This is a genomic window from Bradyrhizobium sp. cf659, assembly GCF_900113725.1.
Classification (GTDB): domain Bacteria; phylum Pseudomonadota; class Alphaproteobacteria; order Rhizobiales; family Xanthobacteraceae; genus Bradyrhizobium.
Genome location: NZ_FOQJ01000001.1, coordinates 1806437 through 1861997, shown reverse-complemented (window position 1 = coordinate 1861997; position 55561 = coordinate 1806437). Strand labels below are relative to the sequence as shown.

The 55561-nt window shown below is 65.7% G+C and carries 56 protein-coding genes (1 of these 56 only partly in view); 38 read left to right on the top strand and 18 right to left on the bottom strand.

The genetic code is table 11. The features are described 5' to 3' along the window. The 7 genes from BM118_RS08985 to BM118_RS08955 form a co-directional block, all read right to left on the bottom strand. Window positions 1–273 (bottom strand): transposase (locus tag BM118_RS08985; RefSeq protein ID WP_143099449.1); only part of this gene is annotated, 273 nt, incomplete at its 3' end. 131 nt (window positions 274–404) lie between these two features. Continuing rightward, a complete protein-coding gene (locus BM118_RS08980) occupies window positions 405–1241 on the bottom strand; it encodes an ABC transporter substrate-binding protein (protein ID WP_092184128.1) in 837 nt (278 codons plus the stop codon). A 71-nt stretch (window positions 1242–1312) separates the two neighbouring features. Then, window positions 1313–1801, bottom strand: a complete 489-nt coding sequence (locus tag BM118_RS08975; protein WP_092184126.1) for a MaoC family dehydratase — start codon at window positions 1799–1801, stop codon at window positions 1313–1315. Between the two features lie 10 nt (window positions 1802–1811). After that, a complete protein-coding gene (locus tag BM118_RS08970; protein WP_092184124.1) occupies window positions 1812–3395 on the bottom strand; it encodes an acyl CoA:acetate/3-ketoacid CoA transferase in 1584 nt (527 codons plus the stop codon). A gap of 16 nt (window positions 3396–3411) precedes the next feature. Next, window positions 3412–4554 (bottom strand): acyl-CoA dehydrogenase family protein, encoded by a 1143-nt coding sequence (locus BM118_RS08965; RefSeq protein ID WP_092184122.1) that lies wholly within the window; start codon window positions 4552–4554, stop codon window positions 3412–3414. 15 nt (window positions 4555–4569) lie between these two features. Then, entirely contained in the window at window positions 4570–4938 is a 369-nt protein-coding gene (locus tag BM118_RS08960) for a tautomerase family protein (RefSeq protein WP_092184120.1), read from the bottom strand. Window positions 4939–4941: 3 nt separating this feature from the next. Further along, window positions 4942–6057, bottom strand: coding sequence for a LacI family DNA-binding transcriptional regulator (locus BM118_RS08955; protein WP_092184118.1), 1116 nt, complete (start codon window positions 6055–6057; stop codon window positions 4942–4944). Between BM118_RS08955 and BM118_RS41270 the strand changes: the two genes are divergently transcribed. Both BM118_RS41270 and dapA read left to right on the top strand, forming a co-directional pair. Beyond that, window positions 5960–6178, top strand: a complete 219-nt coding sequence (locus tag BM118_RS41270) for a hypothetical protein (RefSeq protein ID WP_177233891.1) — start codon at window positions 5960–5962, stop codon at window positions 6176–6178. The genes BM118_RS08955 and BM118_RS41270 overlap by 98 nt on opposite strands. A gap of 63 nt (window positions 6179–6241) precedes the next feature. Continuing rightward, a complete protein-coding gene (gene dapA / locus BM118_RS08950; protein ID WP_177234153.1) occupies window positions 6242–7153 on the top strand; it encodes a 4-hydroxy-tetrahydrodipicolinate synthase in 912 nt (303 codons plus the stop codon). A 5-nt stretch (window positions 7154–7158) separates the two neighbouring features. On the opposite strand, the gene BM118_RS08945 is transcribed toward dapA, so the two are convergent. Continuing rightward, on the bottom strand, window positions 7159–8061 hold the full coding sequence (locus tag BM118_RS08945) for a LysR family transcriptional regulator (RefSeq protein WP_092184113.1): 903 nt from the start codon (window positions 8059–8061) through the stop codon (window positions 7159–7161). A gap of 191 nt (window positions 8062–8252) precedes the next feature. Between BM118_RS08945 and BM118_RS08940 the strand changes: the two genes are divergently transcribed. The 10 genes from BM118_RS08940 (at window position 8253) to BM118_RS08895 (ending at window position 16220) form a co-directional block, all read left to right on the top strand. Further along, on the top strand, window positions 8253–9443 hold the full coding sequence (locus BM118_RS08940; protein ID WP_092184111.1) for a CaiB/BaiF CoA transferase family protein: 1191 nt from the start codon (window positions 8253–8255) through the stop codon (window positions 9441–9443). Next, window positions 9440–10603: an acyl-CoA dehydrogenase family protein gene (locus tag BM118_RS08935; RefSeq protein ID WP_092184109.1), complete on the top strand. Its 1164-nt coding sequence runs from the start codon at window positions 9440–9442 to the stop codon at window positions 10601–10603. The genes BM118_RS08940 and BM118_RS08935 overlap by 4 nt, the downstream gene beginning before the upstream one ends. Window positions 10604–10614: 11 nt before the next feature. Beyond that, a complete protein-coding gene (locus BM118_RS08930; RefSeq protein ID WP_092184107.1) occupies window positions 10615–11022 on the top strand; it encodes a MaoC/PaaZ C-terminal domain-containing protein in 408 nt (135 codons plus the stop codon). 3 nt (window positions 11023–11025) lie between these two features. Beyond that, window positions 11026–11457, top strand: coding sequence for a MaoC family dehydratase (locus BM118_RS08925; protein ID WP_011086090.1), 432 nt, complete (start codon window positions 11026–11028; stop codon window positions 11455–11457). After that, entirely contained in the window at window positions 11454–12407 is a 954-nt protein-coding gene (locus tag BM118_RS08920) for a dihydrodipicolinate synthase family protein (protein WP_092184105.1), read from the top strand. Before BM118_RS08925 ends, BM118_RS08920 begins: the two co-directional genes overlap by 4 nt. Before the next feature lie 11 nt (window positions 12408–12418). After that, window positions 12419–12721, top strand: coding sequence for a DUF4286 family protein (locus tag BM118_RS08915; RefSeq protein WP_177234116.1), 303 nt, complete (start codon window positions 12419–12421; stop codon window positions 12719–12721). Window positions 12722–12876: 155 nt separating this feature from the next. Then, window positions 12877–13713: an ABC transporter substrate-binding protein gene (locus BM118_RS08910; protein WP_092184100.1), complete on the top strand. Its 837-nt coding sequence runs from the start codon at window positions 12877–12879 to the stop codon at window positions 13711–13713. 19 nt (window positions 13714–13732) lie between these two features. Beyond that, window positions 13733–14464 carry an amino acid ABC transporter permease gene (locus BM118_RS08905; RefSeq protein ID WP_092184098.1) on the top strand — a complete coding sequence of 244 codons (732 nt, stop codon included), beginning with the start codon at window positions 13733–13735 and terminating at the stop codon, window positions 14462–14464. Further along, on the top strand, window positions 14461–15261 hold the full coding sequence (locus BM118_RS08900; protein WP_092184096.1) for an amino acid ABC transporter ATP-binding protein: 801 nt from the start codon (window positions 14461–14463) through the stop codon (window positions 15259–15261). Before BM118_RS08905 ends, BM118_RS08900 begins: the two co-directional genes overlap by 4 nt. A gap of 29 nt (window positions 15262–15290) precedes the next feature. Then, on the top strand, window positions 15291–16220 hold the full coding sequence (locus BM118_RS08895; RefSeq protein ID WP_244550104.1) for a dihydrodipicolinate synthase family protein: 930 nt from the start codon (window positions 15291–15293) through the stop codon (window positions 16218–16220). Here BM118_RS08895 and BM118_RS08890 read toward each other — a convergent pair. Genes BM118_RS08890 through BM118_RS08865 form a run of 7 tightly spaced genes read right to left on the bottom strand, consistent with a single transcriptional unit; the run spans window position 16217 to window position 21784 of the window. Next, the gene (locus BM118_RS08890) at window positions 16217–17521 is read right to left on the bottom strand and encodes an LLM class flavin-dependent oxidoreductase (protein ID WP_092184091.1); all 1305 of its coding nucleotides are present in this window, start codon (window positions 17519–17521) and stop codon (window positions 16217–16219) included. The two genes, BM118_RS08895 and BM118_RS08890, sit on opposite strands and share 4 nt — an antisense overlap. A gap of 4 nt (window positions 17522–17525) precedes the next feature. Continuing rightward, entirely contained in the window at window positions 17526–18284 is a 759-nt protein-coding gene (locus BM118_RS08885; RefSeq protein WP_092184089.1) for an ABC transporter permease, read from the bottom strand. Then, window positions 18281–18961: an ABC transporter permease gene (locus tag BM118_RS08880; protein ID WP_244550103.1), complete on the bottom strand. Its 681-nt coding sequence runs from the start codon at window positions 18959–18961 to the stop codon at window positions 18281–18283. The genes BM118_RS08885 and BM118_RS08880 overlap by 4 nt, the downstream gene beginning before the upstream one ends. Before the next feature lie 9 nt (window positions 18962–18970). After that, a complete protein-coding gene (locus BM118_RS42540; RefSeq protein ID WP_283806354.1) occupies window positions 18971–19096 on the bottom strand; it encodes a hypothetical protein in 126 nt (41 codons plus the stop codon). Continuing rightward, window positions 19093–20109 (bottom strand): ABC transporter substrate-binding protein, encoded by a 1017-nt coding sequence (locus BM118_RS08875; protein ID WP_092184387.1) that lies wholly within the window; start codon window positions 20107–20109, stop codon window positions 19093–19095. The genes BM118_RS42540 and BM118_RS08875 overlap by 4 nt, the downstream gene beginning before the upstream one ends. Before the next feature lie 23 nt (window positions 20110–20132). Continuing rightward, a complete protein-coding gene (locus BM118_RS08870) occupies window positions 20133–20924 on the bottom strand; it encodes a class II aldolase/adducin family protein (protein WP_092184087.1) in 792 nt (263 codons plus the stop codon). Beyond that, window positions 20921–21784 carry an ABC transporter ATP-binding protein gene (locus tag BM118_RS08865; RefSeq protein WP_092184085.1) on the bottom strand — a complete coding sequence of 288 codons (864 nt, stop codon included), beginning with the start codon at window positions 21782–21784 and terminating at the stop codon, window positions 20921–20923. The genes BM118_RS08870 and BM118_RS08865 overlap by 4 nt, the downstream gene beginning before the upstream one ends. A gap of 263 nt (window positions 21785–22047) precedes the next feature. Between BM118_RS08865 and BM118_RS08860 the strand changes: the two genes are divergently transcribed. The 13 genes from BM118_RS08860 to BM118_RS08800 all read left to right on the top strand — a co-directional run bounded on the left by BM118_RS08860 (window position 22048) and on the right by BM118_RS08800 (window position 37720). Beyond that, complete coding sequence (locus BM118_RS08860; RefSeq protein ID WP_210189036.1) at window positions 22048–22725, top strand: GntR family transcriptional regulator; 678 nt, start codon at window positions 22048–22050, stop codon at window positions 22723–22725. Window positions 22726–22794: 69 nt separating this feature from the next. Further along, complete coding sequence (locus BM118_RS08855) at window positions 22795–23574, top strand: SDR family oxidoreductase (protein ID WP_027548966.1); 780 nt, start codon at window positions 22795–22797, stop codon at window positions 23572–23574. 7 nt (window positions 23575–23581) lie between these two features. Further along, window positions 23582–24727: a pyridoxal phosphate-dependent aminotransferase gene (locus tag BM118_RS08850; protein ID WP_092184083.1), complete on the top strand. Its 1146-nt coding sequence runs from the start codon at window positions 23582–23584 to the stop codon at window positions 24725–24727. A 10-nt stretch (window positions 24728–24737) separates the two neighbouring features. After that, complete coding sequence (locus BM118_RS08845) at window positions 24738–25619, top strand: alpha/beta fold hydrolase (protein WP_092184385.1); 882 nt, start codon at window positions 24738–24740, stop codon at window positions 25617–25619. Window positions 25620–25623: 4 nt separating this feature from the next. Continuing rightward, window positions 25624–26877 (top strand): Zn-dependent hydrolase, encoded by a 1254-nt coding sequence (locus tag BM118_RS08840; protein ID WP_092184081.1) that lies wholly within the window; start codon window positions 25624–25626, stop codon window positions 26875–26877. Between the two features lie 8 nt (window positions 26878–26885). Further along, window positions 26886–27416, top strand: coding sequence for a flavin reductase (locus tag BM118_RS08835; protein WP_177234114.1), 531 nt, complete (start codon window positions 26886–26888; stop codon window positions 27414–27416). 118 nt (window positions 27417–27534) lie between these two features. Further along, window positions 27535–29013, top strand: a complete 1479-nt coding sequence (gene pdxR / locus BM118_RS08830) for a MocR-like pyridoxine biosynthesis transcription factor PdxR (RefSeq protein ID WP_244550102.1) — start codon at window positions 27535–27537, stop codon at window positions 29011–29013. 425 nt (window positions 29014–29438) lie between these two features. Beyond that, a complete protein-coding gene (locus tag BM118_RS08825; RefSeq protein ID WP_092184077.1) occupies window positions 29439–31448 on the top strand; it encodes a hydantoinase/oxoprolinase family protein in 2010 nt (669 codons plus the stop codon). Continuing rightward, window positions 31445–33025 (top strand): hydantoinase B/oxoprolinase family protein, encoded by a 1581-nt coding sequence (locus BM118_RS08820; protein ID WP_177234113.1) that lies wholly within the window; start codon window positions 31445–31447, stop codon window positions 33023–33025. The genes BM118_RS08825 and BM118_RS08820 overlap by 4 nt, the downstream gene beginning before the upstream one ends. A gap of 10 nt (window positions 33026–33035) precedes the next feature. Beyond that, complete coding sequence (locus BM118_RS08815) at window positions 33036–34331, top strand: aminotransferase class III-fold pyridoxal phosphate-dependent enzyme (protein ID WP_092184073.1); 1296 nt, start codon at window positions 33036–33038, stop codon at window positions 34329–34331. Then, window positions 34328–36010, top strand: coding sequence for a long-chain-fatty-acid--CoA ligase (locus BM118_RS08810; RefSeq protein ID WP_092184071.1), 1683 nt, complete (start codon window positions 34328–34330; stop codon window positions 36008–36010). Before BM118_RS08815 ends, BM118_RS08810 begins: the two co-directional genes overlap by 4 nt. A gap of 103 nt (window positions 36011–36113) precedes the next feature. After that, the gene (locus BM118_RS08805) at window positions 36114–37046 is read left to right on the top strand and encodes an N-carbamoyl-D-amino-acid hydrolase (protein WP_092184069.1); all 933 of its coding nucleotides are present in this window, start codon (window positions 36114–36116) and stop codon (window positions 37044–37046) included. Between the two features lie 5 nt (window positions 37047–37051). Beyond that, window positions 37052–37720 carry a flavin reductase family protein gene (locus tag BM118_RS08800; protein WP_177234112.1) on the top strand — a complete coding sequence of 223 codons (669 nt, stop codon included), beginning with the start codon at window positions 37052–37054 and terminating at the stop codon, window positions 37718–37720. On the opposite strand, the gene BM118_RS08795 is transcribed toward BM118_RS08800, so the two are convergent. After that, a complete protein-coding gene (locus BM118_RS08795; RefSeq protein ID WP_092184065.1) occupies window positions 37717–38379 on the bottom strand; it encodes an aspartate/glutamate racemase family protein in 663 nt (220 codons plus the stop codon). The genes BM118_RS08800 and BM118_RS08795 overlap by 4 nt on opposite strands. 56 nt (window positions 38380–38435) lie before the next feature. Here BM118_RS08795 and hydA point away from each other — a divergent pair, with 56 nt between their 5' ends. From hydA to BM118_RS08730, 13 genes are all read left to right on the top strand, one after another. Further along, window positions 38436–39905, top strand: a complete 1470-nt coding sequence (hydA, locus tag BM118_RS08790; RefSeq protein ID WP_092184063.1) for a dihydropyrimidinase — start codon at window positions 38436–38438, stop codon at window positions 39903–39905. 16 nt (window positions 39906–39921) lie between these two features. Beyond that, a complete protein-coding gene (locus BM118_RS08785; RefSeq protein WP_092184061.1) occupies window positions 39922–40896 on the top strand; it encodes an NAD-dependent epimerase/dehydratase family protein in 975 nt (324 codons plus the stop codon). A 1-nt stretch (window position 40897) separates the two neighbouring features. Beyond that, window positions 40898–41647: an SDR family oxidoreductase gene (locus BM118_RS08780; RefSeq protein ID WP_092184059.1), complete on the top strand. Its 750-nt coding sequence runs from the start codon at window positions 40898–40900 to the stop codon at window positions 41645–41647. Next, window positions 41644–43080, top strand: coding sequence for an NAD(P)-binding domain-containing protein (locus BM118_RS08775; RefSeq protein ID WP_092184057.1), 1437 nt, complete (start codon window positions 41644–41646; stop codon window positions 43078–43080). Before BM118_RS08780 ends, BM118_RS08775 begins: the two co-directional genes overlap by 4 nt. 117 nt (window positions 43081–43197) lie before the next feature. Continuing rightward, window positions 43198–44817 (top strand): ABC transporter substrate-binding protein, encoded by a 1620-nt coding sequence (locus tag BM118_RS08770; RefSeq protein ID WP_092184055.1) that lies wholly within the window; start codon window positions 43198–43200, stop codon window positions 44815–44817. A 28-nt stretch (window positions 44818–44845) separates the two neighbouring features. After that, entirely contained in the window at window positions 44846–45880 is a 1035-nt protein-coding gene (locus BM118_RS08765) for an ABC transporter permease (RefSeq protein WP_092184053.1), read from the top strand. Then, entirely contained in the window at window positions 45877–46725 is an 849-nt protein-coding gene (locus BM118_RS08760; RefSeq protein ID WP_092184051.1) for an ABC transporter permease, read from the top strand. Before BM118_RS08765 ends, BM118_RS08760 begins: the two co-directional genes overlap by 4 nt. Then, a complete protein-coding gene (gene nikE / locus BM118_RS08755) occupies window positions 46722–48392 on the top strand; it encodes a nickel ABC transporter ATP-binding protein NikE (RefSeq protein ID WP_092184049.1) in 1671 nt (556 codons plus the stop codon). Before BM118_RS08760 ends, nikE begins: the two co-directional genes overlap by 4 nt. A gap of 142 nt (window positions 48393–48534) precedes the next feature. After that, a complete protein-coding gene (locus BM118_RS08750; RefSeq protein ID WP_092184047.1) occupies window positions 48535–50139 on the top strand; it encodes an ABC transporter substrate-binding protein in 1605 nt (534 codons plus the stop codon). Between the two features lie 17 nt (window positions 50140–50156). Next, entirely contained in the window at window positions 50157–51098 is a 942-nt protein-coding gene (locus BM118_RS08745; protein WP_027548944.1) for an ABC transporter permease, read from the top strand. After that, window positions 51095–52018: an ABC transporter permease gene (locus BM118_RS08740; RefSeq protein ID WP_092184045.1), complete on the top strand. Its 924-nt coding sequence runs from the start codon at window positions 51095–51097 to the stop codon at window positions 52016–52018. Before BM118_RS08745 ends, BM118_RS08740 begins: the two co-directional genes overlap by 4 nt. Window positions 52019–52037: 19 nt before the next feature. Further along, complete coding sequence (locus BM118_RS08735) at window positions 52038–53027, top strand: ABC transporter ATP-binding protein (RefSeq protein WP_177234110.1); 990 nt, start codon at window positions 52038–52040, stop codon at window positions 53025–53027. Next, window positions 53024–54007 carry an ABC transporter ATP-binding protein gene (locus BM118_RS08730; RefSeq protein ID WP_092184041.1) on the top strand — a complete coding sequence of 328 codons (984 nt, stop codon included), beginning with the start codon at window positions 53024–53026 and terminating at the stop codon, window positions 54005–54007. The genes BM118_RS08735 and BM118_RS08730 overlap by 4 nt, the downstream gene beginning before the upstream one ends. A gap of 15 nt (window positions 54008–54022) precedes the next feature. On the opposite strand, the gene BM118_RS08725 is transcribed toward BM118_RS08730, so the two are convergent. Continuing rightward, entirely contained in the window at window positions 54023–55369 is a 1347-nt protein-coding gene (locus BM118_RS08725; protein WP_092184039.1) for an omega-aminotransferase AptA, read from the bottom strand. 18 nt (window positions 55370–55387) lie between these two features. Beyond that, a protein-coding gene (locus BM118_RS08720) for a GntR family transcriptional regulator (RefSeq protein WP_092184036.1) crosses the window boundary here: on the bottom strand, window positions 55388–55561 show its 3' portion. Its footprint extends 771 nt past the window's final position; only the last 174 of its 945 coding nucleotides appear in the window; its start codon lies beyond the right edge, outside the window; it ends in the stop codon at window positions 55388–55390.

Below are 55561 nucleotides of genomic sequence, written 5' to 3'. Positions count from 1 at the left end.
CCATCTACCCGTGTCGCGCCAAGCGTAAAAATAGCCCTGAACCGTCGAGTATGGCGGGAACTCCTTCGGCAAGGCTCGCCACTGGCAGCCGCTCGACAGAATATAGAAGATCGCCTGCACGATCTCGCGCAGATTAACCTCCCGCGGCCGGCCCAATCGCCGTCGCGGCGGCATCTTCCGGGAGATCAACGCCCACTCTGCATCGGTCAGATCACTTGTGTAACGCAGTCCACTGCGCTGATACTTGATACGAGCGGCTTTGGTCCACGGCATGGTGTCCTCCCTCGAATCTTTGCAAATCCGAAGGAATCACAGGCCCGCTTAAGCCGCTCACCTTTTTCGGTCAGGCTCTCAGGATGACGGGACTGGTACCGTCGTTGTTTACGGGTAGGCGATCTCTGTCCTCAGTTCGTCGGTCCGTCGCCGCGGATGGCGAATGTCGTGGCCTTCAGCTTGGTCATGCCGAACTTGTCGAACAGCTTGTCATAGGTACCGTCGGCGCGGATCGCGGTGAGCGCATCGGCGACGGCCTGGGCCAGCAGCTTGTCGCGGAAGGCGAAGGTGATGTCGGTGCCGGCGATGTCGCGGACCCAGATCTTTGCGATGCCCTTCTGTTCGAGCGAGTTGGCGGTCTCGTTGATGTTGAGCGCAGCCTCGAGCTGGCCGGCACGCAGCGCCGCCGAGGTGGCGGTGACGGTGGTGAAGGTGCGCAGCTCGACCGGCTTGAGGCCCTTGGCGACCATCTCGGTGCTGAACTCGCGCGCCTTGCGTTCGGTGTAGGTCGCAGATTCCACGCCCACGACGCGGCCGGCGAGATCCTCGAACTTCTCCAGCTTCAGGCTGGAGGAGGGGTCGGTGTAGATGCTGATCGCCTGCTGCGCATAAGGCACGAGGTAGAGCATCTTCGAGCGCTCCTCGGTCCAGAACAGGCCGGTGTTGATGGCGTCGAAGCGACCCGAGCGCAGCGCCGGGATCATCGGCGGGAAGTCCATGCGCAGGAACACCGGCTCGACGCAGATGCGCTTGGCGATCTCGCGGGCGAGCTCGACATTGAGGCCCTGCAGCTCGCCCTTGTCGTCGACGAATTGCTGCGGCGGCAGCGTCGGGTTGATCGACATCTGCCATTTCGGCGCTTCGATCAGGCTCGATGCCGGCACCTTCGGCGTGCAGGTCTGGGCGCCGGCCGCCTGGGACAGGCCGATCAGCAGGGCGAGGGCGGAGAAGGTCTTGGGAAATCGCATCTGAATACTCCGATCAAATCGTGGGTGGCAGAGGAGCCGTTCTCCGGTCCGACGTCTTCTTCATTGTCTCGTCAAATGGCCGCCGTCGCGTCGCGCTCGGCCTGCCGGGTCAGGATCAGCGAGGTGTGGCGGGCCGCCGTCACCACCTCGTCGCGCTGGTTGAGGAGCTCGAGCGTCTCGATGACGATGCCGCGCGCGGGATTCCGGGTCGGCCGCTTCTCGACGAAGCGGAAGCGGACGCGCAAGACATCGCCGGCGACGATCGGCGCCTTGAACCGCACCTCGTCCCAGCCGAGCGAGGCGACCGAGGTCTCCTCGTACAGCTTCAGCTCCGACTTCAGTCCTTCCATCAGCGACAGGCCGAACAGCCCGTGGCCGATCACCGCGGGAAAGCCGCGCGACTTCGCATAGCCGGCATCGACGTGAAGTGGGTGATGGTCGCGCGTGACGTCGGCGAAGACTGCGATCTCGGCCTCCGTCACGGTGTGCACGGCGGTCTCGAACTCCGCGCCGAGCGCGATGTCCTCGTAACGGAGATTGATCGGGGCGCTGATCTCCATGCCGAATCCCTCAGGCGACCTTGCGCGGCCGCGCCGGCAGGGCCTTGAAGCTCTGCGCGATGCCCATGGGCCCGGAGCGGAAGATGCGCGGATCCATGTCCTTCAGTTGCGGACTGATGCGCGGCCTGAAGCCCATATGGGCGAGGATGTCCTCCTCCAGGCGAGCGCCCGGCGCGATCTCGGTCAAGGTCATGCTGCCATTCTCCAGCTCGAACACGGCCCGCTCGGTGACATAGCTGACGTGCTGGCCGCGCTGCGCGGCGAGCGAGGCACTGAAGCTGATCTGGCCGACCTGCGGCACAAACTTGCGGAAGGCGCCGTCGCGCCGGATCGCGAGGCGCCCGTTCTCGACGCCGATGTCGAACTTGCCGCCAGTCATGGTGCCACTGAAGATCAATCGCTTGGCGTTCTGCGTGATGTCGATGAAGCCGCCGGAGCCGTCACGGCGATCGCCGAAGCGGGTGACGTTGACGTTGCCCATCTCGTCGACTTCGGCGAAGGAGAGGAAGGCGCAGGAGAGGCCGCCGCCGTCGTAGAAGTCGAACTGATAGGCCTGGTCGAGGATGACGCGCGGATTGATTGCCGTGCCGAATTCGCGCGCATGGCCCGGCACGCCGCCGACCACGCCGGATTCCACCGTCAGCGTGATCAGGTCCGAAATGCCTTCCTCGGCGGCGACATTGGGGATCATCGCGGAAATGCCGACGCCGAGATTGACGACGTCGCGCGGGCGCAGCTCGAAGGCGGCGCGGCGGGCGATCACCCGCCGCTCGGTCAGCGGATCGGGTGTGATCATCGCCACGGGCACACGTGTTTCGCCGCAGCGCGCCGGATCATAGGCGGTGCCGTAGGTCTGCATCTGCTCGGGCTCGAGCACGACGTGGTCGATCAGGAATCCCGGAATCTTCACCATCTGCGGATGGATCGAGCCGCGCTTCACGATCCGCTTGACCTGGCAGATCACGGTGCCGCCGGCATTGTGCACGGCCTGCGCGATCGAGAGATCCTCGCGCGTCGTGCCCTCGTGCTCCATGCTGATATAGCCGTCCTCGTCGGCCGAGGTGCCGCGGATGATGGCGACGTCGGGCGGAGCGGGGACGCGGTAGAGCAGCCAGGACTGGCCGTGCAGTTCGAGCAAATCGACCAGCGGCGCGGTGGTGCGCTTGTTCATGCGGCCGCCGTCCTGGCGGGGGTCCATGTAGGTGTTGAGCCCGACATGGGTGAGCACACCGGGATGTTTCGCCGCCATGGCGCGGCAGAGCTGGCTCATCACGCCTTGCGGAAAATTGTAGGCGTCGATCAGCTCGTCGCGGACGAGGCGCATGAACGGCACCTGGAGGCCGAAATTGCCGCCGATCACGCGTGCGATCAGGCCTTCATGGGCGAGATGGCAGAGGCCCTTCTCGGTCACGGCGCCGACGCCGGTGATGTTGATCAGCGTCAGATTGTGCGGGCCATGGCCACCGAGGAAGCGCTGCTCCAGCGCATCGAGGATGGCCTCGGCTGCTCCCGTGCCGCCATTGCCGCCGACAATCAGCGTGTCGGCATCGCGGATCAAACCAGCGGCCTCTGCCGCGGTGATGATGCTCAGCATGACTGCACGCCCCGCATCACGCGGCCTCCTTCTCGACCTGGCGGGCGATGATCAGCCGCTGGATCTGGTTGGTGCCCTCGTAGATCTGGGCGAGGCGCACGTCGCGGAACAGCCGCTCGATGCGGTACTCGCGCGAATAGCCGTTGCCGCCGTGGATCTGGAGCGCGTTGGAGACGTGCTTCATCGCCATGTCGGTCGTGAACAGCTTGGCCTGCGCGGCTTCCTTGGCGATCGGCTCGCCGGCATCGTGCAGGCGCGCGGCGTGATGGATCAGAAGCCGCGCGGCGGCGATGTCGGTCGACATGTCCGCGAGCATGAACTGAACCGCCTGGAAGCCGATGATGGCCTGGCCGAACTGCTTGCGGTCGCGGGCATAGGCGGTGGCGTCCTCGAAGGCGGCCTGCGCCATGCCGAGCGCCATCGAGGCCATCATCAGCCGGCTGAAGTTGAAATTGCTCATGGCCATCTTGAAGGCCTGGTTCTCCGTCCCCATCACGCTGTCCGCCGGCAGCTGGACGTCGGAGAAGGTGATCTGGCAGTCTTCAAGGCCGTGCATGCCGAGAAGCTCTTCGTTCTTGCCGCGGGCGATGCCGGGCAGGGCGCCGTCGACCAGCAGGCAGGAGATGGCGCGATGGCCCGCATCCGCGCCGGTGCGCGCGAACACCATGATGCGATCGGCGACGCCGCCGAGCGTGACCCAGGCCTTGGTGCCATTGAGCCGCCAGCCGTTGCCGTCGCGCACCGCATTAGTGCGGATGCCGGCGACGTCGGAGCCGTGGTCGGGCTCCGAGACGGCGGTCGCGGGAATAATGTCGCCGCTGAGAATTTTGGGGATCAGCGCCTTGTGCGCGTCGGTGCCGTGATGGTCGAAGAACAACACCGCCTCGACGGGGATCGCGAAGGCATTGGCGATTGCGCCGGAGCATCGCGCCAGCTCCTCCATCGCGATGCAGGCCGCGACCGCATCGAGCCCTGCGCCTCCAGCGCCTTCGCGCAGGCAGATGCCGAACAGTCCGAGATCGGCCATGCCCTTGTAGAGCGTACGGTCGAAACGGTCCTCGCGGTCGATCGTGGCGGCGCGCGGGAGGATCTCTGCTTCCGCGAAGCGGCGCGCTGTCTCGCGCAGGGCCTTCTGGTCTTGAGAGTAGAAGCGGTCCATGGCGCGCGGCTCCCGTCAGTCGCTGGCGAGCTTGGAATCGTGGGAGACCTCGCTGCGGTCGCGATCGATGAAATAGACCGCGACGTCGTCGCCGGGCACGCCATAGGCGCTGCATACGCCGCGGGTCAGCGCGATGGCGGCGGCGCGGCGCTCGGCCTCGCTGCGGCGAAACGCGTGCACCTTGAGCAGGATGCGCTGTCCGGTATCTTGAGCGCCGAACGCGCCGGCATGGGCGTAGTCATCGGGCGCAATGTTCAGGAAATAGAGCGTGACCGTATCAGCGGTGACGCCGAAGGCCGACATCAGGCCGTCGGTCACGGACCGCGCCAGCGCGGCCTTGCGCTGGTTTGGGACTTGCGGGGCGAGCACTTCGACATAGGGCATCGATCAGACCTTCGCGGGCTTGGCCGCAGACGACTTGGACGCGGCCGACCTGGCCGCAGACGATTTGGACGGGGAGGATGTGGGCTTCGTGGATCTGGCGGAAATCGGGGTGTCGAGCCGGCGGCAGGAGTCGCGCTTGATCAGCCGGGCGCCGACGCGATATTCGCGAACGCCGTCATTGCCATTGCCCTTCGCATCCATGCGATGCAGCAAGCGGTCGACGGCGAGATTGGCGAGATCGCGCGCGCCGTTGTCGACGATGCTGATGGCGGGCCGATGCCATTCGAACCACGGCATGTCCTCGTAGCAGAGCAGCGAGAGATCGTCGGGGATCGCGATGTTCCGCTCCGCCGTCACGCGCAGCACGCCGAGCGTTGCCTCGTGGTTGGCCACGAAGATCGCACTCGGCGGGCGCGGGAGGTCCAGCAGCTTGCGGCAGCCCGTCGCACCGGTCTCGGGCACGAAATGGCCCGCATGAATCAATGTGTCGTCCCTGGTGATGCCGGCTTCGCGCAGCGCGCGGACATAGCCGGACAGCCGCTCGCGGCCGGACGTGGTGTCCTGGCGGCCCACGATCAATCCGATGCGCTTGTGGCCGAGCTCGATCAGGTGACGCGTGCCGAGATAGGCGCCCTGCGGATCGTCGGCGAGCACGGTCTCGAGATCGGTTGCGTCGTCGCGCCGCACCAGGCAGACGATCGGAACATCCTTCGCCAAAGCCTTGAGCTGCGGGCCGTTCTTGCCGGTGGGGACGACGATCAGCCCGTCGATGCGATGGTCGACCAGCGTCGTGAGGGTGTCGCTCTCCTGCTGCGCATCGTCGCCGCCGATGCACAGAAGCATCTGATAACCCAGCGCCTTCAGGCGCGCCTGCACCACTTCGGCCATCACCTGGAACGAGGCGTTGGTGAGGTTGTGCACGAGAAGCGCGACGAGCCTCGATTGTCCGGTCTTCAGCCCGCGCGCGATGGGGTTCGGCCGATAGCCGAGCTCACGCGCGATACGCGTCAGGCGCTGCTGCGTGCGCTCGCTGGTCAAGCCGGTTCCAGTCAGTGCGCGCGAGGCGGTACTGACCGAAACGCGGGCCGCCTGTGCCACATCTTTGAGCGTGACGCTCATCAAACCTGCCGATAGACTGCAATCGATTGCAGGAACGCTATGGGCTATTTCCGCACGGATCAAGCCCAAAAAATGGATGGTGTTGCTCAATGCAGAGCCAGTTACGCAATCGATTGCATAAATGCTGCGGATATTCCGCAGTGGATCGTTGCACCCTAAATCAACTTGATCACCCGGCAGCTCCCTGATGAAGACGTTTCGCGGCACCTACACCGTCATGATCACCCCGTTCACGCAGGCCGGCGACGTCGATGTCGCGGCGTTGCGCGCCTTTGTCGACTGGCAGATCGTGGAAGGCATTCATGGGTTGATCCCGCTCGGCTCGACCGGCGAATTCCTGTCCCTCGACGATGACGAGAAGGCGCTGGTGGCGGAGGTCGTCATCGGCCAGGCCGCGGGGCGCGTGCCCGTGCTGATCGGCACCGGAGCGGAGGATACCCGCGAGGTGGTTCGTCTCAGCCGCCGTGCCGAAAAGCTGGGCGCCGACGGCGTCATGATCATTCCGCCATTCTATTCGACGCCGACCGACGACGAGCTCGTCCATCACTACAAGACGGTGGCCGACGCGATCGCGCTGCCGATCATGGTCTACAACAATCCGGCGACAGCGAATGTCGATCTCAAGCCACAGCTCGTGGCGCGCATCGCCGAGATCGACAACTGTCTCTATATCAAGGAGTCGACGCTGGAGGTGACGCGGGTGCGCGACATCATCCGGCTCTGCGGCGACAGGATGACCGTGTTCGGCGGCATCCTCGGCTTCGAATCCTTCGTCGAGGGCGCGCAAGGCTGGGTCGCGGTCGCCTCCAATGTCGTGCCGTCCGAGATGGCGCGCATCTTCAGCCTCGTCGCAGACGAGGGCGCCATCAAGGAGGCGCGCGAGCTCTATCTGAAATATCTGCCGGTGATCGAATTCGTCGGCGGCCAGGCCTATGTCGCCGGCAGCAAGGCACTGCTCGGCCATATGGGCCTTGCGGTCGGTGACCCGCGCCCACCCCGACTGCCGTTGCCGGCCGCGCAGGACGCGGCCGCGCTGGCGCTGGTCAAGCGTTTCGGTTTGAGCTGGCCGGCCGCGCCATCCCGGGCGAGCGCATGACAGCGTCACTGCCGCGCCGCCGCAATCCTCGCCGCGATCTCTTCGCGCGCGTGCCTGATCAGGGATTGCGTGAGGCGCTGCTGCATGCGCCCGGCCGGCACGATGGCGGATACCGTGACCTCGGTCTTCGGCTTGAACGGCACGCTTCTAAGGCGGTCGTAACGCTTCGAGGACGCGGTGAGCTCGTCCATGATGGTGACGCCGAGCCCTTCCTCGACGAAGTGCCCGGCGACGTTCATGAATCGCGCCTCGATGGCGGGCGCGAAATTGACGGAGCTGCGACGAAACGCCTCCTGGATCAGGCTGCTGATACGGCTCGATGTGCGGGCGTTGATCAGCGGCGTGTCGCGCAGATCCGTGGGGCTGACGAAGCTCAATTGCGCGAGCGGGCTGTCGGCCGGGCAGGCGCAAACCATGTCGAGCTGTGCGAGTGGCAGATAGTCCAGCGTCGGCCGCGGATGCGGCTCCATGGCGAAGCCGATGTCGACGATTCCGGTCTCGACATATTCGAGGAGATCGTCGAGACGCTGCGTCTCCAGCGAAATCTCGACACCGCCGTGGTCGCGGCTGAACCGCGCCACCACCTGCGGCAGCAGCGATTCCGACAGTTCGGATGTGGCGACGATCCGCATGCGGCCCTTGCGGTCGGCGCGCAGATGCGCAGCCGTCTGACTGATCAGGTCCTGCATCAGGAACAGGGGCTCGGCTTCGGCGAGCAGGATCTGCGCCTCCTGGGTCGGGACCATGCGCTTGTTGATGCGGTCGAACAGCAGGAAGCCGAGTGCGGATTCCGCGTGCTTGATGGCGTTGCTGACCGCCGGTTGCGACATGCCGAGGTCCTTCGCCGCTGCGACCGTCGAACGCGTTCGCATTACGGCGCGCAGGATCTCGAGCTGTCGAAGATTCATGAGAGTGATCCGGTCATGAGTGAGCGATGACAGTGTGCATCATAGATTTCGGTTATCAACCTCGGTCGGAAAATAATTGATGGTGACGTTGTCGATGATCGAGGCGTCGGCTTACGCTTCGCGCGAAGACATCGCGCTGCGACCGGGGCACTTTCGAGTGCGCGGATCGCGCGCCAGCATGGTGTGACCGGATGAACCTGCTCGACGGCGTCAAGATCCTCAGCTTCAACCACTATCTCGCAGGCCCGCTGGCCGCACAGACGCTCGCCGATCTCGGTGCCGACGTCATTGCGGTCGAGCCGATCGAAGGCGCGTTTCAGCGCAACTGGGCGGTGGCCAATCATTTCGTCGCGGGCGACAGCGTCAATCATCTGGCGACCGGGCGCAACAAGCGCAGTATCGCGGTCGATCTCAAGCATCCCGACGGCATTGCGGCCGTGAAGAAGCTGGTGGCGACCTCCGATGTCGTGATGGAGAATTTCCGGCCGGGGACCATGGCCAAGCTCGGCCTCGGCTACGAGACGCTGAAAGCGATCAATCCAGGTCTGATCTATGCGGTGGCAACCGGCTTTGGTTCGGAAGGGCCCTACAAGGATCGTCCCGGCCAGGATCTGCTGCTTCAGGCCATGTCGGGCCTTGCGATGCGAACCGGGCGCGCCGATGGCGAGCCGACCGCTGTCGGCGCGGTGATCGTCGATCAGCATGCGGCCTCGCTCTATGCCATGAGCATTCTCGCCGCGTTGTTTGCCCGGACCAAGACGGGGAAGGGGCAGCTCGTCGAGGTCAACCTCTATCAGGCCGCGCTCGATCTCCAGGTCGAGCCGCTGACCGCCTGGCTCAATGGCGCGCCGTCGCCGACGCCGCGCGGTCCGGCTGGAATCGCCGCCTGGTTCAGCCCCGGACCTTACGGCATTCACGCGACGGCCGATGGCCATCTCGCGATCTCCATGGCAGCGCCCAAGGCGCTCGCGGCAGGGCTCGACTGCGAAGAGTTGAAGCGGTTCGGCGAGGCCGACAGTTTTTCGATGCGCGAGGAGATCACGCGGATCGTCGCGGCGCGCCTGAAGGAGAAGTCGACGGCCGATTGGTTGCCCTCGCTTGAAGCGGCGCGGATCTGGCACGCGCCGGTGCAGGACTATCGCGACCTCGAGTCCGATCCCCAGCTCGAACATCTTGGCGTGTTCAAGAGCGCCGAGAGTGCAGGGGGCGCGCAAATCCGGATGGTCGCGCATCCCGCGCGTTATGATGGCCGGACACCGGAGGTGCGGCTGGTTCCGCAGCGGCTGGGTGCGCAGACGCGCGAGGTGCTCGCCGAGATCGGCTACGGCGCTGCCGACATTGACGCGATGATCGCCGGCAAGGCGGTGGGAGTGGCGCGATGATCGACTTTTCAGTCCCTGAGGATACGCGCCTCCTGGTCGATACCGTCCGCCGCTTCGTGGAGACGGAGGTGCAGCCGCTCGAGGACGAGGTGGAGCGGACGGCTACGGTGCCGGCCGATGTGCTGGCAGTCACCAAGGCCAAGGCACAGAAGCTCGGCCTGTATGCGATGAACATGCCGGCTGACGTGGGTGGCGGCGGGCTGTCCTGCGTCGAGCATTGTCTCGTCGAGGAGGAGTTCGGCAAGACCTCCGATGCATTGATCCGCCGTGTGTTCGGCCAAGTCTATCCGATGCTGATGGCCTGCAAGGGCGATCAGGTCGAGCGTTACCTCTTGCCGACCGTGAAGGGCGACAAGATCTGCGCCATGGCGATCACCGAGCCGGGCGCCGGCTCCGACGCGGCATCGATCAGCACGACCGCTCATCTCGATGGCGACCAGTGGGTGCTCAACGGGACCAAGCATTTCATCAGCGACGGCGACATCGCCGATTACGTGATCCTGATGGCGCTGACCGACAAGGAGAAGCGCGCCCGGGGCGGCATCACGCTGTTTCTGGTCGATCGTGGCACGCCCGGCTTCAAGGTCGCTCGCACGCAGCCGATGATGGGCCACCGCGGCTACGGCCATGCCGAGCTGACCTTCGAGGACTGCCGCATCCCGAAAGCGGCCGTGCTCGGCGAGGTCGGCGGCGGATTCAAGCTGATCATGCAGAGCGTGCTCCAGATCCGGCTCGCCCATATCGGCGCGCGCGCCGTCGGCATGGCGCAGCGTGCGCTCGAGATGATGCGCAAGCATGCCGGCGAGCGGCGTCAGTTCGGCCAGCTCATCGGTGACTTCCAGATGGTGCAGAAACTCATCGCCGATTCCGCCACCGAGATCTTCGGCGTCAAGATGATGGTGATGAACGCCGCCTGGGACATCGACCAGGGCCGGGATGCGCGCGACAAGGTCTCGATGATCAAGGTCGCGGCGTCCGAGATGCAGGGCCGCGTCGTCGACCGCGCCATCCAGGTGTTCGGCGGCATGGGCTTCAGCAAGGACCTGCCGCTGGAGCGCATGTATCGCGACGCGCGCGTCACCCGCATCTATGACGGCACCTCCGAGATTCACCGCATGCTGGTCGCGCGCAGCACCATCAAGAACGGCTTGCAGCTCTAGGGAAACGACCGATGTCTCACGCACCTCTCAAGCCCGGCGCCGTCTTCGCCTTCCGCAAGACCATGACGGTCGCAGAGCAGGCGATGTTCACCGGCATCAGCGGCAATCTCGGTGGTCTCTATGTGGATGCCGTCCGCGCCAGGAAGGCCGGCGCCGCCAACATGGTCGCCTTCGAGCTCGCGGTCGGCGGCCTTGCCACGACCTGCCTCAGCCAGCTCGGCGGACCGACGCGGCGGATCGGCAGCATCGCGCTGAATTTCGCCGCGCCGGTGATCGTCGGTGAGTCCGTCGAGGCCAAGGCCGAGATCGTCTCGGTTGCCGGTGATGACGCGGTCTGCCGCGTCACCTGCACGCTGTCGCCCTCGGGGGCGACCGTGGTGGACGGTACCGCGACGCTGGTTCCGTTCGCGAAGGGCTGAGCCATGTACGAGCCGAAATCGTTCGACGATCTGAAGGTGAACGACAGGGTCAGCCTCAGCAAGACCATCACCGAGGCGGATGGTGCGCTCTACATTGCCGCGACCGGCGATTTCGGTCCTGTTCATGTCGACGAGGTCTATGCGGGCGCTACACGCTTCGGCCGCCGGCTGGCGCCGGGGATCATGGTCGCGGGGCTCTGCACCAGTATCCTCACCAGCGAACTGGTTGGCACGATCGGTGTCTCTGTCGAGGATCGGTTCTGGTTCACCGGCCCGGTGTTCTACGGCGACACGCTCACCTTCGACGTCTGGATCGCCGAGCAGCACGACGAGACGCGCACGATCATCTGGGAGGCAAGCGCCCGCAACGAGGGCGGCCTCGAGGTGCTGAAGGCGCGCGCGAGCCTGAAATTCCCGCGGCGGAAACCGTCATGAGCAAGCCGATGAAGAAACCTGACTTGCGCGGCGTCACGGTCGCAACCGTGCTGCCCTTCAAGGACGACAGCTCGATCGACTGGGACGGCTACGCCCGCGTGCTGGACTATTGTGCCTGTCCGGACGGAATCGCGGCCGTGTTCGTCAATGGACATGCCGGCGAGGGCGGGTCGCTCTCGGATGACGAGCGACAGGCGGTGATCGAGCGGACGCGCGGGCAAATCGGCGGCAAGCCGCTGCTGGCCGGCATCATCGCGCATTCCACCGCGGAAGCGATCCATCAGGCGCAGCTCGCGGAAGCTGCCGGCGCCGATTGCGCCGTGTTGTTCCCGCCGGCACCGCTCGGTGGCGGTGCATCGGCGACCTCGCGTGCGCCGGTGGCCTTCGTGCAGGCGGTAAGTTCCGCCATCGGCATTCCAGTGTCGATCTTCCAATATCCCCTGGCGTCCGGATTTGGCTGCTCACCGGAGACGCTGGCGAAGATCGCGGCGCTCGACAGCGTCATCGCCATCAAGGAGGGCAGCGACACCATCTTCGCCTATGACGAGAACCGCCGGGCGGTGAAGCAGGCCGATCCCACCGTCGCGATCCTGCCGTCGAATTTCAACTGGTTCCTGCCGCAGCTTGCCATCGGCGGCGACGGCATTCTCTCGGGTCTCGTCAGCCTCGCGCCGGATCTGTTCGTCGCGCTCTGGCAGGCGGCGCGCGCTGATGATCTCACGGCGATGCGCGCGGTCAACGAGCAGCTCTATCCGATCGTCCGCGCGATCTACGGGCCGGCGCCGATCATGGACATGCACACGCGCATGAAAGTCGGGCTCAAGGCGCTCGGCCTGATCCGCAATGCGGATCCGCGACCGGCCCTGCTGCCGGTCGTTCCTGCGCTGTGCGACGTCATCGCAACGACCGTCGGCGCGGCGCGCGCGGCCGGCAACATCCGTCTGGCGTGACGGAGGCACCGATGCCCGACGAAGCCTTCATTCACATCGTGCGGGTCGACATCGATCCCGAGCACGAGGCCGCGTTCAACGCCTGGTACGAGCAGACGCATTTCCCTGATCTGCTCGCCTGTCCCGGCTGGCTGTCGGCAAAGCGCTTCGTCTCGATCGGTGACGGACCAAAATACGCGGCCATGTACGAAGTTGCGGGACGATGGGCGTTCGAGACGCCGGAGTTCCTGAAGGTGAAGGGCTTCGGTCCGTTCGAATCCCTGGTGAAGAACCTCATGCGAATCCAGCTCAGGCCGATGTCGGGACCGGCTTGAGGGGGCGAAGACGATGCTGCCTGTCGTGTCGTGAGATGGCGAAGACGATGCTGCCTGTCGTGTCGTGAGATCCGGCCGGCCGCATCCAAGAAACATCGAGGGGAATCCCGGGCGAGGAACTGCATCGGTCATTGGCGTCTTACTGGAGGTATCACATGCTCTCGACACTGCTTCGCCTGAGTGCGGCTGCCGCACTCGCTCTCGCATCCACGGCTGCGCATGCGGCCTGTACGCCTGGGATCACCGACGACAATCTGATTGCGCCCGGGAAGTTGCAGCTCTCGATCAATCCGACCAATCCGCCGCAGCAATTCGTCGACAAGGACGGCCAGTTGCAGGGCCTCAACGTGGAACTCGCCGCCGAGCTCGGCAAGCGGTTGTGTCTTCCGGTCGAACTCGTCCGAATGGATTTTCCGGCGATGATCCCGGCCATGAACGCAGGCCGCATCGACGGCATCGACACCGGAATGTTCTGGACCGAGGAACGTTCGAAGCTGATGTACATGGTGCCGTATGCCATTCAGGCCATTTCGGTCGTGGTTGCGCCCGACAGCGGCACAAAAATTGCTACCGAAAATGATCTGATCGGGAAGTCATCGGCCGTCGAGGTGAGCAGCTACCAGATGAATTGGCTCAAGAAGCTCAGCGATGCGAGCGTGGCGAAGGGAGGCGCAGCCGTCGAGATGCGCACGTTCCCGACGGCGACCAACGTCGTGAGCGCACTGCTGGCCGGCCAGGTGGACAACGCGTTGCTCGTCGACAGCGTGGCGCGCGATCTTGTCGGCCGTGGTCGCGTGAAAGAAGTATTGAGCGGGCTCGGCACGGCGCGAACCACGCTCGGTTTCCGCAACAAGACGGTGGTTGACGCCGTCGTCAAAGCGCTGAACGCGATGCGTGCCGACGGCTTCTATCAGGCGCTGTTCGACAAGTTCGGCCTGACCAGCATGCCGGCCGATCAGCCGCTCGCGATCGCCGGCCCAGGCCCGGCCTGATACCTACGGAGACGAGCCGATGAGCCATTTCAGTCCGACGGCCGCCGTCAACTACTTCTTCAACTACTTCCTGATGAAGGGTGTGCTCGTCACCATCGGCCTGACGGTGGCGGCTGTCATCGGCGGATTGATTCTCGGCATGGGCATCGCGTTGATGCGCATGTCGTCCAACCCCGTGCTGTCAGGCTTCTCGCGCTTCTACATCTGGTTCTTCCGCGGCACGCCGCTGCTGATCCAGCTCGTGGTGATCTACAGCGGCTTGCCGCAGCTCGGGATCAAGTTCTCCGTCATCACCTGCGCGCTGGTCGGGCTGATTCTCAACGAGGCGGCCTATCTCGCCGAGATCGTGCGCAGCGGCTTCATGGCCGTTTCGGCGGGCCAGCGCGAAGCCGCCTGGGCGCTCAGCCTGTCGCCCTGGGTGACGTTCCGCCGTGTGACCCTGCCGCAGGCGTTCCGGCTGATGATCCCGCCGCTCGGCAACTCCATCAACTCGCTCTTGAAGGCGACGTCGCTCGCCTCGGTGATCTCGGTCGAGGAGCTCATGCGCCGCAGCGACATGCTGATGCAGGAGCATTTCCAGATCCTCGAAGTCTATGCGGCGGCCACGGCCTACTACCTGATCCTCACCTCGGTCTGGGATGCGGTTCAACGCCGGCTGGAGAAACACTTTGGCCGGTCGAGTGCTGCGAAGTCGCGGCGGGTCGCGGCGAGGGCGCCGGTTGCGCAGGCGAGCGTGGAGGCCCGCGCATGAGCGAGATACCGATGAACACGGCGAGTGGTACCGAAGGCGCAATTGCGCAGCCGCAGCTCCGCGAGGTGCCTGCGGTTCGCATGGAGGCCGTCTACAAGCACTATGGCGACTTCACCGCGTTGAACGAGGTCGATCTCAAGGTCGCCAAGGGCGAGAAGATCGTGATCTGCGGTCCCTCCGGCTCGGGCAAGTCGACGCTCATCCGCTGCATCAATCACATCGAGAAGCACGACGAGGGCCTGATCTACGTCAACGGCGTCGAGCTCGATCGCCAGCGCAAGAACATCGATGCGGTCAGGCGCGACACCGGCATGGTGTTCCAGAGTTTTAATCTGTTTCCGCACATGACGGTGCTGGAGAACTGCATCCTGGCACCGATGACGGTGAACAGCATGAGTGAGGCGGAGGCAAAGGACCTCGCCATGCATTTCCTGACAAAAGTCCGGATTCCGGACCAGGCCGAGAAATTTCCAGGGCAGCTGTCGGGCGGCCAGCAGCAGCGCGTCGCCATCGCGCGCGCGCTGTGCATGCGGCCGAAGATCATGCTGTTCGACGAGCCGACCTCCGCACTCGACCCCGAGATGGTCAAGGAGGTGCTGGAGACCATGAAGAAGCTCGCGGAAGAGGGCATGACCATGCTGTGCGTGACCCACGAGATGGGCTTCGCCCGCGAGGTCGCCGACCGCATCGTGTTCATGAACGAGGGCAAGGTGGTCGAGCAGGCCGCTCCGGAGGAGTTCTTCCAGCATCCGAAGTCCGAGCGGGCGCGAACGTTCCTCGACCAGATCATTTACTAGTTCGGGTCTCGGTAGTGTCTGGCGAGATGATGCAGGCATTCAGCGATCGCCTTCGTGGCATTCATGCCGCCACGATCCTGCCGATGACGCCTGATTTCGAGATCGATGAGCCCGGACTGGCCGATCATCTGGCCTCGGTCGCGTCCACGCCCGGCATCAATGGGCTCCTGGTCAACGGCCACGCCGGCGAAAACTTCGTGCTGTCGCTTGCCGAGAAGCGGCGCGTGGTGGAGCTGGCGCGCGCGCATGTTCCGAACGGCTGCCTGATCGTCTCCGGTGTCAACCATGAATCGAGCCTGGAGGCTGCGCGCGAGGCCGCCGTGCTGGAGCAGGCTGGCGCGGATGGCCTCCTGGTGTTTCCTCCCAACAGCTGGGCGCTCGGTCACGCCGATGATTGCGTCATCGAGCATCATCGCCGTATCCGCGATGCGACAACCGCACCCTTGATGCTTTATGCCGCACCGGTCGGTGCGGCAGCCATGGCCTATGCGCCGCCGCTGCTGGAGCAGCTCATCGCCGATCGCCGCTTCGTCGCGATCAAGGAGGGCAGCTGGGAGGTCGCGACTTACGAGCGGAATCTGAGGTTGATCCACAAGCTGCGTCCGGAGTTCGTCGTGCTCGGCTCCGGCGACGAACATCTGCTGACAAGTTACCTCGTCGGCTCGGCCGGCAGCCAGGTCAGCCTCGCCTGCGTCGTGCCCGAACTCGTGGTCAGCCTCTGGACTGCGGCCGAGGCCCGCGATTGGGAGCGGGCGCGTGCCGCGCACGAGAAGCTGTATCCGCTTTCGGTCGCGATCTACCGCGATGCACCCGGGGGACGGGCAACAGTACGGCTGAAGGCCTGCCTGAAGCTGCTCGGACGCCTGGCGTGCGACGCGGCACGGCCGCCGCAGACGCCGGCGACGCAAGGCGAGTTGCAGGCGCTCGAGCGCGCCTTGCGGATCGCCGGTGTGGACTAAGCCTGGAAGAACGGATTGGCCGGCCGCGCAAGGCCGAGGTGATCCCGCAACGTCGTCCCCTCATAGTCCGCGCGGAACAGCCCACGCTCCTGCAGAAGCGGTACGACGAGCTCGACGAAGTCGGCGAACCCTTCGTGGAAATAGGGCGGCATGACGTTGAAGCCGTCGGCGGCGTGCGCCTCGAACCAGAGCTGGAGCGTGTCGGCGATGCGCTCGGCCGAGCCGCACAGCACCCAATGGCCGCGGGCGGCGGCGGTGAGATTGTAGAGATCGCGCAGCGTCATGTTCTCGCGGCGGCCCTTGGCGAGCATGACGCTGGCGAAACTGTGATAGCTGTCGGACGGTGCGATGTCCGGGATCGGTCCGTCGAGATCGTAGGCCGACATGTCCCGGCCGAAGCGGTCGGACAGGATCGCAAGCGCATTGCTGCCGCTGACAAAGCTCTGGAGCACGTTGAGCTTCTCGAACGCCTCCTTGTCGGTGCGGCCGACGACCGGCATCACGCCCGGCAGCACCGTGACATCGTCGATCTTGCGTCCGAACGCCGGCAGTCGCGTCTTCAACGACGTGTAGCCGGCCTTGGCCTCCTCGATGTCCTGCACCACCGAGAAGACGATATCGGCGGTACGCGCGGCGAGAGCCTGGCCGGCCTCCGAGCCGCCGGCCTGGAGCACGACGGGGCGGCCTTGCGGGCTGCGGCCGATGTTGAGCGGGCCCTTCACCTTGAAGAACGCGCCGTCATGGTCGATCGGACGGAGTTTGGCCGGATCGATGTAGAGGCCGCTCGTGCGGTCGGCGACGATGGCATCGTCAGCCCAGCCGTCCCACAGGCCTTTGACGACATCGAGGAATTCGCCGGCCATCTCGTAGCGCCGCGCGTGGTCGGGATGGGTGGTGCCGAAATTCGCAGCGGTCGCCGGATTGGCCGTCGTCACCGCATTCCACGCCGCGCGGCCTTTCGAGATGTGATCGAGCGAGGCGAACACGCGCGCGACCGAAAACGGATCGCTGTAGGTGGTCGAGACGGTCGCGCCGAGCCCGATATGGCTGGTCGAGGTCGAAAGCGCGGCCAGCATCGTCAGCGGCTCGAGCCGCAGCGTGTAGGACGGATGGGCGGCGGCATCGGCATAGAGATTGTCGCCCATAAAGATCAGGTCGAACTTGCCGCGCTCGGCGGTGCGGCCGATCTCCTGGATCGCCGCAAAGTCCTGGAAGCTGTCGACCGCGCCGGGATAGCGCCAGCCGGCGACGTGGCTGCCGGTTCCCAGGATGAACAGGCCGAGATGCATCTGTCGTTTCATGGCGTCATGTCCAGAACAGGATCTTGCGTTCGAGGAAACCGATCAGGCCGAAGAAGGCGAGGCTCGCCGCGGATGCGACAAAGATCGCCGCCCAGACCTGGACGAAGTCGATCTGGAGCACGGCCTGGTAGATCACCCAGCCGAGCCCGCCATGCGCGCCGAGCATCTCGGTGACGATCGCCACGATCACGCTGCGCACCGTCGAGACGCGCATGCCCGCCAGCAGCAGCGGCAGGGCGGTCGGCAGGCGCAGGCGCCACAGCACACCGAAGCGACTGGCGCCAAAGCTCTTCATGAGATCGACGGCGCGGCGGTCGACACGGTCGAGCCCGGCCAGCATCGAGAGCAGGATGGTGAAGCTCACCGCCATCGCCACCATCACGATCTTCGAGCTGACGCCGATGCCGAACCAGAGCAGGATCAGCGGTGAATAGCCGACCACCGGCACCGAATTGATCGCGGTCGCCAGCGGCAGGATCGCGCTGCGAAGCGCCGGAACCAGTGCGATTGCGACGGCGAGGCCGATACCGATCAGGCAGCCGAGCCCGTAGCCGACCAGCGCTTCGAGCAGGGTGTAGCCGGCGGCATCGATGAGCGTTGCGCGCTTGGACCAGAGGCCTGCGAGGATGTCGCTGACGGCGGGGAGAACATAGGCGGGCAGATGCAGTCCGCGCGCCGCGCCTTCCCAGCACGCGACCAGGAGGACGGCGCCCAGGATGCCGCGCTGGACGGCGAGCGAAGGTGAGGCAGGCGCGCGGCTCATTGCTCGGCGTTCCAGAACACCAGCCGTCGCTCGACCGCGGCGACCACCGCATAGAAGCCGGTGCCGAGCAGCGCGGCGGCGAGCAGGGCGGCCCAGATCGCGACGACGTTCTCGGTGAACATGGCCTGGAGCAGCAGCACGCCGAGCCCGGTGGTGTCGCCGAACCATTCGCCGACGATGGCCCCGACCAGGCTGAGCGATGCGGCGAGCCGCAGCGCGACGAAGATCTGTGGCAATGCGGTTGGAAGCTGCAAGCGGAGCAGGAGCTGGCGGTTGGAGGCGCCGAAGCTGCGCATCAAGGCGACCTGCTTGGGATCGACGGTTTCGAGGCCCAGCAGCGTGTTCACCGTCACCGGAAAGAAGGTCAGATAGAACGCAATGATCGCCTTGGCGAGCAGCGTATTGCCGAACCACAGCACCACGAGCGCGCCGAAGGCGATGACCGGAATGGTCTGCGACACCACGAAGATCGGAAACACCATCTCGCGCAACGCGCGGACGCGGAAGAACACGACGCCCATGAGCACGCCGAAGGCGCCGCCGAACGCAAAGCCGATGAGGGTTTCGGCCAGCGTGCGCAGGAAGCCGTCGACATAGGCGCGGGGCGTGGCCGCCATGGCCATCAGGATCGTGCTGAGGCGCGGCAAGTAATAGGGCCGGATGCCGAACAGCTGCACCGCGCCTTCCTAGATCACCGCCGCGATGGCGAGGCCGAGCAGGAGCCGGATCAGCTTGCGCAGTGAAGCCGGCATTGCCATCGACCGCGCCGCCGCGCCGGCGTCACCAAGCGAAGCCGCCGCAGGGCGGCTCACGGCAGCCGGTCCGCCTGTGGAACGCCCTGGATGAAGCTTGCATCATACGCGGCAGCAAGATCCAGCGGCTTGGAGATCACGCCGTACTTCAGGAAGAAGTCGTGGGCGGTCTTGACCGCGTCGGCATCGATCCAGAACATACCGTTCTTGGCTGCCGCGCCTGATGTCATCAGGCGCTTCACTTCGGTGAGCATGAACTCCTGCTGCGCGCGGTCGAGCGTCGGGGCTGTGGCCATCACGGTATCGACGGCGCCCTTGGGATCGGAGAAAGCGTCCTTCCAGCCCTTCAGCGAAGCACGCAGGAATGCCTTGACCAGCTCCGGCTTCTCCTTCGCGGTTGCCTCGGCGACGATCAGCGTGTCGCGCGGGAAGGTGATGCCGTAATCCTCGGCGACGAAGGTCTTCAAACTGTCCTTCGGCATGCGCGACTGGATGGTGTAGAACTCGTTGTAGTAGGTCGCCGTAATCACGTCGACGCTGCCGTCCACGAAGGGCGTCACCGAAACCTGCTGCGGCTGGATCTTCAATTCATCCGGCTTGATGCCTTCCTTGGCCAGCATGCCGTTCAGCACATGGTTGGCGCCGGTGAACCAGGTGGTGACGGTCTTGCCCTTGAAATCCTGGATCGTCTTCACCGGCCCGTCCTTGCGGGTGACGAAGATGAACGGGGTGATCTGGTGCGACACGCCGATGCAGACGATCGGCAGCCCCTTGTCGCGCGCGGCGAACACGCTGTCGGTGCCGCCGGACAGGCCGAACGTGTCGGCGCCGGTCGCGACCAGGTTTTCGGTGAGCAAGTTGGGTCCGCCGGGGTTGATGGCGAGGTCGATGCCTTCGGCCTTGTAGTAGCCCTTGGCGGCCGCGACGTAGAAGCCGGCGAATTGCGCCTGCGGCAGCCATTTCAGGCGCAGGCTCGCCTTCTGCAACTCGGCCGCGGGCGCGGCCGTGACAAGCGAGCCGGTCGCCAGTGCGATGGCGGAGAGGACGGAGAAGGCGTGGCGTCGGCTCAACATGGTCATACTCCAGGCGGTGAAAATCAATTGCGATAAGACGGATCGGTGCGGTCGAGCTGGCGCATCAGCGCCGGCCATTCGCGTTCACCGGGCACGAGGATGTCGCCCTGCAATTCCCAGAACTGGCGCGCGGCTTTCTCGCAGACCTCGTGTGGCGGCATCACCAGCTTGGCGCCGGCTGCGGCAGCCGCTTGCATCTGGAGCTGGATCCGCGCGGCGCGCTCGAAATAATAGAGCAGCATGAAGGCCTCGCCCGGCGTTCGTCCGACGGTGAGGATGCCGTGGTTGCGCATCAGCATGACCTTGTGCGGACCGAGATCCCGCACCAGGCGAACCTGCTCATCGAGGTCGATGGCGACGCCTTCGTAGTCGTGAAAGGTCTGGCGGTCGTAGAAGCGCATCGCGAACTGGCTGAGCGGCAACAGGCCTTTCTCTTGCCCCGAGACCGCGACGCTTGCGTCGGAATGGGTGTGCAGGACGCAGGCTGCGTCGTGGTTCGAGGTGTGGATCGCGGCATGGATGACGAAGGCCGCGACATTGACCGCATAAGGCGTATCGTCGAGCTTGTTGCCCTTGGTGTCGATCTTCACCAGGCTCGACGCCGTGATCTCGTCGAACAGCAGGCCGTAGGGATTGATGAGAAACTGATCCTCGTGGCCGGGCACGCGCAGGGAGATGTGATTGTAGATCAGGTCGTCCATGCCGAGCCTGGCGACCATGCGATAGCAGGCCGCGAGCTTGATCCGGGCATCCCACTCGGCCGGCTCGATCCCGCGCGGTGCGGCTTGCGGTTCTCTCCCTGACATCGCGTTCACGGCGTCTTCTCCTGCGCGATGGAGGATTGGAACGACTTCATGCTTTCCTCCTCGATGGCATCGAGCAACGTGCGCTTGAGGCGCACGAATTCGGGGGAGGTGACGATCTCGGGCCGGCGCGGGCGGGGGAGGTCGACGACCTGTTCGAGCTTCACCGAGCCGGGACGCGCCGTCATGACGAGCACGCGGTCGCCGAGGAAGATCGCCTCGTCGACGTCATGGGTGATGAAGAGAATGGTGCGGCGGTATTTCTGCCAGACGTCGAGCAGCCAGCGCTGCATCATCGCCCGCGTCAGCGCATCGAGCGCGCCGAACGGCTCATCCAGCAGCATCAGATCGCGTTCGAACAGGAAGGTCCGCATCAGGGCGACGCGCTGGCGCATGCCGCCGGACAATTGATTGGGATATTGCTTCTCGAAGCCGGCGAGCCCGAACTCGGGCAGCATCTTCAGCGCCTTGGCGCGCGCCTGGTCGCGCGGCATGCCCTCGACCTCGAGCGCGAGGATGGCGTTGTCCACGACGTTACGCCAGGGAAACAGCAGGTCGCGCTGCGGCATGAAGGAGACGCGGCCAAGCAGGTCGGCCGAATGGCAGCTCTTGCCCTCGAAGCGCAGGATGCCGCCGGTATCAGGCTCCTCGAGGCCAGCGACGATGTTGAAGAGGGTGCTCTTGCCGCAGCCGCTCGGGCCGACGACGGTGACGAACTCGCCGGGGGCAACGCTCGCCTCAAGTCCCGACAGCGCCGCGACGGGACCGAAGGTCTTGTTGATCGCACGCAGTTCGAGCAGCGGCTCAGGCTTCAGTTGCGCCTGCGGGGCTTCGGTGGCCGGTCCGGGATGGGGGAGGCGGGCAGCCTGCACCGGGATGTCCTTGTATAATGGCGGCGGCCATTCGCATACGAAAGCGGACCGCGTCGAAATCTCTTAGCAACTCGTGTGCCAGTGCGATTCCCTGGCAAATCAGGCATAAGACTTGCGAGATCGACGGCGAATAGGTCGGAGTCGCGTGCGGCTCCGAGCGAAAATCAGTCGTTTCGCTGGAAGATGGGTGCCATTTTGTATACGTATATTGATATCGGAGAAACATGATGGCGGATATTGGTGCACATGCCGGAGGCAAACGCGTGAAAAATGGGCATGACGCCTTGCCGGCCGGCCCGGGCATGACGCTCGCCGAGAGCCTGCGCCTGAAGCTCGAAGGGGCAATCGCGGCGGGGCATCTCGAGCCGGGCAGCCGGCTCGACGAGCAGGAGATCGCGCAGCGCTTCGGCGTCTCGCGCACGCCGGTGCGGGAGGCCTTCCGCCTGATGGCCGCCAACAATCTGGTCGAGCTGCGCGGCCGGCAGGGCGCGACCGTCCGCAGCATCAAGGCGCAGGCGCTGATCGAGATGTTCCAGGTCATGGCGGAGCTGGAGGGGCTCTGCGCGCGGCTCGCCGCCCGGCGCGTTTCCCAGGTCTGGGGGGCTGAAATTGGCGAGATTCACCAGCGGCTTGTGGCGGCAGGTGAAACCGGCGACATCGACGTTTTCTACGACATCAACCAGGAATTCCACGAGGCGATCTACGAGGCCTCGCGTAACGCCTTCCTGGCCGACCAGACCCGCAAGCTGCGCAATCAGGTGGCGGCGTATCGCCGCCGGGTGACACGCATGCCGAACCGGATCGCCGACACCATCCGCGAGCACGAGGCGATCATGCAGGCGATCCTGGCCCATGATCCGGAGCGGGCGCACAGCGCCATGCGGGACCACGTCAACCTGCTCGGCGACAACCTTCTGGACTTCCTCGCCGCCTTCGAATGACCCCCTGATGTCGCTTGGTATGCAAATTGCTAGACCTTGTATATCTAGCTTGCATCCTGGAGACCCGGAGTGGACCTGAAGCTGACGAACAAGACCGCCCTGATCACCGGCGCGTCGAAAGGAATTGGACTTGCGGTGGCCGAGCTCTTCGCCGCGGAGGGCTGTCACCTGCATCTCGCCGCCCGCAACGGCGAGGCCATGCTCCAGGCCAAGCGCGACCTCGAAGCCCGCTTTGGCGTGAAGATCACCATCCACGCGCTCGATTTGTCGAGCACGGCTGCGATGGAGAAGCTCGCGGCCGAGGTCGGCGACATCGACATCCTTATCAACAATGCCGGCGACATCCCGGCCGGTTCGCTGGAAATCCTCGACGACGCGGCCTGGCGGCGCGGCTTCGATCTCAAGGTGTTCGGCTACATCACGCTGTCGCGTCTCTATTATCCGCGCATGAAGGGCAAGGACGGCGTCATCATCAACATCATCGGCAATTCCGGCGAGAACTGGGACGCGAGCTATATCGCGGGCTCGACCGGCAACGCCGCGCTGATGTCCTTCACCAAGGCGCTCGGGGGCCGCAGCCTCGATCACGGCGTGCGCGTCGTGGCGGTCAATCCGGGACCGGTCGCCACCGACCGCATGCTCAAGATCATGAAGCGCAAGGCGATCGACATGCTCGGCGACGAAAGCCGCTGGGAAGAGCTGTTCGACAAATATCCCGGCAAGCGGCCGGCGACATCGGAGGAAGTTGCCGATCTCGTCGCCTTCCTGTCCTCGCCGAGGTCCGGCTACATCACCGGCACCGTGGTGACGATCGACGGCGGCATCGCCGCCCGCGGCTCTGTGATCTGAGGCGTCGATGTCGAAGCCTCAATCCGCGGCACTGGTCCGCAACCGCTATTTCGACGAGCTCTCGGCGACGCCGGGACTCTACTGGCTCGGCCAGAACACCAACCATGTCGAGAGCCACCCCGCCGTGCGCGAGGCGATGCTGCGCTCGATCGAGGCGGGCGAGTTCAATGCGTATGCCCCGCCGCTCGGCTTCGAGGCGCTGCGCGCCGCGATCGTCGCCGACCTCGGCACGACAGGCGCAGAGGCGCTGGTGACCGAGGGTGGCGTCAACGCGCTGGCGATGATCTGCCGCGCGCGCTGCAAGCCCGGCACGACGCTGGTGACGACCGATCCGACCTGGAAATGGCCGTGCCTGTTCGCGCGCCAGCAGGGCGCCGAGGTGATCGAGATTCCGATCTACGATCCGGCCTGCAACTACCGCCTGATGCCCGAGGCGTTGAAGGCGAATGTCGATGAGCGCACCGCGATCATCTATCTCGTCGATCCCAACAATCCGCTCGGCATCCGCTACACGCGCGAGGAGATCGAGAGCTTTGCGGCGATCGCGCGCGATTGCGGCGCGCTGCTGGTGCACGACTGCACCTACCGCGATTTCGCCGACGGCCACACCCCGGCGCTCCACGTGGCGCCGCAAGGCTCGGTCGTTTCGACCAGCTTTTCGAAATGGCTCGGGCTTGCCGGCCTCCGCATCGGTGCTCTGGTTGCTGCTCCCGATCTGTTCGAGGAACTGGCGCAGACTTCCACGAGCGTGCTCGGCGCGAGCGTCATCGCCCAGCGCGCGGCGCAGGCGGGGTTGTCGGTCAAGGCCGAATGGATGAAGAAGGTCCGAAGCACCGACCGGGCCAACAAGGCGATGATCCAGGAGGCGGCGGCCGGGATCGAAGGGCTGGCGCTGCCGATCATGCCCTCGCACGGAAACTTTCTGGTGCTGGAGACCATCGCGGCGGGCATCCGTCCCGAGGCGCTGGTCGAGTGCTATCGCCGGCAGGGCATCATGATCCGCCAGGGCACCTATCACACGCAGCGCTTCGGCGACCGTTTCGTCAAGATCAGCACCTCCGTGCCGCAGGCGTGGGTCGAAAAGCTTTGCACGCTGCTGCCGGACATGGTTGCGCAGGCGCGCATGCTCAATGACCTGCCGCCGCAATTCTAGGATGATGCCGATGACGATGATCACGACCAGCGACGGTGTGAAGCTCCATGTGGAAGAGGCGGGCGAGGGCACGCCGATCCTCTTCATCCATGAATTCGGCGGCAATCACGCAAGCTGGGAGCCGCAGCTGCGCTATTTCAGCCGGCGCCATCGCTGCATCACCTACGCCGCACGCGGCTATCCGCCGTCGGATGTGCCTGACAGCGTGGAGGCCTATTCGCAGGCGATCGCCGCTGACGATGCGGTTGCCGTGCTCGATGCGCTCCGAATCGAGAAGGCGCACATCGTCGGCCTCTCGATGGGCGGCTTCTGCACGGTGCATTTCGGCCTGCGCACGCCGGAACGCGCTCTGTCACTCACCGTGGCCGGCGCCGGCTATGGCTGCGAGAAGGAGTTCGAGGAGTATTTTCGCGGGGTCTCGCGCGAAGTCGCCGACAATTTCGAGAAACAGGGCGCCAAGGAATTCTCGAAGATCTATGCGCTGGGCGCCAGCCGGGTGCAGTTCCAGAACAAGGATCCGCGCGGCTGGCAGGAATTCGCCGATCTTCTCGCCACCCATTCCGATCGCGGCGCTGCCAACACCATGCGCGGCGTCCAGGCGCGGCGGCCGTCGTTCTACGATCTCGAGGACGGCTTGAAGACAATGATGGTGCCGACGCTGGTCGTCGTCGGCGACGAGGACGATCATTGTCTGCAGCCCGGCATCTTCCTGAAGAAGACCATTCCGGCCTGCGGTCTCTCCGTCTTCCCCAAGACCGGCCACACGCTCAATCTGGAAGAGCCGGCGGCGTTCAACGCGCTGCTCGCCGAGTTCATCGCTCAGGTCGAGGCCGGGCGCTGGCTGCCGCGCGATCCGCGCGCGCTGCCGGGTCAGATCATGCGCACGAAGTAGGTCGATGGGATCGAGCACCTTGATCAACGCCGATCGGCTGTGGACCCGCCTGATGGCGCTCGCCGAGATCGGCGCGACGCCCGCCGGCGGGGTCAACCGTCAGGCACTGAGTGACGGCGAGATTGCCGCATGGCGCCACGTCATCGGCTGGGCACGCGAGGCGGGCCTGACGCCGTCGACGGATGCCGCGGGAAACCTGTTCCTGACGCTGGCCGGGCGCGATCGCGCCGCGCCGCCGCTTCTTCTCGGCAGTCATCTCGACAGCCAGCCGACCGGCGGGAAATTCGACGGTGCGGCCGGCGTCATGGCGGCGCTGGAGGCGGCGGTCTCGCTCGCCGAGCAAGGGGACGCGCCGGCACGCGATGTCATCGTCGTCGCCTGGATGAACGAGGAAGGCTCGCGCTTCGCCCCGGGCATGATGGGCTCGGAGGCCTTTACCGGCGAACGCGATATGGACGCGATCCGCGCCGCGCACGATGCAGATGGCATCAGCGTCGGCGAAGCGCTCGATCGTCTCCACGAGGCCTTTCCTGATCTGCCGCACAGGCCGCTCGGCTTCGCAATCGGGTCCTATCTCGAATTGCACATCGAGCAAGGGCCGCTGCTGGAGGCAGCCGCCTGCACCATCGGTGTCGTCACCGGCATCCAGGGCAAGAAGACGTTTCAGGTGGTGGTCGAGGGCGCCGAGGGACACGCCGGCACGCTGGCGCAGCAGGAGAGGCGGGACGCGCTCGCGGCCTTTGCGCGGATGGCGACGGCGCTGCATGCGGAGATCGGTGTCATCGATGCCGACATCAAGTTCACCATCGGCCGCGTTGCCGTGGTTCCGAACGCGCCGTCGGTGGTGCCTTCTCGCGTCAGCTTCAGCATCGATCTGCGCCATCCTGACAATGCGGTGCTCGATGCGGCGGGCGTGCGCATCGCGGCTCTTTGCCAGGAGAACGCCGCACCTTGCACGGTCACGGTGACACCGCTCGTCGATGCGCCGTCAAACGCCTTCGATCCGCGCCTGCGGGCAAGCATCGCGGAGGCCGCGCGAGAGCAGGGGCATTCCGCCATGGACATCCTATCGGCGGCCGGTCACGACGCCCGCCATCTCGCCAAGATCTGTCCCGCCGCGATGATCTTCATCCCGTGCCGCGACGGCGCAAGCCATGTCGAGCACGAATGGGCTGAGCCCGATCATGTTGCCGCCGGCGCCTCCGTGCTGGCACAGGTGCTGCGCGAGCTCGCGTTTGCGCCTGGCATTGCGGCGTGAGGACGCCGATGCAGGACGTGGCCCCACAGGACTACCGCGACGCGATGGCCTGCCTCGGTGCGGCCGTCAACATCGTGACGACGGATGGCAGCGCGGGTCGCGCCGGATTTACCGCATCCGCGATTTGCAGCGTCACCGACGATCCGCCGACGCTTCTGGTCTGTATCAACCGCGCGTCCTCGGCCTACGCCAGCGTGACGCGCAACGAAGTGGTGTGCGTCAACGTGCTCTCGGCCCGGCACGAGCCGCTGTCCCGGCTGTTCGGCGGCAAGGTGCCCGCCGAGGAACGGTTTGCGGCGGCCGCGTGGTCGACACTCGCAACCGGTGCGCCCATGCTGGTCGACTGTGCCGCGGCGTTCGACTGCCGGATTGCCGATATCGTCAATGTCGGCACGCATGACGTGCTGTTCTGCCGCGTCGTGGCCGTGCAACGATCCGGCTGCACCGACAATCTGATCTATTTCGGCCGCGCCTACCACACGGTCGGGGTGACCGATCAAGCCGAGGCTGGACCCGAATCCGCTCTTGACGCATCCTGATGGGACGCTGGCGGCCATCGCCGGCCGATCCAACAGCCGCCTCCATGTGATGGACAGAGATCGTCAGCCGCACCAGCGCGTATCCCTTGCGGGGATGCATATCGACCGGAATTCGGCCGTGCCGCTGCACTTGCAGATCGCGGCTCACATCCGGGGCTGCATCCTGCGCGGCGTCTTTCCGGCCGGAACGCAATTTCTGGGATCGCGCGAGATCGCGCGGGAGTTGGGCTGCTCGCGCACGGTGGTGTTGACCGCGTGGGACCTGCTCTACGCCGAGGGCTATCTTGAATCGACCCCGCGCGGCAGCGTCATGGTGGCATCCGTCGCAACACCGCATGCGGAGCTAACGTCGGTGGCGTCGCCCGCGGCCGTGCCCGCCCATATGTCGAAGCGCTGGCAATCGCTGCTCGCCTTCGACTACGAGACCAACTGGCCGTCGGAGTTCAGTCCCGGCGCGCCCGATATTTCGACCTTCCCCTTCAAGGACTGGTCGCGCCTGCTGCGCCAGGCCTGGCAGAATCCGCGGGAGCAGGAGTGCCTCGATCTCCCGCCCGAAGGCCATCCGCGGCTGCGCAGCGAGATCGCAAATTTCCTCGGCTCGGTGCGCGGTCTGGTCTGCTCGCCGGAGGAGGTCGTCGTCACGTCGGGCACATCGGCGGCGCTCGACTTCTGCAGCCGGATGATCCTCGATCCCGGCGACGAGGTCTGGGTCGAGGAGCCCGGCTTTGTCGAGGCGCGCTGGGCGCTCACGGCGGCCGGCGCGAAGCTGGTTCCGGTTCCGGTCGACGACAAGGGGCTGGTCGTCTCGGAAGGTATCAGGCGCGCGCCGGGGGCGCGGCTGATCGTGGTCACGCCGTCGCATCAATATCCGCTCGGCGTCAGCATGGGCCTGGAGCGGCGTCTCGAGCTGCTCGACTGGGCCAACAAGAACGATGTCTGGGTGATCGAGGACGACTACAATTCGGAGTTCAGGCATCAGGACAGCATGATCGCCTCGCTGCGCTCGCTCGATCGCGAGGGGCGGGTGATCTATTTCGGCACCTTCTCGAAGATCATGATGCCGGCCTTGCGGCTCGGCTACATCGTCGCCAACAGGCATTTCATCGATGGATTTTCCCGGGGCCGCGCGCGGATCGACGTCCACACCTCCGGCGTCGGTCAGCTCGCGCTGGCGGAGTTCATGCGGGAGGGGCATCTGCTGCGGCATCTGCGCGGGATGCGCCGGGTCTATGCCGTGAGGCGAAAGGCGTTGATCGATGCGATCGCCACGCTGATGCCCGACGATCTGACCGTGTCCGCGGCGGTGACGGGACTGCATCTGGTGGTGCTGTTCACCGATGCGATGCGGGCGCGGATGAGTGACCGCGAGGCGGCTGCAATCCTGAAGCAGGCTGGCATCCACGTGCAGCCACTGTCGCAGAATTTTCTGGAGCAGCCGACGTTGCAAGGCCTGGTGTTCGGCTACGGGCGGCTGCGCGTCGAGGATGCATCTCCGCTGCTTGCGAGAATCGCGGCTTGCATCGGCAGCGGCTGCCGCAATGCACCATCCGACCCGGCCATATCGTCTCTTACTGTTCGTACAATAAAGAGAGGCTGAGCCGACCGCCATGCATAGCTCATAGGCGGCGAATATCCCACAGTGCCGTTCGATCGCCTGCAAATTAGACAGACGATCTTGAGCGCTCCGATTGCGGTGCAGCGGGCGTCATGATTTGTGCGGGGAAATCCGTGGTGCGCTGCACTTTTCCCCCGTGGAACAGTCCTCGTTGATGTGCTCTCTGCGCGGGCACCGCTGCACCAAAACGTGCAGCAGGTGGCGCGGTGCGCGGCGTCGCTCGCGCGCTGGCCTAGTGGTTTGCGACAACTCTGGCCCTATCCCGAGCCCATCGCTCTGTCGCACGCTCGCTCATGGTGGCATGACAGGGGATGCATGATGAGCGGTCTCGGTTTGGCATTGGACGTTGCGATGGACGTGAAAGACCCGGCGTCCGGTCAGGACGTCATCCGTAGCTGACCCTGCACATGAGCGATTCCGAAAATCACTGGGAAGTCGGCACCGATATCGGTGGCACCTTCACCGATATCATCGCGATCCGGCGTGGCTCCGCGGAGGCACGGATCGCGAAGGTGCCGTCGCGTCCGCAGGCACCCGTTCAGGCGATGCTCGAGGCCATCGAGGCGGTGGGCCTGCGCAAGAGCGAGGTCAAGCGCTTCGTCCACGGCACCACGCGCGTCACCAACGCCATCGTCGAGGGCCGGCTGCCGAAGGTGGCGTTGGTCGCGACCGAAGGCTTTGCCGACGTGCTGGAGATCGCGCGCTATCGCCGCCGCGATCTCTACCGTCTCGACATTCCGCCGAAATCGCCGCCCCTGGTGCCGCCCGAACGATGTTTCGGGCTCGCCGAGCGCCTCGATCACGAGGGCCGGGTGCTGAAGGCGCTGGATGAATCGGAGATCGAGCGTCTGGTGGCGTGGCTGAAACAGACCGGCGTGCAGAGCGTCGCGGTGGCCTTGCTGCATGCCTATGCCAATCCGGTGCATGAAAAAATGCTCGGCGAGCGTCTCAAGGACATCGTTGCCCACGTCTCGCTGTCGCACGAGGTCAATCCCGAGGCGCGCGAATACGAACGGACCTCGGCGACCGTGTTCAATGCGGCCGCGATGCCGATCGCGGTGGAATATCTGAGCGAGCTGGAGCAGCGGCTGCCGATCGGAGCCGGCTTGCAGGTGTTCCATTCGGCCGGCGCCATGATCCCGATTTCGGCGGTGAAGCGGCGGCCGCTGGTGATGGCGATGTCGGGCCCGGCGGCCGGCGTCTCGGCCTCCGTCAGCATCGCGCGGCAGCTCGGCACATCGCGCATGCTGACCTTCGACATGGGCGGCACCACGACCGACGTCTGCCTGATCGTGGACGGCCAGGCCGAGATGACCGACGGCCGCATGCTCGGCGACAAGCCGCTGCGCCAGCCGATGCTCGCGGTTCATTCCATCGGTGCCGGCGGCGGATCGATCGTGCGCAACTGTCCGGGCGGCCTGACGGTCGGGCCGGAGAGCGCCGGCTCCGAGCCGGGGCCGGCCTGCTACGGCCGCGGTGGCACCGAGCCGACGATCACGGATGCCAACGCGGTCCTCGGCTATCTCAATCCCGAAACAAAACTCGGCGACCGCATCGGGATCGACATCAAGGCCGCCGCTGACGTCATCGCGCCGATTGCCCGCGCACTTGGACTGAGCCTGACCGAGACGGCGCTCGGCATCATCAAGGTCGCGAACGCGACGATGGCGCGTGCGCTCCGCCGGGTCACCGTCGAGCGCGGCATCGACGGGCGCGACTGCACGCTGCTCGCCTTCGGCGGCGGCGGCCCGATGCATGCCGCGGGCCTTGCCGATCTCTACGGGATTGCAGCGGTCGTCGTGCCCAGCGCATCGAGCGCGTTCTCGGCGCTGGGCTGTCTCACCGCCGATTTCAGCTTCCTCCAGCAGCAGACTTTTCGCGCGGCGCTCGATGGCATCGATCTCGCGCGGGTATCGGAGCGGATCGGGACGTTGATCGCCGATGCATCGGCGCCGCTGATCGCCAACGGCGTCGCGAAGGCGGAGATCCAGGTCGAATTGGTGGCGTTGATGCGCTACGCGGCACAGAACGACGCCATTCCGGTTCCGTTTGCTCTGCCGCTCGACGCCGGAACGCTCAAGAAGGACTTCTTGGCACGGCATCACGAGCTGTTCGGCTATGCGACGAAGGAGAGCTGCGTCATCGAATCCGTGCGGGTGCAGGCGCGCCGTCCGTCGACGACCGTTGTCAGCCGGCCGGCGACCGTGGCCCGCGCGGTGTCCACCGGCAGACGCATCTGCTCGTTCGACGGCTTCCACGACATCGCAACCGCGATCATTGACCGCGCCGCAATGACCGACATCGTCAGCGGTCCCGCCATCATCGAAGACGCCTGGTCCACGGTGGTGGTGCCGCCCGGCTGGCAGGCGAGGCCCGATGCAACAGGCAATCTGTTCTTGACGCGGAGGGCGGCATGAAGCTCGATCCGTTCGTCGTCGAAGTCATCAGGCACGGGCTTTCCGCCGCCGCCGAAGAGATGAGCCTGGTGATGACGCGCTCGGCGCGTTCGCCGCTGCTGCGCGAGGCCGGCGATCTGTCATCGGCGATCACGGATGGCCGCGGCGGCCTGGTCGGGCAGGGCCGCGACATCCCGATCCATCTCGGTGCGATGGCCTACACCGTTCCGGAACTTCTGAAGGTCGTGCCGATCGAGACCCTGAACGACGGCGACGTGCTGATCTACAATGTCGGCGCGCTCGGCGGCAATCATCTCAACGACGTCAAGGTCGTGCGTCCCGTCTTCGTTGACGGCGAGATCGTGGCGTTCGCGGTCAGCCTCGCGCACTGGCCCGATATCGGCGGCACCTGGCCCGGCAGCTATTTCGCAAAGGCCATCGACACGTTCCAGGAGGCGATGCGCATTCCGCCGGTGCTGATCGCGACCGCGGCCGGCGTCAACGTCCCGATCGTGCAGCTGCTCAAGGCCAACGTTCGCGACCCCGAATCCTGCGAGGGCGACCTGCTCGCGCAGATCGCGGCGACCAAGGCGGGCGAGCGCCGCATCGTCGAGCTCTGCCGGGAGCACGGCAAGGCGGTGTTCATGGCGACGCAGTCGCGCCTGCACGATCTCTCCGAAATCGAGATGCGGGAGGCGCTCCGCGCGCTGCCGGATGGCGTCTACGAAGGCGAGGACTATCTCGACGACGGCAGCGTCAACAACGCCCCGGCGCGGATCCACGTCAAGATCACCATCGCGGGCGACGAGGCGACCTTCGACCTGTCAGGAAGCTGCGACCGCGTCTCCAACTTCTGCAACACGACGCCGTTCATGGCGCGCTCGGCAGTGGCCTATGCCGCGCGCATCATGAGCGGGCGCGACATGCATCAGAATGCGGGCGCGCTCCGGCCTTTGACCATCATCACGCGCCCGGGCTCGATCCTGGAGCCGGGCTGGATGGCGTCCGTTGCCGCCGGCAACCACGAGACGTCCATGCGCATCGTCGATGCGATCTTCCGCGCCATGCAGCACACCATTCCCGAACGCCTGTCGGCCGGCGGGGCGACCACCGCGGGCGTGCTGTTCTTTGCCGAGCCGCGGCCGAACGGCTCCTGGAAGATGCTCTACGAGGTCCATGGCGGCGGCGAAGGCGCGCGGCACGATCGCGCCGGCATGTCGGCAACCCGGGTGCATCTGTCCAACACCTCGAACACACCGGTCGAGGTGATCGAAGCGAGCTACGCGATCCGCCTCGAGCAGCAGGCGATTCGCCGGCACTCCGGCGGCGCGGGGGCGCATCGCGGCGGTGACGGCTCCGTACGCACCTATCGCATCCTCGCACCCTCGATGCATCTGACCACCTGCATCGAGCGCATGGTGATTGCGCCGTTCGGCATGCAGGGCGGCGAGGCCGGCAAGGCCTGCCGCATCTCGCTGCTCCGGCAGGGCGCAAACGTTGCGATCGACGGCAAATCAAATCTTGTGTTGCAGCAAGACGATCTCGTCACGATCGAGATGTGCGGTGGCGGCGGCTACGGCGCCGCGGCTGCGGAGTGAGGGGATTACGATGAGCAGATTGTTGCGAACCGGGCTGAATGCGGGCGACAGCGCGCCGATGGCCGTGGTCGGCGGCGAGGGCGTTTACTTTCACCTCGCGGACGGCCGCAAGCTCATCGACGGCAGCAACACCGGCGGCGGTCTCGGGCATCGTCATCCCGCGATGGTGGAGGCGATCCGCCGTGCAGCCGATACGCCGGTCGTGAACGAAGGGTGGACCTGGGTCGGCCGTGAACAGGCCGCGGACGACCTGATGACCACTGCGTTTAGGGGTGAAGAGGATTGGGTTGGCGCGGTCCGCTTCTGCATCAGCGGCAGTGAGGCCAACGACATGGCGCTCTCGCTCTGCCAGGCGCTGACGCAGCGTTCGGCACTGGCGACGCGCGAGCGCGCCTATCACGGCATCACCGGCCTGTCGCGCAGCATGACGGTGCAGCCGCAATGGCATGGCGGGCTGGCGGTGCATAGCGGCGGCTCGCAGCTACCGGCACCGATGGCGCCGGTGCGGATTCTCCCGGCGCCGGATGGCGCGATCTACGGCGCACCGGCCAACAATACACCGCCGAGCGAATATCTGGCGGATGCCCCGCGCCTGCTCTCGGACACCGCGGCGACGATCATCGACTACACGCAGGGCGGCATCTATTACGACGGCGCCTATCAGGACGAGGTGGCGCGCTGTGCGCGGCAGGCGGGCTCGTACTGGATCGCGGACGAGGTCGTGACCGGCGCAGGGCGCGCGGGACGCTGGTTCGCATTTCAGGGCGCCGAAAGCCGCCCCGACATCGTCACGCTCGGGAAGTCGCTCGGCGGCGGCGCGGCCGCCGTCGCTGCGGTCGTGGTGTCGAAAGATATCGTCGAGCGGCTCAAGGGCACGAGCTGGCAGAACTACGGCACGCTGCGCGGTCATCCCATCAGCATGGCCGCCGTCAGCGCCTATCTGAAGGTCGTCAGCGACGACAAGATTCTGGAGCATGTGCAGACGCTTGAGAAGCTCTTTACTCGCCGCCTGCTCGCGATCGCGCAGAAACATCCGAGCGTGCAGCGCGTGGCGGGGCAGGGGCTGCACTGGACGGTCGAGCTGCACGGCCCGGACTGGCGCAATTGGCATGCCGACACCACGGAGGTGCCGATCGCCTCGCGTGTGGCGGAGCGAGCGCTGGAGGCCGGCGCGGTGATCGGTACCAGCGGCGAGCAGACTTCGCTGTTCCTGGCGCCGCCGCTTGTCATCTCCGCACGCGAGGCTGAGCAGCTACTCGATGCGCTCGACCACGGCCTCGATATTGCCGACGAGGAGCACGGGTGAGCGCGGACCACGCAACACCTCGTCGCTCGCCGGCTTGGCCGGCGGATGAACCCTGGCATCTCGCGATGCCCGAGGGGACCCTTTACGACGCGCTGGCACGCGCGGCGAATGACCGGCCGTCGCATCCGGCGACGGTATTTTACGGCGCGAGCCTGAGCTACGCTGAATTGCGCGACCGCGTCGACGCCTTGGCGGGTTTCCTGCAAGGTGCTTGCGACGTGAAGCGCGGCGACCGCGTCATGATCGCGCTTCAGAATTCGCCGCAATATGTCATCGCCTATTACGCTGCGATGCGGGCGGACGCCGTGATCGTGCCGGTCAATCCCATGAACAAGACCGTCGAGATCGACTATCTCGCCGCAGACAGCGGTGCGAAGGTCGCGATCATCGGAAGCGAGCTCAGCGAAGTATTTGCGCCGCTGATGGGTGAAGCCATCACGCATGCGATCGTCGCGCAGTATCGCGACGAGGTTCCGGTCGCGACCCCCTATACGCTGCCGTCCTGCGTGACCGAAGCGCCGTCGGAGATGCCGACGTCGCCGGGCTGGCACTCCTGGTCGTCCGCAATCGCACAAGGCGTGCACCCCGGCGCAATGACCGCGGGCCCGGACGATCTCATGATCCTGCCCTATACGTCGGGCACGACAGGCAAGCCCAAGGCCTGCATGCACAGCCATCGCAGCGCGCTGTTCACGGCTGTGTTGCAGGCGCGCTGGTACGGGCTCGACGGCGATGACGTGATGACCGGTTTCATGCCGCTGTTCCACGTCGCGGGCATGCAAGGTTCGATGAATGCGGCCATCGTCACCGGCGCCACGCTGCTGCTGATGGCGCGCTGGGACAAGGATCTGCTCCCGGACCTGTTCGAGACCTATGGCGTGACGTTCTGGAACGCGGCCCCGACCATGATCGTCGACGTGCTCGCAAGCGCCCGGTTCCGCGACCGATGTTTTGCGAAGCTGAAGGTGCTGACCGGCGGCGGCGCTGCGATGCCGACGGCGGTGGCCGAGCGGCTGAAGGGACGCTTCGGCCTCGACTTCGTCGAAGGCTACGGCATGACCGAGACGATGTCGCCGACCCACCTCAATCCGATGACCGCGCCGAAGCGGCAATGCCTCGGCATCGCCGTGCAGGAGACGGATGCAAGGATCGTCGATCCCGAGAGCCTGATCGAGCTCGACGACAACGTGGTCGGCGAGATCGTCGTGCACGGCCCGCAGGTGCTGCAAGGCTACTGGAACAGGCCGCAAGCCGAAGCCGAGTCCTTCATCGAACTCTCAGGCAAGCGGTTCCTGCGTACGGGCGATCTCGGCTATCGCGATGTCGAAGGCTATTTCTTCGCCGTCGACCGCCTCAAGCGGATGATCAATGTCAGCGGCTTCAAGGTGTGGCCGGCCGAAGTGGAGGCCGCGATGTACCAGAACCGCGCCATCCGGGAGTGCTGCATCGTCTCGGCGCCGGACGATTATCGCGGCGAGACCGTCAAGGCACTGGTGGTGCTGGACGAGGCGGCGCGCGCGACGACGTCGGCGGACGACATCGTCGGCTGGGCGCGCGGCGCGATGGCGAGTTACAAGGCGCCGCGCGCCGTCGTCTTCGTCGAGTCCCTGCCGCGCACGGCAAGCAACAAGATCAACTGGCGGCTCTTGCAGGACGCCGAATGGGGGCGGACCGCATGAGGTGCGCCCGCCTGGTAAAGCGACGCGCGGCTGCGTTATGCTGCAGGCGCCGGACAATCACTGAAGCTGCGGCTTCCCCCAAGAAATCACCAGGAATTCGCTGATGCGCATCGTCAATGTCGCCGCCGCCCAGATGGGCCCGATCCAGAAAGCCGACAGCCGCGAGGCCGTGGTCAGGCGCATGATCGCGCTGATGGACGAAGCCAAGGCGAAGGGCGCCGATCTGATCGTCTATCCGGAACTGGCGCTGACGACGTTCTTTCCGCGCTGGTATGTGGAGGACCGGGCCGAGTTCGACATCTGGTTCGAACGCGAGATGCCGGGCGCGGCGACGCGGCCGCTGTTCGAGCGCGCGGCGCAGCATCAGATGGCGATGAATTTCGGCTATGCCGAGCTGACGCCCGACGGCCGTCACTTCAACACCGCCGTTCTCACCGACAAGTCCGGCAAGATCGTCGGCAAATATCGCAAGGTCCACCTGCCGGGCCATGTGGAATACGACACCAAGCGCTCCCACCAGCATCTGGAGAAACGCTATTTCGAGCCGGGCGACCTCGGCTTCAAGGTCTGGCGCGAGCTGGGCGGCATCATCGGCATGGCCATCTGCAATGACCGGCGCTGGCCCGAGACCTATCGCGTGATGGGCCTGCAGGGCGTCGAGATGGTGCTGATCGGCTACAACACGCCGTCCGTGAATGCGGAGAAGAGCGAGGAGGGCGTCGAGAAGCGCCTGTTTCACAATCGCCTCTCGGTGCAGGCCGGCGCCTATCAGAATTCAACCTGGGTGGTCGCGGTCGGCAAGGCCGGCGTCGAGGATGGACACCCGCTGTTCGGCGGCAGCCTGATCGTCGATCCCAACGGCGAGATCGTCGCCGAGGCAAGGACGGAGGACGACGAGGTTCTGGTTCACGCTTGCGACCTCGATGCCACCATTTTCGGCAAGACCACGATCTTCGATTTCGCCCGGCATCGCCGTATCGAGCATTATGGCCTGATCACCAGCCAAACCGGCGCGGTGCCGCCGCCGGAGAAGTGACGCCGATGGCAGGCAAGGACTCATCGGGCATTCCCCTGCGCGAGCTCGATCCCCGCGACCGCTACAAGCTGCTCTGCGGCGTGGTGGTGCCGCGGCCGATCGCGCTGGTGACGACGCTGGACGAGAACGGGGCGGTCAATGCCGCGCCGTTCAGCTTCTTCAACGTCTTCTCCGAGAGCCCCGCGCTGATCGTGCTGGGGCTTCAGCACAAGGCGGATCACAGCCCGAAGGACACGACCCGCAACATCCACCGCGACGGCGAGTTCGTGGTTCACATGGTGGATGAGGCGCTGTCGGGGGCGATGAACGACTGCGCGGTCGATTTTCCCTCCGGCGACAGCGAGGTCGCCGCGACCGGGCTTGCCACGCTGCCCTCCATCGATGTGAAGGTGCCGCGCCTTGCCGCGGCACCCTTTGCGCTGGAGTGCCGGCGCCACGTCGTGCTGACCTTCTCGCCCGATCGCGAGCTGCTGGTCGGGGAAGTGCTCCGGGTTCACGCCCGCGAGGGCCTCGTCGACGAGGCCAACATGTATGTCGATCTCGACGCCTACCGGCCGATCGGCCGCATGTTCGGCAGTCTCTATACGACGCAGCGGGATACGTTTGCGCTTGTGCGCGAGAGCCATGCGCAATGGCTCGCGCGGCAGGACGCCAATGAGCTGAAGGACGCCTAGTGAGCCGAGAACTGCACCGCTCCGAGTGCCATGGTGACGGCCGCCTGTGTTGGGTCGATCACGGGAATACGAAGCGCGTCTTCCAGCGGGCGGCGGTGACGCGCCATGCCGGCGCAGCCCATCACGATGGCGCGGGCGCCGTCCTCATCGCGCAGCGAGCGGCCGATGTCGATCATCTTCGCCAAAGTGCCTTCGCCCGAGGCGATTTCCGCAACGCTCATGTTGAGCGGCCGTTCGCCGGCGAGGCGGTCGGTCAGTCCCATCTGCCTGAGATAGCGCATGTGTCGGGGGATCGAACGCTGGGCAATGGCGATGACGCCAAAGGTCTCGGCGCGCGCCAGCGCCGTCAGCACGCCGCACTCGGCGATGCCGAACACGGGCCGGTCGGTGCCCTCGCGGCAGACCTGAAGACCGGGATCGCTGTAGCAGGCGATGACGAAGGCAGCCGAGCTGTTGTCGCTTTCCACCAGCCGGCGCAGCGGCATCGCGACACTGTCGACGTCGGCCTGGCTTTCAATGCCGAACGGACCCTCGGCCAGCGACTGGCAGACCAGTTCCGGCCCGCGCTCGAAGTCGAGCGGCCTCAAGGCATCCTCCAGCCCTTGCGTGACCGCGGGATTGGAGTTCGGATTGATGACGAGAATGCGCGGCCGGGACATGCTGGTCTTCCTGCGAAATGGCGATCACCTGACTTCAGGCTATCACGGAGTGCCTCATGACTGAACCCACCTACGACCTGATCATTCGCGGCGGCCGCGTCGCCACCACGACCGATGTGTTCGAGGCCGATGTCGCCATCTCCGGCGAGACCATCGCAGCCGTCGGCCGCGGCCTTCCAGCCGCCAAGCGCGAGATCGACGCACGCGGCAAGCTGGTGCTGCCCGGCGGCGTCGACAGCCATGCCCATATCGAGCAGCTGTCGGCCGCCGGCATCATGAATGCCGACACTTTCGAGAGCGCGACGGTCTCCGCCGCTTTTGGCGGCACCACCACGGTGATCCCGTTCGCCGCCCAGCATGTCGGCATGAAGCTGCCGCGGGTGGTTGAGGACTATCACGCGCTGGCGAAGAAGGGCGCGGTGATCGACTACGCCTTCCACATGATCATTGCGGACGCGACCAGGGAGACGGTCGAGGAGCACATTCCGGCACTGGTGAAGCAAGGCCATGCCTCGATCAAGATCTTCATGACCTACGACCGGCTCAAGGTCGACGACGAGCCGCTGCTCGACATCCTCCTCGCCGCGCGGCAGTCCGGCGCGATGCTGTGTGCGCACGCCGAGAACCACGGCATCATCGCCTGGATGGTGAAGCGCCTGCTCGCGCGCGGCTACACGCTGCCGAAATACCACGCCGTCAGCCACGCCCGCGTGTCGGAAGCGGAAGCGTTCACGCGGCTGATCGGCATGGCGGCGCTGATCGACCAGCCGATCATGATCTTCCATGTCTCGACGGCCGAAGGCGCCAAGGTGATCCGCGACTCGCGCGGGCAGGGGCTCAAGGTGTTCGCCGAGACCTGTCCGCAATATCTGTTCCTGACCGCCGCCGATCTCGACAAGCCCGGCGCGGACGGCGCCAAATGGATGTGCAGCCCGCCGCCACGCACGTATCAGGACCAGGAGGCGCTGTGGCAGGCGCTGTCGCTCGGCGATCTCCAGACCATCTCGTCGGATCATGCGCCCTATCGCTTCGACGAGACCGGCAAGCTGCGCGCCGGCCCCAATCCCAACTTCAAGCAGGTCGCCAACGGCCTGCCGGGGCTGGAGCTGCGCTTGCCGCTGCTGTTCGACGCGATGGTGTCGAAGGGCCGGTTGGGCCTGGAAAAGTTCGTCGAGCTGACCGCAACGGCGCCGGCCAAGATCTACAATCTGCATCCGCGCAAGGGCTCGATCGCTGTTGGAGCCGATGCCGATATCGCGATCTGGGATCCCAACCGCGAGGTCACGGTTGCCGACGAGATGATGCATGACCTCACCGGCTATACGCCGTTCGCGGGCCGCAAGCTGAAGGGCTGGCCGGTGTCCGTGCTGTCACGCGGCCGCGTTGTCGTCGACGGCAACAAGTGCCTCGCGAGCGCCGGAAGCGGCAAGTTCCTTGCGCGCAGCGGCGGCGAGGCGGCGAGGCCCACCGGCCGGCTCGTCGCCGACATGGATCCTGAGCGGAATTTTGGAGCGAAGCTGCTGTGACGGTGGATCGCGCGCGATGAAGATCGTCATCTTCGGCGGCACGGGATTTGTCGGCCTCAATGTTGCGGAGGCGCTGCTCGCGCGCGGTCACGACGTGACGCTGTATGACCGCGCGGAGTTACCGCCATCCGCGCGGCGATCTCTGGCTGACTACGGTGCACGGCTCAAAGCCGTGCAGGGCGATATCACCGACGCAGAAGCCATCGACGCCCTCATTGCCGAAGGCGTTGATGCGATCGTGCTCGGCGCCGCGGTGACGGCCGGCGATGATCTCGAACGGGCGTCGACGGCGCGCGTGCTCGAAATCAACGTGATGGCGCAAATCCCGATCCTGCTCTCCGCGATCCGCCATGGCGTGCGCCGGGTCGTCAATCTGTCGTCGGCATCGGCCTATGGCGCCGCGGGTGCCCGGGTCGAGATTTTGGACGAGGACACGCCTTGCGATCCGGTCTCGTTCTACGCCATCAGCAAATTCACCTCGGAACGATCTGTCGCGCGCCATGCCGAGCTCTTTGGCGGCGATTTCCTGAGCGTGCGACTGAGCGCCTTGTTCGGCCCGTGGGAGCGACCCAGCTCGGTGCGCGACACGCCAAGCCTCCAGTACCAGATCCTGGCCGCGTTCGCGCGTGGTGAGCCCGCGGTCATGCCTGAACCGGGCATGCGGGACTGGATCTACGCGCCGGATGCAGCCGAAGCCGTGGCGGTCCTGATCGAAGCCGAGCGGCCACGCCATCGGCTCTACAGCATCTCCAGCGGCGGGCTATGGCCGGCGCTGCAATGGGGCGAGGCCTTTGCAGCGTTGCATCCCGGCCTCGAGTGCCGGCTCGCGGCGCCCGAAGAGAAAACTGTCATCAAGTTGCACGGACCCTATCGTGCGCCGCTGTCGGTGACGCGAATGGCGGACGAGTTCGGCTGGCGCGCCCGGTTCGGCTGCGCCGAGTCCGCCGCCGCCATGAGCGCCTGGTTGAAGCAGCACAAGGAGTGGATCTGAGATGCGGCTGCAGGGGCGTACGGCCATCATCACGGGCGCAGCTTCGGGCATTGGCCGCGCCAGCGCAAAGCTGTTTGCGGAGGAGGGCGCGCGCCTCGCTCTGGTCGATCGCGATGCCGATGGCCTTCGGGAAACGCTGAGCTTTGTGGGCGAGGCAACGACGCATGTCGGTGATGTCGGTGACGCTGGATTCGCCGAGACCGTCGTCGGCGATGTCGTCGCACGACACTGCCGCCTCGATATCCTCATGACCGCGGCAGGCTTCTCCTGCGGCGGCACGGTGCTGACGACCGATCCGGCCGACTGGGACGCGGTGTTCCGCACCAATGTCGGCGGCACCTGGCTGTGGGCGCGGGCCGCCGTGCCTCACATGCAGCGGCAGAAGAGCGGCTCGATCGTGACGCTGGCATCGCAGCTCGCCATTGCCGGCGGCAAGGGCAACAGCGCCTATATCGCCGCCAAGGGCGCGATCGTCAGCCTGACGCGGACCATGGCCGTGGACTTCGCCACCGACGGCATTCGCGTCAATGCGATTGCGCCGGGTGCGATCGACACGCCGATGCTTCGCCGCAGCTTTGCCCGTCACGCCAATGCGGAGGAGGTGCGTGAAGCCTCCCGCAACCGCCATGCCATGAAGCGGTTCGGCCAGGCGGAGGAGATCGCGCAGACGGCGCTGCATCTCGCCAGCGATGCGTCCTCGTTCACGACGGGCACCGTGATGGTGGTTGACGGAGGCTGGCTTGCGGCATGAGTGACGCGCTGACAGAGCTCGAAGCCGATATTCGCGCCGATCTCGCCATGATCGCGCATCCAGGCGCGGCGTGGCTCGACCCGAAGATCGGGCCTGATGGCAAGCCGGCGCTCGATGTTCTCGTCGTCGGCGCCGGTCAGTCCGGCATCGCCATCGGCTTCGGCCTGATGCGCTCCCGCGTCAGCAACATCCTGCTGCTCGACAAGGCCGAGGAGGGGAAGGAGGGCCCGTGGCTCACCTATGCCCGCATGCCGACGCTGCGCAGCCCGAAGGACTACACGGGCCCGGACCTCGACATTCCCAGCCTGACCTACCAGTCCTGGCACGAAGCCCGCTTCGGCAAGGAGAGCTGGCAGGAGCTCGGACTGATCGAACGCGGCCATTGGGCCGAGTATCTACTCTGGCTGCGGCGCACGATCGGATTGCCGGTGCGCAACGGTTGCGAGCTGTTGGAGATTGTGCCTGCATCCGACGGGTTGATCGCTGCGCGCGTGAAGGGCGCCGATGGCGTCGAGACCCTCCATGCGCGCAAGATCGTGCTGGCGACGGGGCAGGAAGGAATGGGCGACTGGATGATCCCGGAGCCGCTCCGCCATCTGCCATCAAGTTCGGTCGCGACCGTCGCCGACGACATCGACTTCGAAAAGCTCCGCGGCAAGCGCGTCGTCGTGATCGGCGCCGGTGCATCCGCCTTCGACAACGCGGCGACCGCGCTGGAGGCGGGCGCCGCCGAGGTACATCTTCTCTGCCGCCGCGCGCAGATCCAGGTGATCCAGCCCTATCGCTGGCTGACCTTTCGCGGCTTCCTGCGCCATCTCAGCGATCTCGACGATGCCTGGCGCTGGCGCTTCATGCGCACCATCCTCGAAATGCGGGAAGGCTTTCCGCAGCCGACCTATGATCGCTGTGGGCGTCACGCCAATTTCACATTGCACGAGGGCGCGCCGGTCGAGGCGGCCCGGGAGACGGGTAAGGGCGTCGAATTGCAGACGCCGCGCGGCGCCATCGTGGCGGATTTCGTCATTTGCGGCACCGGCATCGACGTGAACTTTGTCGGGCGCGGCGAGCTCTCCACCTTCGCCGGCAACATCGCGACCTGGGCCGACCGCTATCAGCCGCCGGAGGGCGAGCGCAACGAACGGCTCGGCCGCTTTCCCTATCTCGCCGACGATTACGCCTTCACCGAGCGCGTAGCCGGCGAGACGCCGTGGATTTCCGACATCCATCTCTTCGCCATCGCCTCCACAATGAGCTTCGGTCCGTCGGGATCGTCGATCAACGCGATGACGACCGCCGTCCCGAAGCTGGTCCACGGCCTGACGCGCGGCCTGTTCCGCGCCGATGTCGCGCGACACTGGGCTTCGCTCAGCGCCTATGACGTGCCGCAGGCCGTGGTCAGGCGGCCGGCGCGAAGAACGGGGGAAACGCGATGATCATCCATGCGCCGCCGCGACGAAGCTCCCCACCAGCGCGCCGTGAGACTGGCGCGCAACTTGCTTGTTTCTTAACCTGCCTTGCTGGCGTTCTTGTCGAAATTCAGGGAAAAACGAATGCGTTTTGTGTCTTTCAGGCCGGCGTCCTCCGTGCTCGCCACAGTCGCGCTTCTGCTCATCGCGAACGCGCCATCGCAGGCCCAAACCAGGGCGGAAACGCTGCGCTATGTGACGGGCGCATCGGTCAACACGCTCGATCCCAACATCCCCGGCTCGACGCGCGAGTCCTTCGCGCTGAGCATGAGCACCTACGACCGGCTGGTGGCGTTCGGCCGCAAGGAGCTCAACGGCAAATGGGTGTTTGATCTCGACAAGATCACCGGCGAGCTCGCCGAATCCTACGACGTCAGTCCCGACGGACTGAAGCTCACCTTCCGCCTGCGCAAGGACGCAAAATTCCAGGACGGCTCGCCTGTGACGGCCGAGGACGTGAAATGGTCGCTCGATCGCTGCGTCACCGCGCCGATCCTCGGCAAGGCGCAGCTCCTGACCGGCTCCTTGACCTCGGCCGACCAGTTCAAGGTGATCGATCCGCTCACCATCGAGGTGACGCTGCCCAAGCCCGACAAGCTCGCGCTGCCGAATTTGGCGACCGTCTATCCCATGATCATCAACTCGAAGGTCGCCAAGGAGCACGCGACGGCGGATGATCCCTGGGCGACCGCCTGGCTCAAGGAGCACACCGCCGGCAGCGGCGCCTATGTGGTCGAGACTTTCAAGCCGGGCGAGCAGGTGATCCTCAAGCGTGACGAGGCCTGGAATCGCGGCTCGGCCAACAAGCCCGCCTTCTTCAAGCGCGTGATCGTGCAGTCCGTGCCGGAGCCGGCGACCCGCGCCAACCTGGTCGAGCGCGGCGATGCCGACATCGTCGTCGATCTCCAGGCCAGCGACGTGCAGTCGCTCGAGGCCAAGGGCAAGCTCAAGGTGATCTCGACGCCGCAATACAATGCGATCACCTTCGTCTCGATGAACAACCAGATCCCGCCCTTCGACAACGTCAATGTCCGCCGCGCCATCGCCTTTGCGCTGCCCTATGACGACATGTTCAAGGCCGCGCTGTTCGGCCGCGGCGCGCCGCTGTTCGGCGCGAACTGGCCGGACGGCAAGCCGGCGAACGGCATCTATCCGTTCCAGGCGCCGGTGAAGACCGATCTCGACAAGGCCCGCGAATATCTCAAGGCCGCCGGCCTTCCCGAAGGTTTTTCGACCACGTTCAGCTTCAACGTCGGCCAGGCCTCGACGGCGGAGCCGATGGCTTCGCTGGTGAAGGAATCGCTTGCGAAGATCGGGATCAAGGTCGACATTCAGAAACTGCCGGATGCGCAGATGTCGACGCAGATCAACGAGAAGAAGCTGCCGTTCTTCACCGAGGGTATTGTCGCCTGGCTGCCCTCGACCGACTATTTCTACCGCAACTTCTACACCGGCAATCAGCGCTGGAATTACAGCTCCATCAACAATGCCGAGATCGCCGCGATCGCGCAGGAAGCCCGCTTCGAGCCGGACAAGGCCAAATACGAGGAGGACGGCCGCAAGCTCAACGCCATCCACTTCAGCGAGATACCGCAGATCCCGCTGTGGCAGCCGAACCAGGACGCGGTGATGGCGTCGTCGATCGAAGGCTATACCTACGAGTTCCATCGCCAGGTGGATTATCGCGACGTCAGCCGCAAGTGAGATCGGCAAACGAGAGAGGCTCTGAAAGGTGATGACCGGACTTGGCGCAACGATGGTGCGGGCGGGCAGGCGGCTTCTGTCGTCGCTGCCGGCGCTGTTCGGCGTGCTGGTCTTCACCTTTCTGCTGATGCGCGTCCTGCCCGGCGATCCCGCGGTGTTCTTCGCCTCCGGGCCCAATGCCGGCAAGGAGGAGATCGAGCAGATCCGCAAGCAGATGGGGCTCAACAGGCCGGTGCCGGAGCAGCTCGTGTACTATCTCTCCGACATCGGCCACGGCAATTTCGGCCGCTCCATGATGACCGGGCAGCCGGTGCTGAAGGATTTGCGCGAGCGGCTGCCGGCCTCGCTCGAGCTCACCTTCACCGCGCTCCTGATCGCATTGATCGCAGCGGTGCCGCTCGGCGTCATCGCGGCGCTGCGGCCGGGATCGATCGTCGATCACGGCGTGCGGCTGTTCTGCGCGCTCGGCGTCTGCGTGCCGACTTTCGTCTCGGGCCTGCTGCTGATCTATGTCTTCTATTACCTGCTTGGGCTCGCGCCTGATCCCACGGGGCGGATCGATGTCTTCACCTCGCTGCCGCCGCAGCGCACCGGCTTTCTGTCGATCGATTTCCTGCTGGCCGGCGATGTCGAGGGCTGGTGGGCGGCCTGCAAGCAGCTGGTCCTGCCGGCCGTGAGCATGGCCCTGTTCGTCATCGCGCCGCTGGCACGGATCACGCGCGCCTCGATGCTGGTGTCGCTCGGCAGCGATTTCGTGCGCACCGCGCGCTCCGTCGGGCTGTCCTGGCGCAAGGTCGTCGTCACCTACGCGCTGCGCAACGCGATCCTCCCCGTCATCACCATCGCCGGCATCGTGTTCTCGACCATGCTGGGCGCCAATGTCCTGGTGGAGAAGGTGTTCTCCTGGCCGGGCGTTGCCTCCTACGCGCTCGATGCGTTGCTGTCCTCCGACTATGCGCCGGTGCAGGGCTTCGTGCTGCTGATGGCGAGCCTGTTCGTGCTGGTCAATCTGGTGGTCGATGTCTGCTACGGCATCGCCGATCCCAGGGTGTCGATCGAATGACCAGCGCAACCCTCCGCCATTCGGTCTGGATCTTGCGCGGCAATCCGCTCACGGCGGTCGCGGCGGTGGGCGTTCTGCTGTTCGTCCTGGTCGCGATCTTCGGCCCCTGGATCGTGCCTTACGATCCCGTTGCCTCCAATGTCTCGGAAGCGCTGCTGCCGCCGAGCGCGGCGCACATCGCCGGCACGGATCAGCTCGGGCGCGACGTGTTCAGCCGCCTCGTCATCGCGGCTCGGCTCGACCTTGCCATAGCGGTCTCGGCAGTGGGCATCTCCTTCGTGATCGGTGCCGTCGTCGGTGCGTTCTGCGGCTATGCCGGCGGCAGGCTCGACCGTGGCGTCGGCCGCTTCGTCGACGTCATGATGGCCTTTCCGCTGTTCGTGCTGGCGATGGCGATGGTCGCCGCGCTCGGCAACCGGATCGAGAACATCGTGATCGCGACCGCGATCATCAATCTTCCCTTCTACATCCGTTTCGCGCGGGCCGAGGTCAACGTCCGGCGCAATGTCGGCTGGGTGGAAGCTGCGCGCGCCTGCGGCGAGAGCCATTTCTCGGTGGTGCTGCGCTTCCTGCTGCCGAACATCCTGCCGGCGATGGCGGTGCAGATCTCGCTCAACCTCGGCTGGGCCATTCTGAACGCCGCGGGCCTGTCCTTCATCGGCCTTGGCGTCAAGCCGCCGACGCCGGAATGGGGCATCATGGTCGCGGAGGGCGCGCGCTTCATCTCGACCGGACGGTGGTGGCTGGTGGCCTTCCCGGGCCTCGCACTGATGCTCGCCGTGCTCTGCTTCAATCTGCTCGGTGACGGGATGCGGGACATTCTCGATCCCCGCATGCGCACATGAGCGAAGAACTGCTCAGGATCGACGATCTCCACGTCTCGTTCTCGACGCGGCGCGGCATGGTCGAGGCCGTGCGCGGCGTGACGCTCACGGCCAAGGCCGGCGAGATGCTCGGCCTCGTCGGCGAGAGCGGCTCTGGCAAGTCGGTCACCGGATTTGCGACGACGCGGCTGCTCGATGCGGCCGGGCGCGTCACCGGCGGCAAGATCCTGTTTCGCGGGCAGGACGTGACAAAACTCCGGGGCGACGATCTCCGTCATCTCCAGGGCGCCGCGATGTCGATGATCTTCCAGAATCCGCGGGCGGCGCTCAACCCGATCCGGGCGATCGGCCTGCAGATCGCGGACGCGATCCTCACGCATAAGCGGATATCGAAGGACGCCGCGCGCACCGAAGCGCTGGAGCTGCTGCGCGCCGTCCAGATCCGCGACCCCGAGACGCGGATGAATGCCTATCCGCACGAGCTCTCCGGCGGCATGTGCCAGCGCGTCATGATCGCGATCGCGATCTCCTGCAATCCCGCACTGCTGATTGCCGACGAGCCGACCACCGGCCTCGACGTCACCACGCAGAAGGTGGTGATGGACCTGCTGGCCGACATCGCCGCGGCGCGCGGCATGGCGACGATCCTGATCACGCACGATCTCGGGCTCGCGGCGCGTTATTGCCGCCGCATCGCGGTGATGGAGCGTGGACGCATCGTCGAGGAGGCTGGTCCCAGGACGCTCTTCTCCACGCCGCAGCACGCCTACACCAGGCGCCTCGTGGCGGCATCGCCGACCGCGACGTCGCGGATCGAGGATCTCGTGACGGAGGAGGAGCGGGAGCGCCAGGCGACTTTTGTCAGCAAGCCCAGGCCCGAGCTCGCGCACGGGACGCCGCCTTTGCTTGAGGTGCGCAAGCTTGCGAAACGTTTCGACCAGGGTTCCGCCGCGGTCGCGGACTTCTCGATGACGATGGCCGGCGGCGAGAGCGTCGGCCTCGTCGGCGAGTCCGGCTCGGGCAAGAGCACGACGTCGCGGATGATCTGCCGCCTGATCGATCCGAGCGAGGGCGACATCGTGTTCGACGGGCAGTCGATCGGCCATGTGGCGTCGCGTGATTTTCACCGCTCGCCCTTGCGCAAAGACATTCAAATGGTCTTCCAGGACCCGAATGAGAGCCTCAACCCGCGCTTCACGGCCTTCGATTGCATCGCCCATCCCCTGATGCGGCTCGATGGCATGCGGGCAGGCGAGGCGCTGCGCGCGCGGGTCGAGGAATGCGCCGAGCGCGTGGGACTGCCGCTCGATCTCCTGCCGCGGTTTCCACACCAGCTCTCGGGCGGCCAGAAGGCGCGCGTCGGCATTGCGCGCGCCATCGCCTGCCGGCCCCGGCTTCTGGTGCTGGACGAGCCGACCGCCGCGCTCGACGTCTCCGTGCAGGCGGTGGTGCTGCAACTGCTCGACCGCTTGCGGCGCGAGAACGACATCGCGTTGCTGTTCGTCAGCCACGATCTCAACGTGGTGCGCATGCTCTGCGATCGCACCATCGTGCTGCGCAATGGCGGCATCGTCGAGCAGGGCGAGAGCCGGGCGCTGTTCGATAATCCGAAAACCGACTACACGCGGAAGCTGGTCGAGGCGATCCCGCATATCGAGACCGGGCCGACGCTGGCGGCCGCGCTTTGAGGCCTGGATCGGCCAAAATGGCGATGAGATCCCGCTGGCGAAGGCCTGGTTACTGGCATACCATTTGCACGCCAATGGGCTTCGGTTTCACCTGCTCTTGGCCAATGATTGGCCGGCATCACGGCATTACTGGGAGGACTTCATGGATCGCAGGACCATATTAAAGGGGCTGGCTGGCGCGAGCGGTCTGGCATTGACGGGCGGCCTTTCGGCCCCGGCGATCGCCCAGGGCGCAGCGGCGCGCACCCTGCGCTTCGTGCCGCAGGCCAACCTCGCCAATTTCGACCCGATCTGGGGCACGCAATATGTCGTGCGCAACGCCGCGGCGATGGTCTGGGACACGCTTTACGGCGTCGATTCGTCGCTCCAGCCGCAACGTCAGATGGTCGAATCCGAGGAAGTCACCGACGACGGTATGACCTGGACGTTCAAGCTCCGATCAGGGCTCAAATTCCATGACGGCGAGCCGGTGCTGAGCAAGGACGTCGTCGCGAGCCTTACGCGCTGGTCGGCGCGCGATCCGATGGGGCTCATGATCAAGGCGCTCCAGCAGGAGTTGACCGCCGTCGATGACCGCACCTTCAAGTGGGTGCTCAAGCAGCCCTTCCCGAAGCTGCTCTATGCGCTCGCCAAGAACAACTCGCCGTGCGCCTTCATCATGCCGGAGCGGATTGCGCAGACGGATCCGTTCAAGCAGATCGCCGACTATGTCGGCTCCGGGCCGATGAAGTTCGCCAAGGGCGAATGGGTGCCCGGCGCGAAAGCGGTGTTCGAGAAGTTCGCCGACTACGCGCCGCGTCAGGAAAAGTCCTCGTGGCTTGCCGGCGGCAAGCAAATGCTGGTCGACCGCATCGAGTGGGTGGTGATGCCGGATCCGGCCACCGCTGCTGCCGCGTTGCAGAATGGCGAGATCGACTGGTGGGAGAACCCGATCGCGGACCTCGTGCCGGTCCTGAAGAAGAACAAGAACATCAGCGTCGATATCGGCGATCCGCTCGGCAATGTCGGCTCGTTCCGCATGAACTTCCTGTATCCGCCCTTCAACGACGTGCGGGCGCGGCGCGCGGTGCTGATGGCGCTGAGCCAGGAAGACTACATGCGCGCGATCGTCGGCGACGACACCGCGCTCTGGAAGCCGCTGCCGGGCTACTTCACGCCGGATACGCCGCTCTACACGGAAGTGGGCGGTGAGATCCTGAAGGGCAAGCGCGATCTCGACGCGGCCAAGAAGCTGCTCGCCGAGAGCGGCTATTCCGGCCAGCCGGTGACGTGTCTGGTGGCGCAGGACCAGCCGATCACCAAGGCGATGGGCGATGTGACCGCGGACCTCCTGAAGAAGCTCGGCATGAATGTCGATTTCGTCGCGACCGACTGGGGCACAGTCGGCTCCCGCCGTGCGCAGAAGACGCCGCCGGGACAGGGCGGCTGGAACATGTTCCACACCTGGCATGCGGGCGCGGACTGCATCAATCCGGCCCCGTACACCGCCATTCGCGCCAACGGCGACAAGGCCTGGTTCGGTTGGCCCACCAGCGCCGGCACCGAAAAGGAGGTCACATCCTGGTTCGAGGCCAAGAACCTCGACGAGGAAAAGGCCACCATCAACCGCCTCAACAAGGCGGCGATGGATGACGTCGTCTATGCGCCGACCGGGTTCTTCCTGAGCTACACGGCGTGGCGCAAGAACGTCTCCGGCATCACCAAGGGGCCGTTGCCGTTCTTCTGGGGCGTGTCGAAGTCCGCATGATCGTGCACTGAAGCCAGATGCTCTCCTACATCCTCCGTCGCATCGTCGCGACCTTGCCCGTGATGGCAATCGTCGCGCTGTTCGTGTTCAGCCTGCTTTACATCGCGCCGGGTGATCCGGCCGTGGTGATCGCGGGCGATCAGGCGAGCCCGGAGGATGTGGAGCGCATCCGCCAGAGCCTCGGTCTCGACCGTCCGTTCCTGATCCAGTTCGGAAGCTGGGTCTGGCGCATCCTGCACGGCGATCTCGGCACCTCGATCTTCACCAATCTGCCGGTCTCGACGATGATCGGGCAGCGTCTCGGACCGACGCTGTCGCTGATGATCGTCACGCTGCTGCTCACGATCGTGGTCGCGGTGCCGCTCGGCGTGGTGGCGGCGTGGAAGGCCGGCAGCCTGATCGACCGCGTCATCATGGGCTTTGCCGTGTTCGGCTTCTCGCTGCCCGTCTTCGTGGTCGGCTACATGCTTGCCTACATCTTCGCGCTCGAACTGGAATGGCTTCCTGTGCAGGGCTACACGCCGCTTGCCCAGGGCTTTTGGCCCTGGCTGGAGAATTTGATTCTGCCGGCGGTCGCGCTCGGCTGCGTCTACATCGCGCTGATCGCGCGCATCACCCGCGCCACCATGCTCGAAGTGCTGCAGCAGGACTATATCCGCACCGCGCGGGCCAAGGGTCTCGGGCAGGGCGGCATCCTGTTTGTTCACGCGCTGAAGAACGCGGCGGTGCCGATCGTGACCGTGATCGGGATCGGCATCGCGCTCCTGATCGGCGGCGCGGTCGTCACCGAAAGCGTGTTCGCGATTCCCGGCCTCGGCCGGCTCACCATCGACGCGATCCTGCGCCGCGACTATCCCGTCATCCAGGGCATCGTGCTGCTGTTCAGCTTCGTCTACGTCCTCGTCAATTTGATGATCGACGTCATCTATACGCTCGTTGACCCGAGGATCCGCTATTGACCGACACCACCGTCAATCCGCAATCGCTTCCGGCCGGATTCGCCCTCGCGCCGCAACTGCCGGAGATCCTTCGGCCGGTCAAGATCCGGCACGGCTTCATCGGCTTTCTGCGCGGGCATCCGACGGTCGCCATCGGCGGCGCGCTGCTGCTGACGCTCGTCCTGATCGCGATCTTCGCACCTTATCTCGGAACGGTCGATCCGACCGCGCTCGCGCCCGCCAAGCGCACGCGCGCGCCGTCGGCGGACTATTGGTTCGGCACCGACGTGCTCGGCCGCGACATCTATTCGCGCGTGCTCTTCGGCGCGCGGGTTTCGCTCACGGTCGGCCTGTCCGTTGCGATATTCGCGTCCGCTATTGGCCTTGCCATCGGCATCGTCTCCGGCTTCGTCCGCTGGGCCGACGGCATCCTGATGCGCTTCATGGACGGCCTGATGTCGATCCCGCCGATCCTGCTGGCGATCGCGCTGATGGCCTTGACGCGCGGCAGCGTCGGCAACGTCATTCTGGCCATCACCATCGCCGAAATCCCGCGCGTCTCACGCCTCGTGCGCAGCGTGGTGCTGTCGCTGCGCGAACAGCCCTATGTGGATGCGGCGGTGGCGTGCGGCACGCGCACGCCGATGATCATCCTGCGCCACATCCTGCCCAACACGCTCGCGCCCATGCTGGTCCAGGCGACCTATATCTGCGCCAGTGCCATGATCACGGAGGCGATCCTGTCCTTCATCGGTGCGGGCACGCCGCCCACCATTCCATCCTGGGGCAACATCATGGCCGAGGGCCGCGCGCTGTGGCAGGTCAAGCCCTATATCGTGTTCTTTCCGGCGGCCTTCCTGTCCGTCACCGTGCTTGCCGTGAATCTGCTCGGCGACGGCCTTCGCGATGCGCTCGATCCGCGCATGGCCAAGAGCCTCTGATGTATCGAGGCTGATCACGATGGCGTTGCTCGAAGTCGAGAACCTTCAGACCCACTTCCGGACGCCCGGCGGAATCAACCGCGCGGTCGACGGCGTGTCGTTCCATGTCAACGAGGGCGAGACGCTCGCCATCGTCGGCGAGTCCGGCTGCGGCAAGTCGGTGACCTCGATGTCGCTGATGCGGCTGATCCCGGAGCCGCCGGGCAAGATTGCCGGGGCGATCCGCTTTGCGGGCAGGGACCTCCTCAAACTGTCCGACCGCGAGATGCGCGCGATCCGCGGCAACGACATCTCGATGATCTTCCAGGAGCCGATGACGAGCCTCAATCCGGTCCTGACCGTCGGCCGCCAGATCCGCGAGACGCTGATGATCCATCAGGGCCTGGACAAGCAGGCCGCCGAAGCGCACGCGATCGAGATGCTGACGCTGGTCGGCATTCCCGAGCCGAAGCGGCGCGTGCGCGAATATCCGCACCAGCTCTCCGGCGGCATGCGCCAGCGCGTGATGATCGCGGTGGCGCTGGCGTGCAATCCAAAACTTCTGATCGCGGACGAGCCGACCACCGCGCTGGACGTGACCATCCAGGCGCAAATCCTGAAGCTGATGCTCGACCTCAAGAGCCGGGTCGGTGCCGCGATCATCCTGATCACGCACGATCTCGGCGTCGTCGCCGAGATCGCCGAACGCGTCATGGTCATGTATGCCGGCCGCAAGGTCGAGGAGGCGCCGGTCGCCGAGCTGTTTCGCTCGCCGCGCCATCCCTATACGCAAGGCTTGCTCGGCGCCGTGCCGCGGCTTGGCTCGTCGCTGACAGGCACCGCGAGACGGCTGGCCGAGATCCCCGGTCAGGTGCCGGATCTGCGCAAGCCGATCACCGGCTGCGTCTTTGCCGGGCGCTGTGCGCTCGCGACCGATCTCTGCCGCCAATATGCCCCGGGGCTCGAAGAGAAGGGCCCTCGCCACGTCGCCGCCTGTCACTACGCGGCCAAGGGAGCCGTCGCGGCATGAGTCCTCCTCTGCTCCAGGTCAACGACCTCAAGAAGCATTTTCCGGTCAGCAAGGGTCTGTTCGGGCGCAAGTCCGAATGGGTCTACGCGGTCGACGGCGTGTCCTTCGAGATTGCGCGCGGCGAGACGCTGTCGCTGGTCGGCGAGTCCGGCTGCGGCAAATCAACCGTCGGCCGCGCCATCCTGCGGCTGTTCGACATCACTTCGGGCCAGGTCATCCTCGACGGCCAGCGCATCGACGACGCTGCGCCGAGCACGATGCGCCAGATGCGCCGGCGCGTGCAAGTGGTGTTCCAGGATCCGTTCTCCAGCCTCAATCCGCGCATGCGCGTGCGCGACATTCTCGCGGAGCCGATCCGCAATTTCGGCCTCGCCAAATCCGCGGAAGATCTCGAGGTGCGCGTCACGGCGCTGATGGACACCGTCCGTCTGCCGCGCGAGGCGCTGAACCGCCGGCCGCACGAATTCTCCGGCGGCCAGCGCCAGCGCATCGGGATCGCACGGGCGCTCGCGGCCGAGCCCGAGCTGATCGTCTGCGACGAGGCGGTCTCCGCGCTCGACGTCTCGGTCAAGGCGCAGATCGTCAATCTGCTCCAGGACCTCCAGCAGAAATTCGGCCTCGCGCTGCTGTTCATCAGCCACGACCTCGCCATCGTCGAGCACATGACCCATCGCGTCGCGGTGATGTATCTCGGCAAGATCGTCGAGGTCGCGCCGCGCCGGGAGATCTTTGCCGCGCCAAGGCATCCCTACACCAAGGCGCTGCTCTCGGCGGTGCCGCTGCCCGAGCCGGGTGCCCAGCGCAACCCGATCATCCTCGGCGGCGACGTGCCGAGCCCGATCAATCCGCCGAGCGGATGCCGCTTCCACACCCGCTGTCCGTACGTCTTCGACCGTTGTCGCACGGAAGAGCCGCAGCTCCGCGCCGCCGAAGGCGATCAATGGGTGGCGTGCCATCTGGATGCATTGCCGGAGGGATGAGCCCCGGGGACGGCGTCAGCCGATGGCGGTCAGGGCCCGGCGGATGGCGGTGAAGATGTCGTTGATCTGCTCCTCGGTGATGATCAAGGGTGGCGAGACCAGGAGCGTATCGCCGCTGCCGCGGATCAAGATGCCGTCCTCATAGCAGCGGCTGGCGCACTCAGCGCCGCGTGCCCCCGGTGCACCCTCGCGCGGCTTCAGGTCGATTGCGGCCAATAGGCCGATGTTGCGGATGTCGACGACGTGGGGAAGGTCGCGCAAGCCGTGCGCGTGGTTTTCCAGAACCGGCGCGAGGCGGCGCGCCCGCTCGAACAGGCCGAGATCCTGGTACACGTCGAGCGCGGCAAGCCCCGCCGCGCAGGCGAGCGGATGCGCCGAATAGGTGTAGCCGTGGAACAGCTCGATCGCGTTGTCCGGCCCCTGCATGAGCGCGTCGTAGACCTTGCCGCTCACGATGACGCCGCCCATCGGCACGGCCGCGTTGGTCATGCCCTTGGCGCAGGTGATGAGGTCGGGTGTCACGCCGAAGGCGTTGGCGCCGAACGCGGCGCCCAGGCGACCAAACCCCGTGATCACCTCGTCGAAGATCAGGAGGATGCCATGCTGGTCGCAGATCTGGCGCAGCCGCTCGAGATAGCCGACCGGCGGCGGCAGCACGCCGCCGGAGCCCGTCACGGGCTCGACGATGACGGCGGCAATCGTCGAGGGATCGTGCACTTGCATCAGTTTTGTCAGCTCGTCGGCGAGATGCGCGCCCCATTGCGGCTGGCCGCGCGAGAACGCCGCATGCTCCGGATCATGCGTATGCGGGAGATGGTCGACCTCGGGGAGCAGCGGGCCGAAGTCCCTGCGGTGGCGGACGATGCCGCTGACCGACAGGCCGCCCCAGCCCATGCCGTGATAGGCCTTGGCGCGCGAGATGAAGCGGATGCGGCTGGCCTCGCCGCGGGCGCGGTGATAGCCGCGCGCGATCTTCAGCGCGGTGTCGACCGATTCCGAACCCGAATTGGTGAAGAAGACGTGGTCGAGCCCCGCGGGCGCGACCTCGGTGATGCGCCGGGCAAGCTCGAAGGCGGCCGGATGGCTCATCTGGAACGAGGAGACGAAATCGAGCTTCGCCGCCTGCGCCTGGATCGCATCGACGATGCGTCGCTGCCCGTGTCCCGCGTTCACGCACCACAGCCCTGCCATGCCGTCGAGAATGCGCCTGTTGTCGTCGGTGACGTAGTGCATGCCCTCGGCGGCGACGAAGATGCGCGGCTTCGACTTGAATTGCCGGTTCGGCGTCATCGGCAGCCAGAACGGCTCCATGGCCTCGCGGGTGAGGGGGCTGTTGGAGGAGGTGAGGGCACTCATGGGCATGAAAACTCTCGTACGTGTTCAGGCGGATTTTGACGGAGCGGAATTGGCGGGGCTGCGCTTGAGCTTGGCGGCGCCTTCGAGATGCCGGCGCAGCAGGGCGGCGGCGGCCTCGTTCTGGCCGGCTTCGAGCTGGTCGAGGATGGCGAGATGCTCGCGGCAGTTCACGATCACGCGCTCATGGCCGAAGGTCCA

What these genes read in the sequence shown, in the direction of transcription:
- BM118_RS08775 (WP_092184057.1), top strand. Translation starts at nt 41,644, where the DNA reads ATGAGTGACGCGCTGACAGAGCTCGAAGCCGATATTCGCGCCGATCTC.
- BM118_RS08825 (WP_092184077.1), top strand. Translation starts at nt 29,439, where the DNA reads ATGAGCGATTCCGAAAATCACTGGGAAGTCGGCACCGATATCGGTGGC.
- nikE (WP_092184049.1), top strand. Translation starts at nt 46,722, where the DNA reads ATGAGCGAAGAACTGCTCAGGATCGACGATCTCCACGTCTCGTTCTCG.
- BM118_RS08840 (WP_092184081.1), top strand. Translation starts at nt 25,624, where the DNA reads ATGGGATCGAGCACCTTGATCAACGCCGATCGGCTGTGGACCCGCCTG.
- BM118_RS08965 (WP_092184122.1), bottom strand. Translation starts at nt 4,554, where the DNA reads ATGGACCGCTTCTACTCTCAAGACCAGAAGGCCCTGCGCGAGACAGCG.
- BM118_RS08930 (WP_092184107.1), top strand. Translation starts at nt 10,615, where the DNA reads ATGTCTCACGCACCTCTCAAGCCCGGCGCCGTCTTCGCCTTCCGCAAG.
- BM118_RS08960 (WP_092184120.1), bottom strand. Translation starts at nt 4,938, where the DNA reads ATGCCCTATGTCGAAGTGCTCGCCCCGCAAGTCCCAAACCAGCGCAAG.
- BM118_RS08940 (WP_092184111.1), top strand. Translation starts at nt 8,253, where the DNA reads ATGAACCTGCTCGACGGCGTCAAGATCCTCAGCTTCAACCACTATCTC.
- BM118_RS08815 (WP_092184073.1), top strand. Translation starts at nt 33,036, where the DNA reads ATGAGCAGATTGTTGCGAACCGGGCTGAATGCGGGCGACAGCGCGCCG.
- BM118_RS08760 (WP_092184051.1), top strand. Translation starts at nt 45,877, where the DNA reads ATGACCAGCGCAACCCTCCGCCATTCGGTCTGGATCTTGCGCGGCAAT.
- BM118_RS08935 (WP_092184109.1), top strand. Translation starts at nt 9,440, where the DNA reads ATGATCGACTTTTCAGTCCCTGAGGATACGCGCCTCCTGGTCGATACC.
- BM118_RS08980 (WP_092184128.1), bottom strand. Translation starts at nt 1,241, where the DNA reads ATGCGATTTCCCAAGACCTTCTCCGCCCTCGCCCTGCTGATCGGCCTG.
- BM118_RS08945 (WP_092184113.1), bottom strand. Translation starts at nt 8,061, where the DNA reads ATGAATCTTCGACAGCTCGAGATCCTGCGCGCCGTAATGCGAACGCGT.
- BM118_RS08725 (WP_092184039.1), bottom strand. Translation starts at nt 55,369, where the DNA reads ATGCCCATGAGTGCCCTCACCTCCTCCAACAGCCCCCTCACCCGCGAG.
- hydA (WP_092184063.1), top strand. Translation starts at nt 38,436, where the DNA reads ATGACTGAACCCACCTACGACCTGATCATTCGCGGCGGCCGCGTCGCC.
- BM118_RS08955 (WP_092184118.1), bottom strand. Translation starts at nt 6,057, where the DNA reads ATGAGCGTCACGCTCAAAGATGTGGCACAGGCGGCCCGCGTTTCGGTC.
- BM118_RS08770 (WP_092184055.1), top strand. Translation starts at nt 43,198, where the DNA reads ATGCGTTTTGTGTCTTTCAGGCCGGCGTCCTCCGTGCTCGCCACAGTC.
- BM118_RS08820 (WP_177234113.1), top strand. Translation starts at nt 31,445, where the DNA reads ATGAAGCTCGATCCGTTCGTCGTCGAAGTCATCAGGCACGGGCTTTCC.
- BM118_RS08845 (WP_092184385.1), top strand. Translation starts at nt 24,738, where the DNA reads ATGACGATGATCACGACCAGCGACGGTGTGAAGCTCCATGTGGAAGAG.
- BM118_RS08805 (WP_092184069.1), top strand. Translation starts at nt 36,114, where the DNA reads ATGCGCATCGTCAATGTCGCCGCCGCCCAGATGGGCCCGATCCAGAAA.
- BM118_RS08750 (WP_092184047.1), top strand. Translation starts at nt 48,535, where the DNA reads ATGGATCGCAGGACCATATTAAAGGGGCTGGCTGGCGCGAGCGGTCTG.
- BM118_RS08780 (WP_092184059.1), top strand. Translation starts at nt 40,898, where the DNA reads ATGCGGCTGCAGGGGCGTACGGCCATCATCACGGGCGCAGCTTCGGGC.
- BM118_RS08895 (WP_244550104.1), top strand. Translation starts at nt 15,291, where the DNA reads ATGCAGGCATTCAGCGATCGCCTTCGTGGCATTCATGCCGCCACGATC.
- BM118_RS08785 (WP_092184061.1), top strand. Translation starts at nt 39,922, where the DNA reads ATGAAGATCGTCATCTTCGGCGGCACGGGATTTGTCGGCCTCAATGTT.
- BM118_RS08925 (WP_011086090.1), top strand. Translation starts at nt 11,026, where the DNA reads ATGTACGAGCCGAAATCGTTCGACGATCTGAAGGTGAACGACAGGGTC.
- BM118_RS08745 (WP_027548944.1), top strand. Translation starts at nt 50,157, where the DNA reads ATGCTCTCCTACATCCTCCGTCGCATCGTCGCGACCTTGCCCGTGATG.
- BM118_RS08885 (WP_092184089.1), bottom strand. Translation starts at nt 18,284, where the DNA reads ATGAGCCGCGCGCCTGCCTCACCTTCGCTCGCCGTCCAGCGCGGCATC.
- BM118_RS08875 (WP_092184387.1), bottom strand. Translation starts at nt 20,109, where the DNA reads ATGTTGAGCCGACGCCACGCCTTCTCCGTCCTCTCCGCCATCGCACTG.
- BM118_RS08975 (WP_092184126.1), bottom strand. Translation starts at nt 1,801, where the DNA reads ATGGAGATCAGCGCCCCGATCAATCTCCGTTACGAGGACATCGCGCTC.
- BM118_RS08800 (WP_177234112.1), top strand. Translation starts at nt 37,052, where the DNA reads ATGGCAGGCAAGGACTCATCGGGCATTCCCCTGCGCGAGCTCGATCCC.
- BM118_RS08910 (WP_092184100.1), top strand. Translation starts at nt 12,877, where the DNA reads ATGCTCTCGACACTGCTTCGCCTGAGTGCGGCTGCCGCACTCGCTCTC.
- BM118_RS08835 (WP_177234114.1), top strand. Translation starts at nt 26,886, where the DNA reads ATGCAGGACGTGGCCCCACAGGACTACCGCGACGCGATGGCCTGCCTC.
- BM118_RS08795 (WP_092184065.1), bottom strand. Translation starts at nt 38,379, where the DNA reads ATGTCCCGGCCGCGCATTCTCGTCATCAATCCGAACTCCAATCCCGCG.
- BM118_RS08850 (WP_092184083.1), top strand. Translation starts at nt 23,582, where the DNA reads ATGTCGAAGCCTCAATCCGCGGCACTGGTCCGCAACCGCTATTTCGAC.
- BM118_RS08735 (WP_177234110.1), top strand. Translation starts at nt 52,038, where the DNA reads ATGGCGTTGCTCGAAGTCGAGAACCTTCAGACCCACTTCCGGACGCCC.
- BM118_RS08970 (WP_092184124.1), bottom strand. Translation starts at nt 3,395, where the DNA reads ATGCTGAGCATCATCACCGCGGCAGAGGCCGCTGGTTTGATCCGCGAT.
- BM118_RS08890 (WP_092184091.1), bottom strand. Translation starts at nt 17,521, where the DNA reads ATGAAACGACAGATGCATCTCGGCCTGTTCATCCTGGGAACCGGCAGC.
- BM118_RS08920 (WP_092184105.1), top strand. Translation starts at nt 11,454, where the DNA reads ATGAGCAAGCCGATGAAGAAACCTGACTTGCGCGGCGTCACGGTCGCA.
- BM118_RS08900 (WP_092184096.1), top strand. Translation starts at nt 14,461, where the DNA reads ATGAGCGAGATACCGATGAACACGGCGAGTGGTACCGAAGGCGCAATT.
- BM118_RS08905 (WP_092184098.1), top strand. Translation starts at nt 13,733, where the DNA reads ATGAGCCATTTCAGTCCGACGGCCGCCGTCAACTACTTCTTCAACTAC.
- BM118_RS08915 (WP_177234116.1), top strand. Translation starts at nt 12,419, where the DNA reads ATGCCCGACGAAGCCTTCATTCACATCGTGCGGGTCGACATCGATCCC.
- BM118_RS08730 (WP_092184041.1), top strand. Translation starts at nt 53,024, where the DNA reads ATGAGTCCTCCTCTGCTCCAGGTCAACGACCTCAAGAAGCATTTTCCG.